The sequence below is a fragment of the Sphingobacterium sp. xlx-130 genome, from assembly GCF_011007405.1.
Classification (GTDB): Bacteria; Bacteroidota; Bacteroidia; order Sphingobacteriales; family Sphingobacteriaceae; genus Sphingobacterium; species Sphingobacterium luzhongxinii.
In genome coordinates, this window is record NZ_WFKN01000004.1 from 1 (window position 1) to 57,671 (window position 57,671).

Below are 57,671 nucleotides of genomic sequence, written 5' to 3' on the forward strand. Positions count from 1 at the left end.
TTGTTAACACCGCTACTGCTACACATAACAGTGTGAGCCATGAAGCGAGTGCTACAGTTACGGCTGTACAGTCACCTGACTTTACGATTACTAAAACAGCTGATGTGTCTACCTACGATGCCGTTGGCGATGTGATCACGTATACGATCACGGTTACGAATACGGGTAACGTTACGTTGAACAATGTTTCGGTTGTCGATGCGAAGGTAGGCCTTAACGAGACCATTACAAGTCTAGCTCCAGGTGCTGCGAATGCGGTAACGTACAATCCGACATACAGTATCTTACAGGCAGACCTTAACGCCGGATCATTTGTTAACACCGCTACTGCTACACATAACAGTGTGAGCCATGAAGCGAGTGCTACAGTTACGGCTGTACAGTCACCTGACTTTACGATTACTAAAACAGCTGATGTTGCAACTTACGATGCCGTTGGTGATGTGATCACGTATACGATCACGGTTACGAATACGGGTAACGTTACGTTGAACAATGTTTCGGTTGTCGATGCGAAGGTAGGCCTTAACGAGACCATTACAAGTCTAGCTCCAGGTGCTGCGAATGCGGTAACGTACAATCCGACATACAGTATCTTACAGGCAGACCTTAACGCGGGCTCGTTCGTGAACACGGCCAGCGCTACGCACGGTACGGCCAGCAAGGATGCCAGCGCTACGGTTACTGCGGTACAGAATCGATCCGTTGTTGTTGAAAAGGTAGTGGATCAAAACAGTATCACTGCCCCTGGAACACTTAATTATACAATTACAGTTGAAAACAAAGGTAATGTGAATCTTAGTGGCACAAGTGTGGTAGATGAGGTTGTTCAAGGTGATAATTCGACAATTCTTTCAGGTTCACTTGTTCGGACGGGTGATTCAGAATCAGACGGTGTTCTTTCCGTAGGAGAAAAATGGATCTATACGGTTAGTTACATTGTGACACAGTCTACTATTGATAATGGTAAAAATATTGTTAACACATTTGTGTTTAATGCATCAGAATTGGAGTCTCCTGTATCTGATGATGCAACGACTACGATTCAGCAAAATACAGGTATAAGCATTGTGAAAAGTCATAACTTGCCAACAAGTAGCGACTGTTACGGGCTGAAAATAGGCGACAAAATAACTTATACATTCGTTGTTAAGAATACGGGCAATGTGTCTTTGAGCAACGTAACAGTGACAGATGCCTTACCGAGAATAGGTGCAATTACATCTACAGAAAGCGGTAATCTGGCTCCAGGAGCAACACGTATATTTACAGCAGAATACGTAGTCGATCAAAACGATATCAATGTCGGTTCGATCCGTAATACCGCATCCGTAAAAGGTACAGCACCTAGTGGAGCAGTGACAGGAACCACGGAAGGAGTTGTGGGTATTTCATCCAACGAGGTGGTAATAAGCATCTGTCAGTTAGGGAAAGTGGCTATTGATAAAAAAGTAAATAAAGAGACTATCTCTAAAGTTGGAGAGGAACTGATCTATACTATCAAAGTGACAAATACGGGGAATACGGATCTAGAGGAAGTCACAGTAGAGGATTTAATGTTAGGCTTCCATGAAGTAGTTAATCTGAAAGTGGGTGAGGTTAAAACGTATTCATTGACTTACGTTGTCAAATATGCTGATCTACTGAAAGCTTTGTCAGATAATACAGCTTCTTTAGATAATATTGCCTCAGCAACCTTGAAAACAAGAGAAAGGGTTACGGATGATGTTTCGACGAAAATTACTTTTATTCCTGAAATTGATATTGTGAAGAGTGCGGACAAGAGTGTGGTTACATTCTTAGGAGAAGAGGTAGAGTATATCATTGAAGTGAAAAATACGGGATCTGTAGATCTGGTGAATGTAGTCGTTACCGACCCTATGTTCCCGAACTTTACAGGTAATGCAGGAAATCTAGCTGTTGGAGAAACCAAGAAATTCGAACTTACCTATGTTTCCGTATTGGCCGATATTATTCGGGGAGAGATTAAAAATACAGCGCAAGTGAAAGGAACGGTAGCTGGTGCAGTCGCGTTCAGATCGTTTAATCCAACAACCGGTGTGATAGAGAAACTTTCAAATGAAGTGGTGATTCCGGTGCTCTTCAATAGTGTTCTTGAGGTAGCTAAGGTAGCTGATAAGACAGAAGTGCAGAAGGTCGGTGAAGTCATTAACTACAGCATCACTGTGGCGAACAAAGGGCAGTATGAGCTTAAGAATGTTCAGGTACGTGATCCATTGACAGGGCTGAATGAGACTATCGCAACACTAGGAATTGGTGAAACAGTATCTTTCAATCAGGAGAAAAAAAGCAGAACCAGTTATACCGTTGTACGCAGCGACTTTGATAACGGTAAGATTGTCAATGTAGTTACGGCTACAGCTACAGATCTCAAAGGTGGAACAGTGAGCGGAAGTGCCGAAAGAACAGTGACTGTTGTACCAATGCCGCTTTTCATTCCTAATGTATACACACCTAATGGGGATGAGGTAAACGACACCTTCGAAATCGTAGGTATCGAAGCCTTTGACCGTACCGAGGTTACTATTTTGAACCGCTGGGGTAATGAAGTGTATCGAAATGATAACTATCGAAATGAATGGAGTGGACACGGCCTAAATGAAGGAACGTACTTCTATATCATTAAGACGATTAAAGGCACGAAAGAAGATATATATAAAGGTCATGTACTGATCAAAACACGCTAAAGTATAAGGTCATGAACAAGAATAATATAAAGAACAGATTGGTGTTGTTACTGACGGGCGTAACCTGTTTTTTAACATCACAAGCGCAGCAGAACATACAGTTTACACAGTATATTTTCAACTCGCTGAGTGTCAATCCTGCTTATGCGGGGTACAAAGAGGAATGGTTTGCACAAGTTGGTCTAAGGAGCCAATGGACAGGTTGGTCCGGAGCACCAAAGACAGGTACTATTTCTATTGATGGGGTCTTGGATCCTATCAATAAAAGGCATGGGGTGGGATTACAGGTCACAGCAGATGCATTAGGAGCACAATCGGCGACTTCTATTTATGCCAACTACGCATTGCGGCTACAGCTTGATCCAGAAGATACCAAGCGTCTTAGCTTAGGGATAGCTGCTGGGGTAACGCAGTATGGCCTGGATGGAGCGAAGTTGGATCCCGTAACCGGAGGGGATCGTGTAATTCCTGATGGCAAGATCTCAACTTGGGTACCTGATGTTAGATTGGGGGTATACTATGCGACACCTAAGCTGTATGCTGGAGTAGCCGTACATGATCTGTTTTCCAATTCAGTAGATAATGAGGACTTTGTGTTCAATTCGAATTCGTTGGAAAGTCTTTATAAAAACATTAGCCTTTATATGATAGCCGGGGGATTGATCTCTTTGGAAGAGGGATTACACGTGCGGCCAAGCATCTTGTTAAAGGATGATTTCAAAGGTCCCACTTCGCTTGACGCCAACGTGATGCTGATCTTTAATAATAAATTCTGGATCGGAGGGGGGTATCGTACGCGGTCTAGAATATTTAAGCGCGACTATTATGACAATTCTCCCATGAAGCTAAGTTCGCTGAATTCCGTACAAGGTATCGTACAGTTCTATGCAACGCCCCGTTTTCGGATCGGATACTCATACGATGCTATGCTCAATAGGATGAGCGGTTTACAGAGTGGGACGCACGAAGTGACATTAGGTATAACATTCGATCGTGCGCTGAAACAGATATTAAGTCCAAGGTTCTTTTAAAACGTACTGAAATGAAATTTAAACATATATTTTTAGGTCATTATTTCGTTTGGGGCTTGTTAGTCCTCACGACTACCGTTTGCGCACAAGAACAGCTCAGTTTGCAGGCCAAGGCAGATTTGCTTTTTGAAAAATACGAATATTATAATGCCGCTCAATTGTATGCGAAATTGAGCGAGTCTAAAAAAGTAAAAACGAAAAATTTAGAGCGTTTGGCGGAGAGCTATTCGGAGATTAATAATTATGATCTTGCCGAAAATTGGTACGCGCGTGTCGTACAAAGATCTGATTACAACAAGCAGTCTTTGATAGGCTACGCCAACGTACTAAAGCAAAATGGAAAATATGTAGAAGCTAAAGCCATGTATAAAAGATATTTGGAGGAGCAAGGCGACGATGATTTTGTGAAGTTAGCTGTACAAGGAGCCGATTCTGCTGCTCGTTGGATCGCTAAACCAAATAAGGTGGATATCTTAGGGTTTAACGATGTAAACACATCGCTTTCCGAATTCTCGATGATCGCTACACCGACCTCTTTGCTGTATGCGGGAGAGTCATCCGATGCGTCTGTGGCAAAGTCTGGAATGACGGGAGAATCTTTTCTGCGACTTTTTTCAAGAGATATCAATGCGTCTGGAAAAGGGACTATGTTGGGGGATGCAAGTATCAACGAAGCGAAATATCATGTAGGACCTGTTGCCGCTAATAAATTGGGCGATAAGTTGTATGTAACACGCACATATCCAGGGAAAGACGTTCAGAAATACCGCAATGATGGAAAAAAATGGGCACGTTCTGTATTAGAGTTAATGCTGTACGAGAAACAAGGAGATACTTGGAAAGAAACAGCCTTTCCTTTTAATAACGTCAAGGAATATTCTGTAGGGCATGCAGCTTGGAGTGATGATGAAAGGAGACTTTATTTCGCTTCCGATATGCCGGGTGGAGTAGGAGGTGTGGATATTTGGTATTGTAACCAACAAACTGACGGCACTTGGAGTACACCTGTGAATGCAGGAACAGAGGTGAATTCGAAGTATGATGAAATGTTTCCAATGGTATTTGGCAATAAACTCTATTATTCCAGTAATGGTAAACCGGGAATGGGAGGGCTAGATATATTCGAGGCTGCTATATTGGGTAATAAAATAACCCAAGTGAAAAATATGGGATTCCCGGTCAATAGCGCCTCTGATGATTTTGCATATTTTGTGAAAGAAGATAATGGAGAGGCACGGAAAGGATTTCTTTCTTCCAATAGGAGAGGGTCTGTAGGTGGCGATGATATTTATCACTATGCTGCGAAAAAGCCCGTATTTAAAATCCTGATTCAAGGAAAAACGTTTAACAAAAAATCCCGTGAACTCTTAGCAGAGACCAATGTCACGTTATATTCCGATAAGAGACAAATGATCGCTAAAACGAACAGTGGTCAGAAAGCGGAATTTACATTTGATGCTGATAAAAACACGAGGTATAAAATTTTGGGTGAGCGATCTGGTTATCATGCAGATTCAGTTAGTTTGATGACTAATATACCGACTAGAGATACTGTTTATCAGGTTTCCTTATTTTTAGAACCTATAATGGACGTCGGTCATAAGTTTGTATTGGAGGATATATATTATGATTTTGATAAACATAATATACGTAAAGATGCAGCGATAGTACTGGATCAATTGGTGCGGACTTTGAGAGACAATCCAACATTAAGGATTGAGTTATCCAGTCATACGGACAGTAGAGGTAGTCATCGTTATAACGATTTGCTTTCTCAAAGACGAGCCGAGAGTGCCGTTAACTATATTATATCTAGGGGTATAGAACGAGATCGTCTTGTTGCAAAAGGGTATGGCGAACGCCGTTTAGTAAATCGCTGTGCAGATGGAGTGAAATGTTCTGCAGCAGAGCATCAAGCAAACAGAAGAACAGAAGTAGAAGTGCTGTCTTACTAACCCATTTAGGATATATAGCATACCCATTTTTGGGTATATTTCACAAAAGTAGCTTCTTTTGTAGCGATTGTTCTACAAATAAGAAGCTACTTTTGCTCATGTCATTTTCCTTTGATTTCTTTGTCTTGTAAATCAATTGCCAGACTAAAGTGAAAAGGTTATATTCTTTTTGGATTACAGCATTCTTGCTTACTATCTTTTGTAAAGACGCAAAAGGAGGAAATAATCCTTATGAAGAATTACGTGGAGTAAAGAGTGAATTTGCTGCTTGCAAAGCCTTTACAATCCTAATTCTAGATTTTGATATCCATGAAGCAGATTCTGCATTAAAAAATATTGAATATATATACAAGCTGGCAAAGGAGAAGGACGATAAAAATCTCACTAGTATATACTACGAGACATTAGCTAACTATTTTTCTCTACGCTATGATAGAGTGAATAGTCTAGCGACAATGAATCACGAGAAGGCTATTCAATATGCGAAGGAGAACTCCTTAGACCAACAACTGTTCCGACAAAATTTTAGCTTCGGAAATTATTATTACACCTATGCGAAGTATGCAGATGCGTATCGTTATTTTAGACAAGCACTCTTTACATTGGATAAAGTAGGTGAGAGTAATGTAGCTCAGGTTTGGCAATATTATCTCACACTAGCCCGCTATTTCTATGATATTAAAGACTATGAAATGGCATCACAGTTGCTTCGTAAAGTGCTTACATACAACACTAAACTGACGCCTCGTGAGCTGTTCGATGCCATCAATACCTTAGGTCTGATTGCGCTTTACACGGAAAAAACCGAGGAGGCTATAGCTTATTTTAGGAAAGTCTTAGAAAAATCAAATGCGGTATTAGATTCCGCTTGGATGGGGATAGCCTATGGAAATATTGGAAACACCTATGTTAAGAAAAAAGATATCGGAAAAGCAATCCAGTATTTTGATCTTGATTATAAGTATAATTCACAGCCTTCAGGGGATCTTATATCAGCTTTAGGATCATTGAAGAAAATGGCCGAACTGCAGTTCCAGCAACGCGACTTTGAGAGCGCGTTGAAAAATATCGATATATTTATCGCCAAGATGGAGAAAAAGCCAATTCGTTACCAGGCTTTGGTGGAGGCATATGACCTTAAAGCAAGGCTACTCGATACGCTTGCCATCGATGAGGGACAGTTAAATACATTAAAAGAAGCAACAAAATATAATCGACTACTCTCCACATTGAATAGTAACGCGTCTATTGAGATGGCAAAGCTCGAAGAAGAGAAATCAAATTATGATCAATTCTATTATGAATCCAGACAGTATAAAAAGTTAAATTTATTATTGATCGTAACTTTAATCGGGGCGTTATCTTTTCTTTTTGTTTTAACGTATAAAAAAGCAAAACGTAACGGTAAGAATGGAGAGATGGTTATCGAAAGAGGAAAAGAGGAAGAAGAAGAATATTGTCCGATGGTCATATTGAGTGATAAGCGATTTCACGTTGAAGAATCACACAAGACTGTTCAGATCAGCTTAGAACTACGGCAGCTGATGGACGGGAACTTAATGAATAATCGTAATTGGGAAAAATTCAAATTTGCCTATAACAATAACTTTCCTTGCTTCTTTAGTGATTTGATACACAAGTATCCGGAACTTACGGATTCCGATTTACGTTTGTTAGCTCTTACTAACCTAGGACTCTCCAATAAGGAGTTGGCGGATAGACTATCCGTTTCCTTGGATGGAATTAAAAAAGCTAAGCAGCGGTTAAAAAAGAAACTTAACGATCATATTGTTTACAACTAACTTTGTCTCTCCATGATATTTGCCTAATTTCGTCTGTTAGCTATTACGTTTATTAGATATGACAGAAATTAGTTTGCAGGGCACTTTAACGGGACACCAAAATCCGATCTATACTTTAGAAGTAGATACAGCACGACACTTATTATATTCCGCTGGAAATGACAAAGGAATTGTAGAATGGGACCTGGTATCCCAACAATTCAAGCGGCTGTTATGTGCTGTCCCATCATCAGTGTATTGTTTGAAACTTATCCCTGGTACAGATTGGATGGCAGCTGGTATGCGTAATGGAGAGGTCTTTATTATTCAACGTACCGAACCCCAGTTAATAGCGAAACTAAAAGTAGATAAAGGAGCTGTTTTTAGTATTCAGGTATTGTCTTCTAAGAATGAGATAATTGCTGTCGGTGAAGAAGGGAAGGCCTACGTTTGGAGTTTGGAAGGCTTTCAACTACTTTATACTTTTCAGGTATCAAAAGACCGCGTTCGTACAATAGCTGTGTCGGAAGATCAAAAAAATATCGCTTTTGGCGATAAGCAAGGTGTTGTATATATTCATGCCGCAGACGATTTTCATTTAATCACGCAATCCGCTAAACACGAAATGGGTATATCGAGTATGTTGTTTCATAAGGAGTATTTATATACGGCGGGGCGTGATGCCCGTATGTATAAATTTAGTCTCCCATCGTTAGAGAAACAAGCAGAAGTAACACCTCATTTTTTTACAGTTTATGGAATATGTGACGTCTCCGATCAGTTGGTGACAGTGAGTAGGGATAAGACCATCAAACTATGGGACCACAGTTTTCGTTTGCTAAAGAATGTCTCTAGAGATAAAGGAATTGATTCGCACCAGTTGTCTATCAATAGTGTGGCTTATGATAAGGATCTGCATCTGCTCTGTACAGCAGGAGACGATAAGCAGATCAAAGTTTGGTCAGTGGAGTTATCAAGTTAGAACTAACTGGTTATCATGTTAACAGTATAACTTGATAACTCGATCACAGGATAACAAGATCAACGATCTCTTTTAAATACTTTTCGTCTATTTCATCAAATGCGTCCAATTGATCGCTGTCTACATCCAGTACAGCTACAACTTCATTGTTCGCTATAAGAGGTAGCACTATTTCCGATTGAGATAGTGAACTACAGGCAATGTGTCCTGGAAATTCTTCTACATTAGGGACTATTAAGGTCTCCTTTTGTGCCCAAGCCGTTCCACAGACACCTTTGTTGTAGGCTATTCTCGTACAGGCAACAGGACCTTGGAAGGGGCCTAAAACCAACTCTCCGTCTTTTACAATATAAAAACCAACCCAAAAAAAATTAAATTGCTCTTTTAGGGCGGCAGTAACATTTGCCAGATTGGCAATATAATCTGGTTCTCCTGTAAGCAGCGCTTTAATCTGAGGTATTAAACTTTTGTACTGTTCCTCTTTATTTCCGTCGTTTATTTTAAGATCTTCAGCCATTTATTATTTTAAGTTATGAGGTTATAAAGTTACGTTACGAAGTTATATAGGTTATAAAGTTACATAGTTCCGTTATAAACTATATAACTTCGTAACCTGCCTTATTGAAATTGAATACGAACATTTATCCCGAAATACGTATACGATGTAGCGTAGTTTTGAGATGTATATGGACGTACTGCATTTGAATTATAGAATAGACGGATATTATAGAATTGATTGACGGTGTAATCTAGCGAAGGGTTTATCGTCAAACTCTTATTTCCTCCTGAGACTTCCGCTTGATTAATATCCGAACGGTACACGGTAGTTTTCCTATCATTCAAAGCAAAATCAACCCTAAAATTCATGTCATTTACCCATTTGCGATCCTCAAAAATTCCGAAAGGAAGGCGGACATTGTTCTTTCTATAGCCCATACCTACGATAAAAGATTGATCCGTCATCATAGCGAGCTGACTATTTTGTAAACTCATATTCATATCCCGTGATTTACGGTACTCCGAATTTACAGATAGACTATTTGCAAAGCGCATATCTACACCTATTAGCGGGACAAATCTATCAATAATAGATATTTGACCGTATTGGCTCTGAGGTAAAAAATTCTGGTTTGCATCCCTTGAATAAGGCATGCCGTCGGCCTCTTCATATCGTGCAGTTGATGTATAACCACCGATGATATACTGCGATTGATAAGCATGGTTGATGTTTATTGAACTGATAAAGTCTTGTATACCTAAAATACCAACTAATCCGTTGAATGATATCCGCCAATTAGGAAGGGGAAATTTAGGTTTAATACCCTGTTCTGCTGCGTTCGCGTCTTTGCCGAGATAGGTCGCTAAGAAAGCATTTACGACAACATCCTGTTGGGTCTTACCGTAGCCGTCCGCATAGAAATCAGCAGACTGCCCTACGGAATTAATATTCTTTTCTCCCAAACGTTGCGATATCGCGAGTCGATTCTCTTCGAATTTTTTAAACAAATCATCGCTATTTTTGAAAGAAGTACGTATAGAAATCTGCGATACCGTATAGTTTCCGGTGACATAGGGCGACACACTCTCTAATAGACCTGTTGTCGCATTAAACTGCATGGCAGCTGTATAATTATAATTGTCTATGCGTGACATTGTCAGGTCTACCCGTAGGCCTTTTATAGGCTCTAAATTGGCCACAACAGAGATGTTTTCTGCAAAAGTCTTGGTATACATGTTGGTCTGTAGGGTGTCAGCGGAGAGCCAGCCGTTGCGTGCCGCTTTGGTTAGAATATCTCCTTGACCACCAAATAAGAATCCCCAACCCGGTGCATTTGTATCAAAATCAAAACCTAAAACATTTGTCGTAGGCGTATATCCAGGTAGATAAGTACCTTCTGTTTTGGTATAAGCTCCATTTACATTTCGGATAGAGGTTAATAACTGTACAAAGAATGGTACAGCTCCTTTGCTATCGCGCCCCGAGTTTTGACGGATAAACCTAAATTTGCTGTAAAGAGCACTTAAGTTCAATGTTGGATTGATCTGAATAGTTCTGTTATTTTGGATGCTGTTGCCTAAATTAATATTTTCATTTTGGAGACTTAAAAGAGGTTCACTCTGCCAATTGAACTGTGTACCATACCGAGCCGTAGCATTCACCCATTCTAGGTAAGGAATCTTATTGATAGGCAGTGAATAGGTCACATTCATCATGTGATTGTAATCGGTCGTACGGCCCATTTTCCAGAAATTAGACCATAACGTATCTCGTTTTGCGCCGTCAATTCTACCGTTTGGTTCGTCGATAATGGAATAATTAGTCGCGTTGAAATCTAAACGCAGCGACTTTGTTAAATCCCAGCTGATTCCATATATTCGGCTCATGTTAAAATTCTTGTTGTAATAGGTCGGCAACACGTTGTTTGAAGAGTTGTCACGAAGGGTATTCTCGTTATAAATACGGTTGACTTCCATCCTGAAATTTAACAGAGAAGGCATCAGGTTGAAATTCAAGTCGCGGATCAACCCTAGATTCTTCGATTTAAGGTGTTTAAAAGGTTCGTAAAAATGAGTCGTTGGATTACTAAATGTGTAATCTAAAGCACCACGATAATTGCGTTGTAAGTTAGATGCCGTATTGAAGTCTCTATGATAATACTCGCTAAATGCATATGAAAGTCCAAAGTTCTCGATATCCCAAGGACGAATAGCGCTTTCGTTGTCCGTTCTGATCTTGCGAACGTTTGTAAAACTGAAACCTTTACGGGTGGTGTAATCTTGGACTAAGCGAAGCAAGGAATCTCTTCTGTTGTTGGATAACGTCGCTAGGGCACTATTTAATTCGATATCCGGACTAAGTGGATTAAACTCCGGTGTTGCCGTTTGATTGGAGTAGTTGAAATAGAACGGGATAATGACACCATGTCTTGGATGGAAGAATTTTCCGAGTTCCGCATTTGTCGTAATATCAAAAAAGAAATTGTCCGAACGATTTCTTTCGCCGACTCTTTGGGAAATTGATCCGAACCCTATGGTTGATTTTGTGCCGGTTACGGATACGTTAGCAAAATCTGCTAGCTTTAAGTTAAGACGTGCCGTGGCAGCCCATCCCCCTTTATCGTCAAAATCGGTCAGACGTAGTTCATTAAACCAGAACTCGCCAGCTAAATCTCTTCCATCATCCATAGGCGTACTGGTGGAAGTACCACGTAGAGGGTTACGTACGCCGACCATATAAAAACGGACTTTCGAGATGTCTGGTGTTCCTATAATTAGAATTCTATTTTTACCATCCGAATGCTCATAAGGTACGTCCAGGGGCCAAGGCTGTCCATTCAGTTTGGCATTATCCCGGGCAATCTTGGCTTCTTGAAACAATTTGATCTGAATATTCATCCTGTTTTCCTCAGGCCAGATTAGATCTGGAGAGCTTGTTCCAGGAGTCGTGATGCTCAGTGGCATATCATATTCGTAGTAATTGTACTTATCGTCGGTTCCTAACCGTATAAATGCCCTAAAATCACCATTATTTAAATTTTCTCCCTCGGCATGTATAAACATTTCGAGGCGTCCATAAGGCCTAAAATCATGCGAAGCTGTTTTGAATGTTGCTCTACCATAGCCATCCCGAAGCTGTTTTACATCCAGGCTCATGGACTGTTCATTCAATTGTATGTCTAGATTGTTGTTCGAGATATCGACCTGTCTGTTGATGCCGGGAGGGACTACGTAAGGGATGGGCTCACGTTTACCATTTTCTTCAATACTAATATTGGCTACGTTGAATGTAGAATTGTCTGAGGCAACCACTCCCATGCTGTAGTCAGCGATAACTTTGGACGCTATATTTTCTGCGTTATATTTTCTCCAATCACCCCGGACAAACTGCATTCTTCCAAATCGAACAACCGATGTATCTGTAAAATTGGTCATGAATAAACGGATAAAACGTATTGATTTGAAGTCTTGAATATTACCTTCTCGGCTTTCAAACTCATTTAAAGGAATACGTAGCTTGTACCATTTAACGTCAAGGTTCTTATCGAGCACACGGACTTTAGATGTTTGTTCGTCAACAATGAAGTTCTTTCCAACCACCATATCCTGAGGGCGTAGCGAAAGCTTATACTGATAGTATTCATCAATTTCATTCATCGTGTTGTCGCGATTGACATCCTCACCATCAGGAAGTAATGTGCTAGCAGAAGTTTCTACACCGTAATCAGCCAAAGATTGATTGTTTGTACGCGTATTTCCCTGTGTGCCATTGTAAAGTTGGTAGCGTTCTAAAATGCCTACATTTTGATCAAAATGATTTCCTCTAAAATAGGTATAGTCATCTGAGGAAGGGTCTCCTTGAAGCTTGGCAAAAGCCTGAGGATCCAGTATGCCCTGCATCTGGTTTAAAAAGTTAGCGTGGAAAGAACGCTCTTCGTCGTTAGTAAGACCATCAAGACCAACATCTTGTAAAAGTCTGCTGGCATCCGAATTTTCAAAAGCTTGCACAACAGGTTGATTGCGTACCACATGGCCCCAAACTGTTTGGTCCACTAAGGTCTTGTCTCCTGTAGGAGAAAGTCCATTTTCTAAAGACTTTCTACCGTCTTTAAGAATATCTTCTGAAACATTTCCCAGGTTAATATAGATATCTCCACCATTTTTATTCGGGTTGGTCAGGGTCGGATCCATCATCCACATTTCCAAAAACTCGATATTCTGCGCCTCGAAATCTGTTTGGTCAATTTTTCGGAACATACCGCCCCAGCGGTTTTGTGGATTTAATAGTTTTCCGTCGGCCGCTATTCCAGTGGTAGTATAGTTAAATTGTCCGCGTACCATCGGATAGTATGCGAGGTCCAATGTTGGTAAAAATGCATCGCCTCCAGTTTTAATCTCCTTGTAGGGGAAAACTTCCTTTTCTGTGACTTTTCGTGTCCGGTGATCCAGTAGGAAGCGGTCATTTACGCGAGGATTGAGACTTGACGACTGATAGAAAATAGGATCAATATTGTAGAATGCCAATTGCGCCCTGTTATAACCGTAGGCAAGATCATTGGTTAAATTGGATTCAGCGAACATTCGAGGAGTTCCAGAAATCTGCCAGCCCAATTGTCCTTTGATATCTATATAAGAAAAGTTGTTTTCAAAATTATCAATATAGGTCGTTCCTGTGTTTCCGTTGGCTGTGTTTAGCCCCTTAGGATGTCCTGGCTTGAGATGTGCAAATTCGCCATAAAAGCTAATGTGAGATTCTTCTTTTGTACTCAGGAAAGGCAATTTGTCTACCATGCGGGTCAACCAGCGTGAAGGCGCATTGTACGTAATATCGGCGCCTAACATGGTGTTTGATATGGGTTCTTCGCCGATGAATACTTTCTCCGATATGGGTTTTTCTGTCAGATTCATAATGGTGGCTCCGACCATCAGATTTTTATTGAAAGTATAGTCCAAGCGACCTCCCATCAGTGTTTTTTGTTGTAAGCCAAATAAAGTCTCATCTTCGACTGATACTGTTATCGGTTGTCCGGAGAGGACAAGTGCCTGATTCAGTATACGTAAGGTTCCGATCTGATAGTCAACCATATAGTCGGTTCCTTCGGTAAGAATAGCTCCGCCCGACATGACACGGAGTTGGCCTGGCCTTAGGTTCATCACATTCAATTGGTATTCTGTTCCTGAGCCGGATTGATATTTGCCTTTTAATTTATACCTGTTTTTATTTGGGAACTTTTGTTCTGCATCTACCTTAGTATGTGTATACAGCTCGGGATAAGTATACTTTTCAATGAGATCATTTTCTCCCGCAGCAAATTGATTGGCTAGATCTTTACCAAAAGGTTCGACAACTGGAAAGATCAGCTTTCCTCGTACAGGTTCTATGGTGACATCGGGTAAAAAATCAAACAATCCATCTGAACCGGCGGCCTGATTCTGTGTAATACGATCTAAAGCCGTGAGTTGTAACCAGGTTTTATCTGCTGTTTTGCTCCCCTCGTACATAGAAGGTCGCTCGGCACCAGTTTCTGTTTCCGTGCGGTAAATCTGTAAGAATAGATTTTGTTCGGATATATTTGTTGCATTGAGCGAATAGATATTCTTCATCATCAAGCCCCAAATAGGAAGGTTTGTTTTTAGGGTTTCATTCTTCAATAGTTTGGTATACAGCATTTTTGGCGCCGATGGCGATACCGGTATATCCGTACTGAACTCACCGACCTGATACTCTTTTCCATTGGCCATATACCGATAAGCTACAGCAAGCACCTGATCTTGTCCTAAGGGGTAGACCAAAGAAACATAACCTAAGCGCCTGTTGACGGTAAAGTCTCTTCCTTCGACGAGTTTGCGTGCGTAGGTTAGTTTCGCATAATTATCATTAGCACCACTTCCTGCAAAAAAACTCTGTACGACATTGCCAGTGGACTCACGCCCAGGCTCTCCAAGTTGTGTTAATAAGTCGTTGGATATATCGGGGGACAAAGCGCCAGGTATACCTGTGGAAGGTAATTTTGAAGGAGATACGCTATTGATGATATTGTTGTACGGTGTATGCTCCCCTAAGTCCATGAGCGCCATAATATCTCGGGACTCTTCGTAGGAGTTTGAGCGGTTATTGACCCATACCTCAACCTGTGTAATGTTTACCGGCGTATTGATGATTGGTGCCAATGCTAATGATTGGTTGTAAGTCTCTCTAAAGTATTGACCTAAGAAATAGTGCTGATTGGCCTCATAGTTGCTCATTTCCAGTACCATTTCACTTTCTCGACTACCATTAGAAAGCGTAATCTCTTTTTTGTTGGAACGTTGCTGCGAGAGTAGACCTGTAACGGCCAATTTGCCGAATTGTAGTTGTGTTTTGATACCGAATAATGACTCTGCTCCTTGAATTAAGGTAGAGTTAAGAGCCATATTAACATTACCTATCTCCAGTCGACGGATAATATCATCATCCCCTGCAACGTAGTCAAATCTGATCTGGTTTTCAAAGCCAAATTGAGCTCTAGAGTTGAAGTTTGCATTGACTTTGACACGTTCTCCAATATTACCAACAAGGTTTAAATTCATGTTTTGGTCAAAATCCATTCCCCATTGTTTGCGTTGACGCTCATTAAACATAGGGTTTTCGTTGGTATTGTACTGCGCCATGATACCAACTTCAACGCTTCCTCGAGGATTGATGTCTATGGTATTACCACCAAAAATCTTTTCGAATGTAGGACTGTTGATTTCGATTACAGGGAAGAGTCGGCGACGACGTTCCTCGGCCATTTCCTTTCCTGCCAGTTCTTCCCAATAATTCTTTTTCAGACGCTTGAATTCATAATCTTTAAACTCATCAATCGTCAGGTAAAGTGGTGGTCGATACATCTTTGAACCTAACTTTTCACGGATGATGTACTGTTTGGTCTCTGGGTCAAAGATAATTTCGCGTTGGATATTTTCCGGAATATCTAACGCAATAGGTCGATAAGATTTGGGAAGTTTGATAAAGGGGTTGTCCTTTAACTGGTATTTTAGTCTCGTAGAGTCATTTATGGATAAGCTAGTGACCGGAGTTACAACTTGTGCATAGCCAAGGTTTATCAGTACACAAACAAGTATTAGTGATGTAAATAATGACCTGAGCTTTTTCAAGAGTATTTGGCTAAATAAAAAATTAATAATTGCTATAATTCAAGCAAATATCAATGTTTTAATTAATAATAACAAAAAGTCTCAAAGATATTCTTATGGATAAAATGTTAAAATCTATTAATGTAGACGCAACTGCTGATTCTATAATTTTTTTAGCGCAGCTTTAATGAGCTCTTCAACCGTATAGCTACCTTCAATTTTAACGATAGCAGCCAGTGTTTTTTCGACCTGAGCTTTCGGAAAACCAAGCATAACAAGAGCAGAAAGGGCCTCTTCTGGAATAGACTGAACAGCGAAGGGAAGAGGAAGCAAGGCATGGTCACCTTGTTTCTTGAGTTTATCTTGTAATTCAAGGATAACACGTTGTGCAGTCTTAGGACCTATGCCCTTTATTTTTTGGATTACCGCTACTTGTCCATTGATGATCGCAGCTTGTATCTCTTCGGGGGTAATAGAAGATAACATCATTCTTGCTGTGTTAGGGCCTATGCCCGAAACGGAGATCAGATGGTTAAAAAGGTGACGTTCGCCTTCTGTAGCGAAGCCGAAGAGCGTATGGGCATCTTCCCGAACCTGAAAAGAAATAAACAGTTTACAACTTTCCTGGTCTTTAATCAAAGAATAGGTGGTCAAGGAAATGTGAACATGGTACCCAATGCCCCCTACCTCAAGTATGACATGGGTAGGGGCTTTGAATATGAGTTTACCATTGAAATAATCGTACATGGTTTTATTTTATAGTTATAGAAGTTATAAAGTTATGAAGGCCTCTTTTATAACCTTGTAACCTTGTAACCATTATCACCTTTGTAACTTTATTTTAAACTTTCATGGGCCTGTGCGTCAACGACTGCAATGGTCACCATGTTTACTATCTCACGAACGGAACTGTCTAACTGTAATACATGTATAGGCTTGTTCATTCCTAGCAATATAGGGCCTACTGCTTCTGCATCACCTACTTCTTGCAAAAGCTTGTAAGCAATGTTTCCAGATGCCAGTGTTGGGAAAATCAAGGTATTGGCATTTTCACCTTTCAATGTGCTAAAAGGGAAATTGCTTTCCAACATTTCCTTGTTCAATGCAAAATTAGCTTGTAATTCGCCATCCACAACAATGTCGGGGTGATTCTTATGTAGTATATTTACGGCTTCACGTACTTTGGTTGGAGTAGGGCCATCCGACGAACCGAAGTTGGAGTAAGAAAGCATTGCTATTCTTGGCTTAACATTAAATCGCCGAACCGCTTTCTCCATCAGTACAGTGATGTCTGCGAGTTCTTCGGCAGTTGGATCTGTGTTGACTGTGGTATCTCCCAAAAATAAAGGTCCCTTGGATGTCAACATCATATACATTCCCACAATACGGCTACCTTCTTTTGCTCCAATGACATGTAGTGCAGGTTTGATCGTAGCCGCATAATTTCTCGTTAATCCAGAAATTAAGGTGTCTGCATCTCCAAACTCGACCATACTAGCGGCAAAGTAATTGCGGTTGGACATTAATTTGATAGCGTCCATCTTGGAGAGACCTCTACGTTGTCTCTTTTTGTAAAGGTGTTCTGCATATTTTTCAAAACGTGTCGTATTTTCTTCTTCTTTAGGGTCAATAATGGCGACATTATTTAAATCAAAAGAATAATCGTCAATCATCTTAGCGATACGGTCTTTGTTTCCTAATAAGATAGGGATAGCTATGCCTTCTTCTTTTACAATCTGTGCGGCACGAAGTGTTTTTGCGTTATCTGCTTCAGCAAATACGACTCTTTTGGGATTATTTTTGGCAATTGAAGTTACTTTTCGCATTATACCGTCATCTTTACCCAAACGTTTGCGAAGTTCCTCTTTATAAGTTTCCCAGTTATCTATGGTCTTACGGGCTATTCCAGAAGCGATCGCTGCTTTAGCAACAGCTACCGATACCTCAGTAATCAAGCGAGGATCTGTTGGTTTAGGAATGACATAGTCTGTGCCAAATCGTAGGTTGCTTGTATTATAGGCTTGGTTCACTTCTTCCGGAACCGTTTCCTTAGCAAGTTCAGCGATAGCGCGGACGGCAGCGATCTTCATATCCTCATTAATAGCCGTCGCTCTCACATCCAAGGCTCCTCTAAAAATGTAAGGGAATCCCAATACATTGTTGACCTGATTCGGATAATCAGATCGGCCTGTTCCCATTATAATATCAGCTCTCGTTGCTACCGCTAGGTCATAGGCGATTTCTGGATTCGGATTGGCCATAGCCAATACAATTGGTTTTGCAGCCATAGATTGCAACATTTCAGGTGTCAATACGTCTGCAGCTGATAGGCCAATAAATACGTCAGAATCTTTTACCGCATCGGCAAGAGTGTGTATGTCACGTTCGGTAGCCCATTCCGCTTTGGAGGGATCTAACTGCTCCCGGTCACTACGGATGACACCTTTACTGTCCAGCATCACAATGTTTGCCTTGCTTGCGCCTACAGCGATATACATTGCCGTACAGGAGATTGCCGCAGCACCGGCACCGTTTACTACTATTTTAACGGAAGCAATATCTTTACCTTGAAGCTCACAGGCATTGATTAGTGCAGCGCCAGAAATAATTGCGGTACCATGCTGGTCATCGTGCATGACTGGAATATTCATTTCTGCCTTTAAGCGCCTTTCGATTTCAAAACACTCAGGGGCTTTAATATCTTCCAGATTAATACCCCCGAAAGTTGGTTCTAGTGCTTTAACAATACGGACAAATTCGTCAACATTTTTGGTGTCCAATTCAATATCGAATACGTCGATGTCCGCAAATATCTTAAAAAGAAGACCCTTGCCTTCCATTACAGGTTTACCGGCTTGCGCACCGATATCACCCAAGCCGAGAACAGCGGTACCATTACTGATTACGGCAACTAGATTTCCTTTAGCAGTATATTTGTAAGCATCTTCTGGGTTTTCAGCAATTGCTAAACAAGGTTCTGCTACCCCTGGCGAATAGGCTAATGATAAGTCACGCTGTGAATTGTATGGTTTTGTCGGAACAACGGCAATTTTACCCGGACGACCCATAGCATGATAATCTAGGGCTTCCTTCTTTTTGTTGATATTACTCATTTTAGATCTGTGTGTCAAATTTAAGGCTACAAACCTACATAAAATCACCTTTATGCACAATACAATTGCGTCTTAATGTAGAATGAATTTGGAGTTTGTCGGCCATCTTATGTTTTTAATAATGGAGGAAATGTATTATTCTGTTTCTCAATATATGCAATATTAATGCTATTATTTCAGGATATCTAAAAGATTAAACATACTTTGACGCATTTTTGACGCGCTACCATCGTAGTTGTACACCAATAGCGTAAACGTATATTCTTTCCCATCTTTAGCTTTATGGTAGCCGGTATAGCCGAGTGTTCCGCTGATGGTTCCGCTTTTCATCATCATTCCATTATACATAGGGAGACTTTTTACAAAAGAATCTGACCAAGGCCTACTTGTTGCATATTGCATGATTTTGTTCATGGCAGCTGCCGTAACATTGTTTTGCGGCGAAAGCCCAGATCCATCTATGATGTCTAGCTCACTGCTGTTAAGTTGTAGCTTCTGTTTCCAGAATTTTTGTAGATAATTTGCTCCATCCGATGTGGTCACTTTACCTCCGCTGATGTAGGCGATGCTTCTCAGTATAGCTTCTCCGTATAAGTTAATACTCTTTTGGTTAAACCAGTACACCATATCAATTAGTTTTGGTGAGATATGTGTGGATAGTTCAGCCGTCTTCTGCGGAAAGATAGAGTCTTGTTCAACTAGTCTTTGACCGGTGGTGGGTTCCATACCTACGGGGATGCCCGCCATATTTGCCGTCTTGGTGAGTTGAAATGCTAAATCGAAGGCAGGATCCGGGACAGAAATTTCAATGGTCTTTTTAAGATCTTGACCGTAGGTGCCTTTTAAGTATATTTTTTCAGAATAGGGTGCCGAGTAGGCGTATACATTATCACCAGAGCCTGGTCTGCCCACTTTTACCGTGTTTACCAATTGCAAGTAAGAAAGATCTGCTGTTGTTTGGACAATTGGAGCAGGTTTATTGGGGGTGCCACTTTGAAAGTTAATTCCAACTTTATTCTCCCGCCAATTAAGCGCAGATATACCGGCTCCATAATAATTACCTATATCAGTCCATATCCAGCCCCCTGGAACATCATTCCCGTTATACATCCTGTCGTCGCCGATGATACGCCCATCAATAGCTGTGATACCTGCATTTTTAATAGCAGTTATCCATTTATCCAATAGCAATTGTTCTTTCGTCTGCTCAAAACGATCGCTACCCAGTGTGGGGTCTCCTGATCCTTGAACTACGATGTCACCATGAAGCACACCGATGCTGTCTATTGTGCCTGTATAATATAATTTAGTTTTGTACGTATATTCCGGACCCAATAGGTCTAGTCCTGTTATTGAAGTAATGACTTTCAAAGTCGAAGCTGTAGGAAGCCCCATTTGACTGTTCTTCTCGAACAGTATAGTTCCGGTGCTTTTATCCATGACATGTAAACTGGCTATACCATTCGTTAAACTAGGTTGGGCTAAGAACGAGTTGAATCCTTTCTGGAGGTGTTGCTGTGTCGATTGAGCTAGCGTAATAGTAACAAATAGGAAAGAGGAACAGAGTAAAGTGATATAGTGTTTAGTGCTCATAATCATTATTTGAGTTTTGACAAATATAGAAATTATATTCGTAGCCCTATTTAGCTATATGGACTGGTAGGGAGCATGTAATTAAAATTTTCTTTTATGTGCTCAAGCCGCACGGGCTCATACTTTTTTACCGCAAAAAAGTGTGCAAAAATCTCCTCGCTTCAAATTTTTGCAACAACGGATTTCTATTCTTTCAATTTTGCAAAACTTTGGAGGCGAGAATTGAGGGATTTGATTGTATAGTGCATCTTTTAAATTGAACTCGATTCATCACCAAGCTGTAAATTTTAGTCTAATGCCGCCAATGTTGCATCAGTCGACACAAGCGCGCACTCGACCTTGATGCCTGCTTACGCAGTAGCGGATTGGCTATAGCAGGAGGATGCAATAGCGTAGTGCCAATACGGCACAGCGGCGAGTTTTTGATTACTTTTTTCGGAAAAAGTAATTGCCTACCCTGCATAAGGGTGTAAATGTTTAAGTAGTATTGATAGTCAGTAAAATAAGAATCGAGTTCATGTGTTAATAAAAACATAAAAAGAAATGCCAGTCCAAAGTTCTGTAAAGAGGTAGAAATCGCTAACTTGCGAAAGATATTTAGTTGAAAAAATATGTCACATTTAGAAAGATTAACCAAAATTCGTGGATTGATGAAGGAACAAGGTATTGATGCCTATATTATCCCTTCTTCGGATCCTCATATTAGTGAATACTTGCCAGAACGTTACAAATGTATTGAATGGACCTCGGGCTTTAGCGGCTCTGCAGGTACCTTAATGATCACCCAGGATTTCGCTGGACTGTGGACGGACGCCCGTTATTTTGTTCAGGCGACGGAGCAGTTGGCAGGAACTGGTTTTGAATTGGTTCGATTGAAAGTACAGCATGCAGCTGAATACGTAGAGTGGCTGGATCAAAGGTTTGGAGCAGGTACTAAAATTGCGTTTGACGGCAATTTAGCCTCCTTGTTGGTGGCCCAAACGGTGAAAAATGTATTAGAACCTCGAGGAATGGTCGTCGATGGTCACGTGGATCTGTTAAGCCCTATTTGGGAAGGGAGACCATCGTTGCCTCAGGTAAAAGCATACCTGTTAGATCCATCAACTACGGGACAGGACACAGGATCAAAATTGACCGCTGTTCGGAAAGCGTTAGACAAGTGCCGTGTAGAAGGACATTTTGTGTCGTCGCTGGATGATTTAGCCTGGTTGCTCAATGTGCGAGGACAGGATGTGCCGTGTAATCCTGTGGTTTTAGGGTTTGCATATATTTCGAAAGAGGACGCAATTTTGTTTGTTGAAACGTCAAAATTAGACGCAGAAGCAGTCACAGAGCTAGCTGGATATGGTGTGCAGGTACAGGATTATATAAAAGCTTTCGATTTTGTCAAAGGTCTCTCGGTAGAAAGTATACTCATCGACCCTAAGCGTACTTGTTTTACTATTTACGATAGCATTCCTAACGGGGTGAAAATTATAGAACGTCTTAACCCTTCTACAAGTTTGAAGGCCTTGAAAAATAAGGTAGAGATAGCGCATATGCGCGATACAATGGTGAATGATGGTGTAGCGATGACGAGGTTTTTCAAATGGTTGGAAGAAAGCCTAGGTAAGGAAGAACTTTCCGAAATCTCGATTGCAGAAAAATTGCAAGGTTTTAGGGCAGAGCAGCCAGGTTTTGTAGATATCAGTTTTAATACGATTGCTGGTTATCTGGATCATGGAGCCTTACCGCATTATCATGCTGTACCATCGAGTAACTATGTTTTGAAATCTTCTGGATTATTGCTCGTAGACTCTGGTGGTCAATACCGTACAGGGACGACAGATATAACCCGGGTTATTTCACTGGGCAATATCACGCAAGAGGAAAAGGAGGACTATACAATTGTATTAAAAGGAACAATAGAAGGTAGTCAGGCTATTTACCCTCAAGGTACACGTGGCTACCAGATCGATGCCATAACAAGACGTCCCATCTGGGAGACTTTGCGCAATTATGGACATGGTACAGGACATGGCATCGGATTCTTTTTGAATGTGCATGAGGGGCCTCAGGTGCTTAATCCGACCAATGTAGACGTTGCCTTGGAGGAGGGGATGATCACTTCTATCGAGCCGGGCCTATACCGCGAAGGTAAACACGGAATACGTATTGAAAACCTGGTGTTGACGTCAAATTACGAAAGCTCACAGTTTGGTGATTTTATGCATTTTGAGACATTGACCATCTGCTATATAGCCACTGATCTGGTTGAGAAAAGTTTACTCCATCAAACCCATATTGATTGGCTTAATAATTACAACCAATGGGTCTATGAAAAATTGTCTCCATTGTTAAATGAAGACGAATCGACTTGGTTAAGACAAAAAACAACCGCGATATAGTTGGGGAGGCGATCTTCGGTCGTTTACTTCGCTTAAAGTAATACAAAAAGAGCTGTCATACTATAATGATAGCTCTTTTTGTATCAATATGCTATAACGTTTTACTGCTATTTTAAACTCCGATTTAGAAATAGTAGTTTTGTTAAAACGAATTGCCATGATACATTATAAATTCTTGCTGATAGTAATCCTGTTTTCTTTTATATTTCCAACCAAAGGACAAGAACATCTTATTCCTCGACCGCAATATTTACAGGTAACTGAAAATGGTAGATTGTCTTTCGATAAAGAGTGGCGTGTCAATAATTCTGTTTTTCCTCATGAAGCTCTTTACCTTGTGGAGCAGCTACGGATTAGTAGACCGGATATAAAGGTGTTAACTGCGAAGAAGGGAAATATACGCTTTGTAAAAATAGCGCAACCGTCAGCAGATAAATACGATTATTATGAACTTAGAATTGATAAAGAAGGCGTCGCTATAAGCGCAGCTACGGGCAGAGGAGCGTTTTATGGCGTTCAGACTCTTTTGCAACTTGTCGTAGAGAATAAAACCAAGGGAAGCCTCCCTTATTTGGAAATAAAGGATTACGCTAAGTTTTCTTATCGGGGTATGCATTTGGATGTTTGTCGACACTTTTTTACAGCAAAAGAGGTTAAGAATTATTTGGACTATCTTTCCCGGTACAAAATTAATACGTTTCATTGGCATCTTACAGATGATCAAGGTTGGCGCATAACGATTAAAAGTCATCCGAAGCTGACGGAAATCGGTGCTTACCGTAAAATGACGCCCGGGACTGATTATGAGATAGAAAAAATTAAAGATGGTCGCTACGGGGGCTTTTATACCCAAGATCAAATTAAAGATGTGGTTGCCTATGCGACAAAACTGCATATTGATGTCATCCCGGAGATAGAAATGCCTGGTCATGCGCAGGCTGCTTTGGCGGCTTATCCTGAATTATCCTGCACAGGGGGGCCATTTGAGGTAGGGACGACTTGGGGTGTGATGGACGATATCTTTTGTCCTAAAGAAGAAACCTTTGCTCTTTTAGAAGATGTAATAGATGAGGTCATTACTTTATTTCCAAATAAATACATCCATATTGGAGGAGATGAAGCACCAAAGACAAGGTGGAAAGCCTGTCCACACTGCCAGGCTTTGATAAAGAAGGAAGGGCTGAAAGATGAAGCCGAATTACAGTCCTACTTTATTAAACGCATGGAAAAGTATATCAATAAAAAAGGTAAGCGTATTATTGGTTGGGATGAAATTCTAGAGGGAGGATTGGCTCCCGATGCTACCGTGATGAGTTGGACAGGTATGGAGGGGGCTATCCACGCTGCGAAAGCGGGGCATGATGCGATAATGACTCCGGTAAGTCATATGTATTTTGACTATTATCAAGGAAACCCACAGTCTGAACCTTTAGCATTCAGTGCCGAGATACGATTAGATCAGGCATATAGTTTCAATCCTATTCCTGCAGAACTTAATCAAAAGGAAGCGAAACATATCTTAGGTCCACAGGCAAATATGTGGACAGAATATATAACAAACTTCAACCACGTGCAGTATATGCTGTTTCCACGTTTATTCGCCCTATCTGAGGTCGGTTGGGGGACATCGCAACCCAAAGCCTATCCCTCCTTTGAAAAACGTGTGATCGCGCATATGGCTATCTTAGAAGAAAAGGGTATAAACTATAGTAAAGCTATTTTTGAAGTATCTGGCAAGAATGTTCCTCGGGATGGAAAGATGTACTTTGAATTAGGGACTGTTCGTAAAGAGGACATGATTCGATATACAGTAGATGGTTCTATTCCGACGAATCAGAGCTTACTGTACCAAAACCCTATACCTGTAGACAAAACAATGCGGATCAATGCGGCCAGTTTTTCGAAAGGAAAGATGAAAAGCCCACTGTTGAGCCAGGAGTTTCTAGTCAGTAAATCAACCGGTAAATTGATCGACCTGCGCCACGCAGCGAGTCCTAGTTATCCGGCAAATGGAATCGGTAGTCTCGTGGATGGTGTCTACGGTAATAAAAATTATTTTAAAAGAGACTGGTTAGGTTTTAATGGTCAAGATCTCGTAGCGACGATCGATTTGGGAGCTCCTCTTGCATTTACGACCGTGGCTTTGAACGCAGTGGATCAAAAAGGGAGTTGGATCCATTATCCCAAAGCAGTAAAGGTGTACGTTTCTAATGATGGAAAGGTCTTTGATTTAATCTCCAATATCGGACAAGAAGGTATCGATGCGTCAAACGGTACTATAAAGCTCAATTTCACGGCGCAACAAGCCCGATTTGTACGTGTGGAGGTACAACATGTCGGTAAAATCCCCGCAGGTTATCCTGGTGCGGGGAATGACAGTTGGTTGTTTGTAGATGAGCTTTCTGTTTACTAAATTTAAACATAACGAATTTGAAAAGTCATGAACTCTAGAAGAAAATTTTTACATAAGATTGGTTTAGGATCTCTTGCGCTGGGGCTTGCTCCACAGTTGTCTCAGGGCATGTCCTCTAAAAACCTTAATAAGCCGGTGGTTTTATCGACTTGGGATTTTGGTTTGAAAGCCAATGAAGAGGCCTGGAAAGTATTGGCCGTTGGCGGTCGGGCGTTGGATGCTGTTGAGCAAGGCGTGCGATTTACAGAGGCCGATCCGACAGAGCGTAGCGTTGGTTATGGTGGACGGCCTGATAGAGATGGCAAGGTAACTTTAGATGCTTGTATTATGGACGAGTTTGCGGGGATCGGGTCTGTAGCAGCACTAGAGGGTATTAAGCATCCTATCACTGTTGCACGGGCTGTTATGGAGAAGACTCCTCATGTGATGTTGGTGGGTGCTGGAGCATTGCAGTTTGCCAAAGAGCAGGGTTTTCCGGAAGAAAATCTATTGACTCCTGAGTCTGAAAGGGAGTGGAGAGAATGGTTGAAAACGGCTAAATATGAGCCTGTAGTAAATATTGAAAATCACGATACCATCGGAATGATCGCATTAGATACGCAGGGTAATCTTTCTGGAGCATGTACGACAAGTGGAATGGCTTTTAAGATGCATGGACGTGTAGGAGATTCTCCTATTATTGGAGCTGGACTGTATGTTGATAATGAAATTGGAGCAGCTACGGCGACCGGACATGGTGAAGAGGTAATCCGTACGGTGGGAAGTCATTTGGTGGTTGAACTGATGCGGCAGGGCTACGCCCCTCAAAAGGCGTGTGAGGAAGCTGTGAAACGTATTGTAAAATTTACACATAACCGCAAAAAGACATTGGATAATATACAAGTAGGGTTTATTGCCCTTAATAAACGAGGCGAATACGGCGCCTTTTGCATACATGGTGGGTTCAATTATGCAAAGTATGATAGAAAAGGTAACGAACTGATTAAATCAAATTCATATTTAAAAGCGAATGGCTAAAATAGAGATTGCAAGTTTTAATACTAAATCTGCATTGATTGCACAGGGAAATGGCGCTGATCGGGTTGAATTGTGTGCAGGTATGGAGGTGGGAGGAACAACTCCATGCATTGCAGATATCACTGAGGTGCGCGATGCTGTCCGTATTGCAATGAATGTGATGATACGCCCGCGGGGAGGAGATTTTGTCTACAATGAAGCCGAGTTTGCCCAGATGAAAAGTGATTTGCTTCGGATAAAGGAGTTGGGGGTAGATGGTTTTGTATTTGGAATATTAAATGCGGATAATACAGTAAATCGTACTCAGAATAGAGAACTGGTTGCTTTAGCGGCCCCATTGCCTTGTACTTTCCATCGGGCATTCGATGAGGTAGCCGACATGGATATTGCCTTGGAGGAAGTTATCAATTGTGGATTTAGCACTATACTGACGTCTGGATGTGAGCCTAACGTGATGGCAGGTTTAGCGAACCTGAAGCATTTAGTACAGGCTGCGCAGGGACGTATTGTAATTATGCCAGGAGGAGGTCTGCGTTCGACGAATGTGGAGGAGGTGTTACGTGAAACAGCTGCAGTCTATTTTCATTCTTCTGCCATTACCGATGGCAGTGACACTGCTGTAGCGTTGGAAGTGAGAGCGCTCAAAGAAAGAGTGACGTAAAAAATTATAAGGAATCAACTGCAATGTGCTTCTTGATTATATCAAAGAGCACTTGTTTGTTGACAGGTTTTAAGACATAGCCCTTTATAAAAGAATAGTTCTTTACTTGTTCAAGATCACTTTTGCTAGAGGAAGAACTAATAATATATATGGCTGACGATTGTGTAAAATCGGTCACATCTGTCTCTAATTTATCCATTAATTCCCAACCTGTCATAAAAGGCATATTGATATCTACAAAAAGAATGTCCGTTGCTATGGCGTCTCCCTGAGGGCAGGGGAATTGATCCAAGAACTCCAGCGCATTATCAAACGTTCGGATTTCCAACGGGCAGAGAGAAAAGCTGGATAGCATATTGCTGAAGATAAGTCTGAATATGGCATTGTCATCAACTAAAGTGATTCGGACTGTACATTTATTTTTAGCCTCCATATGCGATCTAAAATTGAATAACAAACGAAGAACCCTCTCCAAGATTACTTTCAACATCGATTTTTCCACCTAGATTTTCTACCAGATAGCGTGTGGTAAATAGTCCTATACCCTTGCTGTCGAATCCACGGTGAAATATTTTTTTGAACATAAAGAGTTGAGATTTGAATTTTGGAAGGTCAATGCCTATACCGTTGTCACTTATTCTTAAGAAAACGTTGTCGTTTTCCGAGTAAGTACTGATATTGATTTTGGGCTGTCGGTCGACCGCTGTGTATTTGAGAGCGTTACTTAGGAGATTGTCGAGAATACGATCCAGATATATCGCCGGATAGTGAACGTGTTCTATTTTAAAATCAGTTGTCAATAATGCGTCCTTTCTTTTTATCTCGACAAGGTGGTGAAGGTATATCTTGTTGAGCTGATCCTGGAAACTGCATTTTTGGAATGATAGACTAACGTCTTGTTTTAGTTCTAAAATATCCGTGAGCTCTTCCAATGTTTGGTTTAGATTGTCTCCACTACATTTTAATAAAGAAAAGTATGCTTTCTTTCTGGATTCATCCGTTTCGGAGTTGATCTCCGTCAATAACATTTGTATGTTGCAGACAGGTCCTCTGAGGTTATGTGCTACTATTTGGTTGAATTCTTCCAGTTGTCTCACTTTCGTCTCTAGTTCCACCTTTATGGATTCGAGCTCGGCTTTTTGACTTTCCAGAGTTTCTATATTGAGCTTTACTTGTGAGATGTTTTGTATCTGTGCGATATAAAATTGAGGATAGTGTTTGTGGTTTCGAACTATAGAGACTGTTGTATCACACCAGACATAATGTCCCGATTTGTGCTGATATCGTTTTTCGATAGTAAAGCTTTCAATTTCACTATCGAGTAGTTTTTTTCGTAGTTCCAGATCCCCTTGGACATCATCTGGATGTGTCAGCTCAATAAAGGTCACCTTTTGTAACTCTTTTTTCGTATAGCCCAGCATATTGCAAAGCACTTTATTTGCATCCAAACAATACCCATCTAAAGCAGTTAGAGACATGCCAACTCCTGAAAAATGGAATGCCTGATTAAATTTGTTCTCGTTTAATTTTATCTTTTCGGTGTTCTCTACTTCTTTTGTAATATCTGATATCACCACTGCAACCCTATCATTTCTTTTTGTAATAGACTTTACCTGAAGGTGGTACCAGTAATTTTTATGCGATTCAAAGGGTGAAAGAAAGTCCATTTCCTGCTCGATTCCTGTGGTTATTGTTTCCTCAATAAGACGTTGGAAAGGTATCGCGACAAATTCAGGAAATATGCTGTTTAAGCTTTTTCCCAAAAAGTAGGTTGGTTGAAAAAAAAGATGACCGCTATCATTTGTCCAATAGTTGATTATACAACCGTCTTGTGTAACCTCGAATACCATATCATTCAAGGAGGAGACCAAGAGATTCAGCTGTTCTTCTTTGGCTATCAATAGAATGTTTTGCTCGACGATCCTGGATACATCAAAAAAAGAAATGATGACATAAGAATGTGTTGGCGTATCAATTTGTTTGGATGAGAATGATAGCCATATGTTGTTTCCTTCTTTTTGTTTTATTCCTAAAACGATGTCTTGTTGTGCTGTCCCGTTACGCAGGGTTTTAGACCACGGCATCTCTGTAGGTCGAAATTTGAGGTTATCTTCGATAGGGTAAAACAAGGAATCGTTCAACAGAAAGTTATTTCCTACAATTAGAGGCAAACTGTCTAATAATATCGTTGCTTGCTCATTATAAGCAAGTATCACTCCTGTTTTGTCTAGCGCTAGGAAACCTTCTCTACTAGGAAAGAAAATATTACCTGATGCCGCCTCTGCCAATTGCATAGTTATTGTGATGAGCTATAGTTGTTCTTTTGTATGTTGTACCGCTGAACAAATACAAAAGTGGTGTTTTTTTAATTTTTTTAAAATATTATTTACAGATAATTATTGATTGATCCATAACCTGTTAAATGAAAAAGAATTAGGACCTTTATTGCCGAGTATAATTGTATAGGTGCCTTTTCGTGTAAAAGTAATACGGCCCACTCGCTTATCTGTAAATTCTGGCGTATAATTTTTCTCATTCGGTTCAGCTACAAGAAGGCCATTTGGGGTTAATAGGGCTGTAACGATGTCTTTATCTACCTTTATCTGAATTTTGATATTTGTTTCGTTGGGGTTATGTGCTGATACATCAAAATGATATTCGCCCGTTTCAGGGATATAGACTTTCCAGGTCAAATCTTGTCCCGGATGTAGCGTTATACGGTTAGGGCGTTTGCCATCGTATTTTTCTATTTTTAGGTCTTTGTTATTGCTATTTGAAGGCGTTAAAGCAAAGCCTCCAAATGTCGACTCTGCCACAATTTCTTTGTTGAGTTGTAGTGTGTTGTCGTATCGAAGTACGATGTTGGATACATAGTGATCGGGCTGTTCAGGACCTAGATCAATATGAAGTAATGGTCCGTTTTGCGTGAAGTTTAATTGTTTTTGTTTATTTCCCTGCTGCAAATAGACTTCTTTAGGCGTGTTTTTAATCCCCGAAACTCTAAGGAGCCTATCCAAGGGCCAGTTGAAAACCTGCGCATATACAAAAGTCGAATTATCTTTTGCTTTGGAGGTCAGGTACCCCCAATCGTGTTGCCCTGTCCGGAAAGATAACCCCGTGGCTCCGTAGATACTGGCCCCATAAGATTTAAGCCAGTTTCCGACATCATGTAGGCGTTGGATACTTTCGTAGGGCACCATACCATTTGCTCGAGGACCTATGTTTAATGTTAATCCACCGTTTAAACTTACATTGGAAATGAGCGATTGGAAGATTTGTGAAGTAGATTTCCATTCGTTTTCCTGACCATTATATCCCCAAGAATGGGCAATAGTTCCTGGAGTTTCCCATGGATGATTGACATAAGATGTGCCAAACTGATTGTCCCCCAGTGTTTCAAAATCTACCGTGTTTTCATCCGTCGGTAGTCCCAATCGGGAGTTGATCAGACAATTGGGTTGTAGTTTTCGTATCAGCTGGGCTACTTGTAATAGCTGTTCTTTTTTTATGATGGACTTTTGATAGGGAATCCACATATCAAACCACATGAGGGCGATATCACCATAATCGGTCAATAATTCTGTCAGTTGAGGAATTACTTTCTCTTGCCAGTATCGGTCAAACTGTGCATCTGTGACCCGGCCTTTTAGTTCTTGATTGTGATCCCATGCGTAGGGATGTTCCCAATCTATCCAATGTGAATAGTAAAAACCAAGTTTCATGTCATGCTTACGACAGGCTTCGGCGAGCTCTTTTAGGATGTCCCGTTCCGAACCGGCTAGTTTCGGTAAAGAATAACTGCCCACTTTTGTATCCCAAATAGCCACGCCATCATGGTGCTTGCTGGTCATGATGATATATTTCATGCCAGCCTCTTTGGCAAGTATTACCCACTGTTCTGGATCTATTGTTTCCCAATCAAAGCGTTTGGCCAGGGTTCCGTATTCTTCTTTAGAAATTCGGTTGCGGTATCTGATCCATTCCGCATAATTATTGAGATAACGAAGTTTTTCACCTTTCCATAATCCTTCTGCCGCACTATATAATCCCCAATGTATAAACATACCGTACCTAGCCTCCTGAAACCACTGACTTTTGGGGGAAGATTGCGCAAAGGAATAGGCAAGGGGTACGAATAGTAAACTGAATATTAAAGCGGTTTTCGTCCAGATGGAGTTTATCATAACAGTTTTTGATTATCTTTCCAAGATAATCAAAAACTACTTGATTTGGAATTAAATAGTTGAAACAATATCGCTTTAAGTACGGATATTAAAATAGGACGTGGTGATGATGTGATCTCAGAAAGCAAGGTGATAAGTATAAATGTTTGGTCTTTAGTGTTGACTGTGATGAAACGGAGATTTAGAGCCGCGTTGCGAAAATTTCCCTAAATAAAGAAGCGGATTGGTAGTAGATCTCTTGTTACCAAATTCAGTATTAAGCTACTATTTAATTAGGGTTAACATAGCCTTTACATAGCCTTACCATAGCAATTTGATAAGTAAAGGCTATACTAAAGGTATTTAAAAGACATTTTAATACCTAGTTTGTTACGAAGATGATATTATCTTGATTCCACTCAAAATCCTAAAATTTGAAGTTATGACAATTCTAAATGATGGACTAAATGGCTCGATTCGATGTGAATTTGGAAATGTATCGCCTCATTAAGAGTTGCTTAACCGACGAGGTAAAGGCTTATATGTGTCTATCGGCTTCGAAAATAGCTATACGGAGTAACTATCCGATTCGGTTTTACTAACAAAAATCCCCGTTACTGGTTGTAACGGGGATCATTTTTTACTCCGAAAGAATATTTAGTTTTTCTTAGCCCACCAAAGCGGAGTGAAAACATCATCTGCGCCGCCTAATAAAGAAATCGCTTTGTCATAATTCTCCTGATCTGCATTTCTGAAGTTGGAAGGGTACTTCAGTCGTTGAGGAAAGAAGTTAACCTGATTTTGTTTATAGTTTGAAGCTGTCAATTGAGGAATTGTAGCAATGGGTTGTTCCACGGCAGGGTTCTCAAAAAATGGTAAGCCCAAACGTCTATGGTCGTTCCAGGCTTCTAGAGGGAGATAAGGAACTGTCGCTATGTATTTTTGCGTGATTATCTTTGTCAGCTTATCATTCTTCTCCAATCCATTTTTATATATCGTATTTGATGGATATTGGATTGTTTCAGTCTTTGCTTGATTTGTATAAGCGTCTATATACTTAACTGTAAATGATTGAGGAGGTTCTGTATCATGGTCATATTTTACAGACGTTCCAACACGATTATAATTCGTTGAATTTAGGTAATCTGCAATAAAGCCAAGGACTTCCCAATAGGCGAAGTTTTCTGTGATGCCTTTTTCGTAGGCAGCTTTGTCAGACATAGGCGTTTTCCAGCCTCTTAATGCAGCCTCTGCAATTAAAAAGTAAGTTTCAGAAGAAGCAAAGAACACGCGTTTTTGTTTACTTGTTCTGTATTTGTTCGTCATTCCAGGTAATCGTCCATTTTGACCTCTTAAGACAATACTTGAGGCTTTTCCTGCCCAGGTGCCCCCAGTGAAGGCGTTCCAAGTATATTTTGTATTTAGCTCGTCAGTCCTAGAGTCGGAAACTTTGATTGTAGCTTTTTGTTCAGAAGCCGCAGCCCAGTAGTCGCCATCAGTTTTATTACCAGGGATAAAGAAGGCTTTATATGCTCTAGGATCCATTTTGTTAGGTAACCCATCGGCGTAAAAACCTTGACTCGGATCATTGGACATTGTAGAGAAGTTTTGAGCATACTTTGTCCCAAAATCATCTTCGGCTTTTATTTTGCTTAAAATTTCAGGATTTGTAAATTGCTTTGAAGTCTCTATTCCACCCAAACCTATAAAGATGTTGTTTAAGGTTGTAGATATAATTTGCGTATTCCAACCTAAAGACATGACACCGGCTAGTGGATTCCAACCTTCTTTTTCCTGAACGGCAAAGTTGTGGGCAGAACTCTCAATGAATTTGTTGGTCGCAACTGCAGATTCAAACTCGGTTTTAGCCTTATTGGCATCCACTTCTGACATGCGCATAGCTAGTCGCATACGCATAGAATTGGCATAACGGACCCAGTTTTCCCATTTAAATCCATAAGCTGCATCGTAATCTTTGATGGCTGAACCATCAACATTTACATCTATCTTTGAAGAAGCATCCTTTAGCTCTTCAAGCATAAAATAATAGACATCTTTTACTGAATTAAACTCTGGGTTACTGCCCTGAAAGGATTTGATTGGCGCCGGTCCGAAGTTGTCCGTAAGTTCACTCATTAGATAAACACGCCATAGTCTCGCAACTTGTTTTAAATTTTCATTATAAGTTTGCGCTGATCCATCTTGGGCTTTTTTGTCTGCAATTTCTATAGCCGAGTTTGCATTGTTCAACCATTCGGAAATATAGCGCCAGTAGTCATTATTGTATCCATCCTGACTTGCTCCAATATTAATGAAATTTTGATAGTGATGATGTGCCGCTGTTTTCCAGTTGTACACAAAAATACGTTCGCCTATATGGGGATCTTGTTGTGCACCTATTATAGCATTATTTAAGAAGTATTCTGGCTTTACTTGCTGCTCATTTGCAGCGGTGGGATCGGTATTCAACTCATCAAACTTGCTACAAGATGTGAAAAGTGCACCAATCACTAAAGCTATAGATATTTTAGAAAATGTATTTTTCATGTCGTTTGTACTTAAAAACCTACAGATATATTAAAGAAATAAGAACGTGACGTCGGGAAAGAGAGGTATTCAAACCCAACAGCATTTGAATTTAATGCAAAGGTGGATTCTGGATCAACTCCTTTTGCATTGCTTTTTAGCATGGCTAAATTGTTTACAGAAAATCCGAATCTAGCATTTTTAACCATAGAATTCTTCAACACTCTGCTAGGGATTGAATAACCCAATTGTAGATTTCTAATTCTAATATTGGTTGCATCATATAGATTCTCTTCGATGATGCCCATATTTCCTCCGGCAACGGTCTTCCAATAATCTTCAGGAGATACGGCAGTGGTATTTTCTACGTAGTTACCGTCTTTTAAGGTAACACCATCAACGACGAATTTCTCTCTGCTTCCGTTTGGAGCTGTTTCTTCAGATGCCCCTGCATATTGTAATCCTTTATGCGTTCCTGCGAAAAATTTACCTCCGAATCTACCATCTATCTGGAAGCTCAGTGAAAAGTTTTTATAGTTGAAAGAGTTTGTAAGTCCCACTAAAGCTTTGGCAGTCTGATCGCCTAAGAAATGAAAGCCTTCGGCTTTCTGCGGTAATCCAGTAGCAGAAGTTAGTATTAGTTTTCCATATTGTGAGCTCTCTTTGTCTTCTACACGTAGATATTTGGTGCCATATATTGCGCCATATAATTTACCTTGTTCTGCATAAATACTGACATCGTCGTATCCGCCCAGTTTTAGACGTTTTGCATCTGGGTGTAATTCAATAATCTTGTTCTTGTTTTTGGAGACGTTTGCCGTGATATTCCATCTTAGAGATTCCGGATTTCTCAGAATGTCAGCGTTTAAAACGACCTCAAAACCTTCGTTTAATATATTCCCCGCATTTGCTTTGAACGCTTTATAACCCGATAAATCGTTCATAGGGATGTCGATCAATTGATTGGTCGAATTATTCTTGTAGTAAGTAAAGTCCAACCCTAATCTATTATTGACAAATCGGGTTTCAAAACCGAATTCAATACTTTTTTGAAGTTCGTTTACCACTCCAGCGTCGTATTTAGTATTACGTTTACTTGCTGTTGTTATATTGTTTGGGTCGTTTCCGACGGTAAATGTATTATAAAGCTGATATGGATCCATGTCTCTCCCCGTTTCAGCATAGGATGCTCTTACTTTTGCATAGTTAAACCATGATGGCATGTGTCCACTACCTTTATTTATGAGATCAGAAAGTACTAGCGAGGTACTTAAAGATGGGTAGAAAAAGCTTCTATTATCCGGGTGCAACGTTGATGTCCAGTCGTTACGGCCTGTAACATTTACATACCAGAAATTATCATAATTAATTTCCGCGCTCGCATAAACGGAGTTTATTTGTTTACGACTTATAGACTCAGAAAGAGCCGCATTGCCAATATTATTGCCGATAGTAAAAAGATTAGGAACCCGCAAATCACCAGCTATTGCCTCGATGGATGTACGATTACGTTCCATAATTTGTCCATATAAGGATGCGCTTCCGCCCCATTTACCCCACAAATTATCTTTCCTTGCATGGAGACTCGCGATATAGTTGTTTTCAAAAAACTTGTCGATTCTGTTTGAATACGAGTTTTTTAGATGACTTCCAGTATATGTTTTTGATTCATATTTCGTAGAATAGTTGTCTGATCCCAAACGTACGTCTGCACTTAACCAATCATTGAAGTCGTACTTGACGGTTGCATTCATAAGGTAACGATCTCTCGTATCGTTATTTAACTTATTGTATACCGCCCAGTAAGGATTTGTTCCGCTATCCTCTAAATACCATGATTGTTTTTCTCCTAAAACGTCCATTCCTGTCTCAAATTGAGAGATATCTAGCGATCTTGGAAACAGCAATAGCTGTGCATAATAATTGCCGTCGTTTTGCCCACCTACTGCGCGGTTATGCGCCATGTTTTTCATGTATTGAACTTTTACGTCAGTGCTCCATTGGTTCCGGGATCCAAAGTTTGCATTTACGCGATTGATCAAGTTTAACCTATTTAACTTCATGCCAGGAGTTTTACTATTGTCATATAAGTAGCTGGCCGAAGAGTATAGGTTTACCTTGTCAGATATGGCTTGTTGAAAATTGATGTTTTGTGTCGTGTTAAATCCTGTTTGAAAGAAACTACCTAAATTATCATAAATTTTTAATTGAGTTTTTGAACCGTTCCAAGTATCAACTTCTTGTCCAGCTATTTTTTCACCCCAAGATAATCCAGATAATCTTCCATATATGCCGCCATCTCCTTGTGAAAAAGTGTTCTGTAGTTTTGGAGTCATGAAGATGTTTTCAATACCAGTGATAGTTGAATAAGAAATACCTACACCTTCTTTGGCTTTCCCTGATTTGGTTGTAATCAAAATTACACCATTAGAAGCTCTTGATCCATACAAAGCCGAAGCTGCACCACCTTTCAGTACAGACATGCTTTCGATATCTTCTGGATTGAGGTCGCCTAAGCCACTTCCAAAATCCGTAGAAGGATTCCAAAAATCGTTATTAGATGCCCCCACAAAATTGTCCATAGGAACACCATCGACCACTATTAAAGGTTGATTATCCCCAGTTAGTGAATTAAAACCTCTTAAAATGATTTTGGAAGAAGAAGAGGGACCATTTGAACCTTTTACAACTTGTAGATTGGAAACTTTTCCTGCAAGTGCATTTGCAATATTGTTTTCTCTAGCGTCAGTTAATGTGTTCCCTTGTATTTCTTGAAAGGAATATCCAAGTGCTCTTTTTTCACGCTTAACTCCCATTGCCGTCACGACTACTTCTTCTAGTGCACCATCTTGATTAACCAAAGTGACATTAATCGTTTTAGCATTGGAGACGATAATTTCTTGTGCGTTGTATCCAATCATCGAGAAGCGTAACGTTTGGCCGGTTTGTGCTTGAATGGAATATGCTCCATTAGCGTCGGACTGTGTCGCTTTATTGCTTCCTTTGACCGATATACTCACACCCTTTAATGGGCCGGATGCGTCTGATACTATCCCAGTAACAGATTGTTGTGCAAATACTACCGATATGCATAAGAGCATAAGGATGGATAGACTGCAGCATTTAAGATAAAACTTGGTCATAAAATTTAGTTTTAGTTTGTTTGCTTTTGTTTTTTGTTTAGTACTTCCCAGTTTGATGAAGAAACAGCTATGGCCACTGTTCCAGTTATTTGTGCGTTGTGCAATCCTGATATTTCTATAATGGTGTCTTTTGAAAGACGCTGAATACTGAACTCTAGCATTGAAGCCTGTATCTGTGGTAAAAGGATCTGTCCGATTTCTGCTCCTTTGCCGCTGATGATTACTTTTTCAGGATTAATAATATGTATTAACGTCGCAATACCTTTGCCCAGCATATAGCCTATCCTTGCAAAGGACTCAATAGCCACTTGATCCCCGTTAAGGGCGGCTGCTATTAATTGATCTATCGTAATTGTACCCAGTTGACCATAATTGGCTGTGAGTTGAGAGATTTGTCCGTTTTCAATCTTTTCACTAGCATAACCAAGAGCAGAAATAAGAGATGCCTCTACCTCTAAACAACCTCTTTTGCCACAGGAACACAACTTGTTTTGGTCAGATAGCGGGATATGGCTAAATTCCCCTGCGTAACCACTATGGCCTTTGAATAATTTACCTTCCAGTATCATACCCAATCCGACGCCCCAATTCAGATTTATGACCAAAACGTTGTTTAATCCCTTTGCTTTACCAAATTTATGCTCAGCGATCGCTATTGCTGTTGAATCATTTTCAATGAAAGTGGGTACATTTAAATGATTTTGAATTGTGGTTTTTATATGGTGGAGTGGGTGTTGTTCGGAGTAGGACGTGTTGACCCCTTTTTCGGAGTCGACAAAGCCGGGCATACTTACTGCTACTGCTAGTATTTTATCTAGGGATTGATCGATTAAATACTCATCGATCAGCGTCAGCAAGATATCCTTAGCATTGGTCTCGAAAGCCAATCGAATAGGTTTGTTCTGGGCTTTTTTCAACTCTTTATTGGAAAGATCCACCAATGCAATGGTTGTATTATATTGGTCTATTGCAACGACAAGAATATTTGGTAGTTTTTGAATATTTAGCGAATATTGTATAGCTCTTCTACCTCCGGTGGATTTTCCTAAGCCCTCGGACGTAATTATTTTTGATAAAAGTAATGTTTGTATGCTTTTGGTTACCAAAGGCACACTTTTTTTTATCGTATTACTGATATCCGCAATCGATAGAGTTTTTGAGAAATACAACTCCCTTATAATTTGCTGCTTAAGACGGTCCAAAATTTTTGTTCTGAAATTTAGAATTTAACAAATGTAAATAAAATAGCATGTAAAGTGTGTAATCTTTTTAAAATTTTTAAAAAGATTGCGCACTTTACATGCTATCAGTTAGTTTATGTCTTTGCTATTTGACGGTGACCGTAGTTTTCAGAGGTAGGTTTTTTGAGGAGTTCCCAACCATAATTCGAAAATCTCCTGGTTCAACTTCCCACATCATTTTTTCATTAAGAAATGCAAGTTCACTTACCGGTAAGTCAAAAACAATAATTTTTTCTTCTCCTGCTTTTAAATATACTTTCTGAAATTTTTTTAGTTCAATAACTGGACGAGCTTGGTTTGATAATAAATCCCGGGTATAAAGTTGAACGACTTCGCTTCCATCTCTAGTTCCAGTATTAGCAACTTTTACACGAAGTGATATGGTGTCATTTCTTTGATAGGTATTTTTCGGAACATTGATATCCGTGAGCTCAAAATTGGTGTAACTCAAGCCAAACCCAAAAGGGTACAGCGGCTCTCCACTTAAGTGGTGGTAGTCATCTCCTCTTCCTGTCGGGTAATGATTGTAAGTAAGCGGAAGCTGTCCCTCTTCAATAGGGTAAGTAATGGGAAGCTTTCCAGAGGGGTTCACCTCTCCAAATAGGGTTCTAGCTACTGCATGGCCTCCTTCTTCTCCTGGATACCAGATGTTTAAAATGGCACCGACTTTATCTTTCCAGTCTGTTGTTTTGATTGCAGATCCGCCGACGAGTAAAGTCGTTACGGGTTTGTTTAACTCTTCGAGAGCGTGTATAAAAGCTTCTTGATTTCCTTCTAAATTTAAGAATGCTCTGTCTTGAAACTCTCCTTCATGTATGCCGGCTGTAACAATAATATAGTCTGTTTGTTTTGCCAATTCAAGTGCATCTTGAAAGTCTTTTTCGTAGTTTGGTATACCATAGTTCCATACGAGTTCGATGTGCGCATTACCGCGTTGTTCGTTAAATTCTACAACAATAGGATACAATTTATCTTTTTCAAATATAATCTCTGTAAGTATTGTTGAGAAACTTGTTTTTTCCCAGTTGTCAATAACTAACCTGTTGTTGAGGAAAAGTCTAAAGCCATCGTTTCCTTTCAAACCAATCTGATATTTGCCTGATGCGGGACCTTTGATCTGTCCGGACCAACGCACGCTATATTGATCGGACTCCAACTTGTTGTTGTTTGGGGATCCTAGGGTCCAGCTAAAATCAATCTGTGGATCCTGTCTTGTGAAAGCGCTTTGCCCCTTTAGGTTGCTGTTGGTAAAATATGTAGCGTGTAATCCACGTTTACCATCAAAGGTTAAAAATTCTGACGGTACAATATCCAAGGGTTTGGTGTTCCTGCTTATTCCTTTGGAATAGATAATTTCAATATTTTTGTCTTTGACATAGTGATTTAACCCTTCAAGAATACTTGTCTTTTTGTTCCCTGGACCGGAGTAACCGCCCAATCGGGCTTCCGTGGCTTCGGTGCCGACCACCAGTATTTTTTTATATTGATGGGATATTGGAAGCGTATGGTTTTTGTTCTGTAACAACACGAAAGATTCTTCCGCTGCTTTCTGAGCAATGGGTTTATGCTGGATTTTGTGTATTAGTTGATGAGTTTGCGCTTGACTGACATAGGGGTTTTCAAATAGACCCAACTCAAACTTTATACGTAATACCCGACTTACAGCATCGTCGATTCTTTGTTGACTAATCCGTCCATCATAGAAGGGGGGGCTGAATAGTTTATAATGGTCATATTCTGTTTGAAAAATAACATCTAATCCGGCGTTGATTGCTTGGGCAGAGGCATCGGCATAGTCCGAGGCGGTACGATGTAATACCGTAGGTCCTCCGACGGAACTTGCATCAGAGATAATAAAGCCTTTGAATTGCCATTCTTTTTTAAGCTTTTCGGTAAGTAGCCATTGGTTTGCCGTAGCGGGACGCCCATCAATCAGGTTGTATGATGTCATGACCGAGCGGCTTCCGCCTTGTGAAAAAGCTGTTTTGAACGGACGCAGATGTGTTTCTTCTAAATAACGTTTACTCCAATGGATGGGGTAGGAATCCCGTCCTCCTTCGCCCACATTGGCTAAGAAATGTTTTGGTGTAGTCACAATACCGAGCTTTTCGAATGCTGAAACGAAAGCTAGTCCCATTAGGGAGGAAAGATAAGGATCTTCTCCATAAGTCTCTTCAGTCCTTCCCCAACGTACGTCATTTGCTAAATTGACTACAGGTGTTAGTATTTGCCGGATACCACGAAGACGGGACTCCTGCGCAATTGCCGATGCTACCTGATGCATAACAACAGTATCAAATGTCGCTGCTAAGCCTATAGCTTGGGGAAACACAGTAGCCCCTTCTCTAACCAAGCCATGCAGGGCTTCGTCGAACGGAATAATGGGAATCCCTAATCTGGATTCTTCGACAAAGTATTTTTGGATGGCATTTATTTTACGTGTTAGTTTTTCGGCATCTTCACTGGCATTATATTTTAAGAGTTGCCCAGAGGCTCCTCCGCCTAGTGATCCGGCACTGACCTGAAGTCCAAAAATGCCATGCTTGTATTGATCCTTTGTCACATGGTCCAAGTCACCGGGAATCATAAAACATTGCCAAAATTTTTCTTCAGGAGTCATACGTTCAAGCAAGTCCTGTACACGTTTTTCTATAGGCTGTTTGGCATCCTTGTATAACGGCTGTTGTGCTAGAGTTGTCTGGCAAAAAAGCATTATTGGAAGAAATGTTTTTAGTCTCATAAAAAGCACAGGTTGTTCGATTTAATTTTTGCTATTGGGCTACGATACGTAAAACTGTTGCGTATGAAGGGTTGTATCGGATAGGCTGTGTTTTTATTTTGTTGTTTTTGAGGGTCCATTTTACTTTTTCTTTGCTTCCCAGTACTTCTATCGATTTTACCTTAAATCCGGCAGGAAGGTCAAATCCAAAACCATCGGGTTTGTGGTATTGATTTGATTTTTCATCTATATGGAATACGTGAATCGTCTTGTTGTCTTTACTTCTGGTGTAGTAATAGTCGTCTACATGATAAGGGGCAACGGCTCGACTACCAAACACGGCATTTTGATTAACATCCATCCATGAAGCGATTTCTTTTAACCTGTCGTATGCAACTTGATCGAAATCACCGTTTGGCCCGGGAGCTATATTCAACAGATAGTTGCCTCCACGTGAAATAATCTTGACCAACGTTTCGATAATTTTTTTTGCAGGTTTATAATTATCATTGGGAACATAACTGAAGGAGTTCCCCATAGTGATGCAGCTTTCCCAAGGTATATCCAATGTATGGTCTGGAACTGCTTGTTCTGGGGTGACATAGTTTTCCCATTTACCAGGTACTGTACGGTCTACGACAATGATTCCGGGTTGATTTTTACGCGCCATATTACCGATTCGGTCCATGTCAATGTTTTGATCTAATCGGATGGCCTTTTGCCAGTCTACTGTATTATCTACTGTTTCTAAAGGACGTACTTGACCTCCGTCTAACCAAAGAATATCGACCTTTCCATATTCCGATGTCAGTTCATTAATTTGATTAAAGGTGAAATCCTTAAATTTCTGCCAGCGTTCGGGGTATTTTTTCGGATTGTAATTTACATTTCTGTCTAAAGGAGGAAAGTAAGGCCACCAGTAGTAATCGGAGTGCCAATCTGGTTTAGAGAAATAGGCGCCTATTTTGAAGCCATCTTTACGGAAGGTGGTGAAAATCTCTTTGGTGATATTGGCTCTTGGATTTTTGGAGAAAGGTGTGTTGGGCGATGTGATTTTGTAATCTGTTTCTTTGGTGTCGAACATGGAGAAGCCATCATGGTGTTTGGTCGTGAATACGACATATTTCATCCCGGCTGCTTTGGCTGCATCAGCCCATTTTTGAGGGTCGAATTGAGTTGGGTTAAATGTTTTTTGCAGATTCTCGTAGTTTTGGACATACTCAAAATAACTGGCGCCATGCTCTGGTTTTCGCTGTGTCCAGGGTTCATCTTCAGGACATATACTCCAGCTTTCGACTATGCCCCACTGGCTGTAGGTACCCCAATGCATAAAAAGACCAAATTTGAGGTCTTGCCATTGTTCTAGATTTTGGAGCACTAATGGGTCTGTAGGTTTTTGATAACCCGCAGATACGTTGTGGGCCTGCCCAAAGGTCGATAAAAATACACCTGTTAAAAAAAGGCTTAATACGGTTTTTTTCATGTTATAATTAGTAAAATAGCTAAAAAATAGGAAAGCCACCAAAAAGTGACTTTCCCTAAAGTTAGTGAAAAAAGAATTAATTTACGTCCCAAAAGATTTTGGTGTTTACGTTGTCCTGTGCTTTGACCGCTTCGTAGTTTGCGGTGTTATAGGTCGGTTCAGTAGAAGATATATTGTATCTTACCGGTACAGTTTTCTGTAGGTCTGAAGATTCTACCCTAAAAGCGAACGTAGGATAATTAAGACGACGTACCTCTGACCAGTTTTCAACGGACTGAATAATATTGAAGTGCAACCATTTTTGTGTAGCAATTAATTGGATGTTATTGGTACCCCAGCCGATATTCGAGATATAGTCATTTATGGCGCTTGTTGTTGGTGCGCTTGGTGCTGCCACAAGATTGTTATTGCTTACTGCTCGAATACGTTGTTGAAGATCGATTGATTCTTTTATCCCGGTCTCAAAGCTGGTTTTAGCGTTGGCAGAACTTCCGGTTTTGTTGTAATATTCTGCTAAGAGAAATTGAACTTCTGATGCTGTAATTAATATACCCGGGAAATTTTGATTTCTGGAGTAGGTTGATCGGTTATAAATTGCAATCTTACTCGGATTTGCTGTGGTTCCCGCGATTTGTGTTGACTGCGTAGCCGAAGGTAAAGATTGATCTAAACCGATATAGGCCCCACTAGCTCCAAGACCTGGTTCGAACATATAAGGAAGCCTAGGATCTACATTGTTAAGCATATGATCGATCATTACTTTACTGGCAATATTGTTATTCCAGCTTTCCAAAGCATCTTGAAGACTTTTTGAATTAATATCGGTCGCGTTGTTGAAAATATCAATCTGGATATTGTTTGCGTTTGTCAATACCAGTGGATAAGTAGTTGGGTTAGATACAATTTGGGCAATTTCTTGACTTGATCTCGTTGCGAAAGCTGAGGCTTGGCTGACACGGGTCAACATGCGTAGCCGTAATGAGTTGCAATACTGTTTCCATAAGGGTAAGGATCCTCCATTGATAATATCTTGTGTCTTGAAAGATTCTATCACGGTCGACGGGATGGTTAGTCCGTTCAACTCTGTACTTATAGCTTTCAAATCATCTAACATTGCCGTATAGATATCCTCTGCCTTATCATATTTTGGGTAGGATATCGTATAATCTCCAGCATTTTTGCTGAGATACCCGGCTTCTTTCCAAGGTATGGATCCAAAAAGATCAACCTGTTGCTGTGTCTGGTCGTAGAATAAAATCTTTGCAGCCAAGTAAAAGATTTTCTTGCTTGTTTTTTCGGCTTCGGGGGCTATGTTATATTGATTTTCGACTTCCCTGAATTGAGCCAGTCCGGCGTAATATCTTTCCCATCTGTCATTAATAGCCGCCATCCCCGGTGTAAGTTGATTTTCAGTGTTAGCCCAACCGTAGGTTTGGAGATAACGGTGTATGGTAGGCGACATTGTCACGAAATAATTGCGGTAAGTTGGAATAATAAACTCACGATACGTATAGATCATACCCGTAAAATTCTTTTCCAGTGTAGTTTCCGTGACTTTTGATGGATCACGGTAATAATTGTCAAAAGTTTCCTTTTTGCAAGAAGTTGTTATAGTGGTTAGCGATGCTATGCACAGTGCTGATACCACGAGGTTTTTTTTAATTTTCATAATTTTAGAAGCTTGCTCTTAACATTAAACCATAAGTCCTGGTAGCGGGTGATGTACCCGCATTTGAGACATTATTTGTCCAGTGGGAACCTCCTGTCATTTGTTCCGGATCTAAATCTTTTAATGATCTATACAGGAAAAACAGATTTCTTCCAAAGGCGGATAACTGAACATTTTTCGCTTTCAATCTGGAAGCGATGGACCAAGGAAGTCTATAGCTTATAGAAAGCTCTCTCATTTTCACGTAATTATTCTTTTTAACGTAAAGGCCGTAATTGGAGTTGGAGTATTGTGGTCCCCCCCAATTGTAGGTGTTCGCGTAATAGTAGGTCTGTGAAATAACATTTGTATTGGGCGAACCATCGGCTAGTACACCTTCCATCAACATACCATCGTGAAACATTTTTTCGCCATTTGGACCAGTAGACCCGCTGTGGGCAACTCCTTTGCCTCCTGAAAGGTAGTAGCTGATGCCTCCGTGTTCAGCATCCATGTTATTCAACGATTCTTCTAATAATCCGCGGCTGATCATCCAGTTAATTCCTGTCGGCATAACGTCTCCGCCTAAGTTGAAATCAATTAAAGCATCCAACGTGAAGTTTTTATAGGTAAAGGAATTGACAAATCCCCCTACCGTCTTTGGCATGGCATTACCAGCCTTTACCCATTTGTTAGCGTCTAGTTGGTAAAGCCCGTTTGTGCCTACCACTTTACTGCCGTCTGCATCTGTCACATAGGGGTGTACCATAATATCCCCCATTGATTCTCCTACTTTAGAGACCAACTGTGCGGCCGAACCATCGTAATCGCGATGTAACAGTTCAGTGGCTCCCCCAGGTAAAGCTTCTACTGAATTTCTGTTGAAGGAAAAATTCAGGGTTGAATTCCACTGAAAATTTTCTTTTTTGATTGGCGTTCCATTTATAGCAAATTCCCAACCTTTGTTTCGCAATGTACCTACGTTAGCCAAAACCGAAGATGCACCTGTAGAAATCGGTAAAGAATAACTTAGTATTTGGTCAACAATTTTACCGTTATAATAGGTGACATCTAACCCTAATCTACCCTTTAGCATTCTTGTTTCTAATCCAAATTCAACCTCATGTTTTTGCTCGGATTTTATTTGTTCATTTCCAAAGTTAGAGGTAGGCACTACAATGTATTGAGTAGGAGATCCAGATCCCTGATTGCCCAATGTATTTTGGGTATAACTTAATGGACTGGCATAAACACCAGGGTAATTTCCTACAATTCCCCAAGCTCCTCTTAGTTTGGCATAGTCAAAAAATTGGGGGAGCTCAAAGGCCTCTGATAAAATAAGGCTGGAGTTTACTGAAGGGTAGTAGGTAACATTGTCGTCAGGATGCATTGTTGATATGATCTCGCGACGTAGTGTACCTTCTGTATACCAAAAATCTTTATAATTTAAGTTTAGTGTTCCGAATAGTGCGTCCCGCAAAGTATAGCTTTTTTGGGATGAACCTCTGGATAAATTTACTGAGGAAGCAATGTCATACCAATTTCGGATACTTAGACCACCATCCGTATTCGCAGTGGCAGCTGTGGATCTATCTTTTGTAGCTGTATATCCTAGCATGGCTCCTAATTCCCAATTGGTCGATACCTTTTTCTTATAACGAGCCAATAGATCCAGATAGTAAATGTTTGCTGATTTGTTTGTTAGTGCATAATACCCTGAATTACCAAAAACCAATGGAATAGTGTTTGGTTGTTTGTCGTCTATGATCAATGTTGTCATATCTGCCGAGAAGCGACCCCGTAGCATCAAGTCTTTTGTAAGTTCCAAGGTATTGGTAAAGGAAGAAAGGATACGATTTGAGTATTCATCGTACTGTCTGGCTTTTTGATTCCACATAAATTCAGCAACATCACCTTTAAACCCATTGTAAACGATATTTTCGTCAGGTGTAAGACTCTGGTTGGTTCCTGTTACAAAGCGATAACCTAAAGAGGTTTGATATTTGTCTAAATACCATTCCGGGTTATCAAATGGAGACATCATACCCGTAAAATTATTTATTAAGCGATCCGTCATGAAAGGACGGTTATGCGTGCTTTGGTTAATATAGTTAACGACAAGATCCGTTGTTAAACGTTCTCCAACTTTGAAAGTTGTATTTAGATTGGCGATATTTTTTTTGTTGTAAGAATCTAATGCGGTCATCTCATTGTCTTGACGGGATAACGAGAATCGTATATTGGAATTTTTACCTGTATGCCCTAAAGCGAAGTTCAGAATGGTGTTGTTTGGGTTATTGAACAGTTTGTCATAAGAGTTTTGTGCGACATAGGGGCGTACCTTTCCATCCCATGAAATTGTCGGCTGCCCGTCGAATTTTGGCCCAAAATTAAGACTGGTACCCATAACACCTCTTGTTACACCATCTATAGCCCTAGACTGATCGTAGTAGAAAAATTTATCTTCAGCTTGTCCACCGTTGAAGTATTCAACCGTATAGCCAGGTCCTCTGACATCTTGAAATCTTGGTAGATAGGCAATTTTGTCGTGCGTATAGGTCGCGTTAAAATCAACTGAAAACCCTTCGCCACCTTTGTTTGACTTTGTAGTTACCATGACCACACCATTCATGGCTTCCGAACCGTATAGTGCAGCGGCTGAGGCTCCTTTTAGAATAGTAATAGATTCTATATCCTCTGGGTTTAGATCTTCCAATCCATTTCCTCGAGCGCGTTGATCTCCCCAATAATCCGAGTTGTTGAAGCTGGTTTGACGCATGGGAACCCCATCGATAATTACTAAGGGTTGCGAATTTCCAGTGATGGAGTTGATACCACGGATATTAATGTTAATGCCCGATGTGGCACCCCCCGGAGCAGCTGATATACGTACTCCCGGAGCCTTACCGTAGAGTGCTGCGGCGAAGTTGGGAGAACCTGTCTTTGTTAATTCTTTCGAGTCAACGGTACTCATTGCATAGCCCAGTTCTCTCGGAGCTCGTTTAATTCCCATAGCGGTGACGACGACCTCTTCTAAAGCTCCGTCTTCAGCTATCATGGTTATGTTAATCGTTTTAGCAGTGCTTACTAAAACCTCTTGGGTACTGAACCCAACCATGGAAAAGCGAAGCGTCTGCCCGCTTTCCGCTTGAATAGAATACGCTCCGCTTGAATTTGTTTGGGTTGATTTACTGGTACCCTTTACGGATACACTGACGCCCGCAATGGGGCCTGTTGCATCTGATACAATCCCTGTAACAGATTGCTGTGCGAAAACTACCGACACACATAAAAACATGATGGTCGATAGATAGCAGCATTTTAGATAGAACTTGTTCATAAAATTTAGTTTAAGGTCATTTTTTTTATTTTTTTGTTTAGTACTTCTCCTTTTATTGATGAAATTGCGATGCAGGTGCTCCCGATAATTTGGACATCTGTTAGATCGGATATTTCGATTGACGTATTTTTAGATAGCCGATGTATACTGAACTCGAGTATAGATGCTTGAATCTGAGGTAAGAGTATAGCTCCTACTTTTGCTCCCTTACCACTGATGATGATCTTTTCTGGATTTATAATATGTATTAATGTTGCTATACCCTTTCCGAGCATATAGCCAATTTTGGCGAATGATTCTATAGCGACCTGGTCGCCGTTTATAGCTGCTTCCATCAATTGATCTATTGTGATGGTAGGGGTTTGTTTGTAATTTTGACCGAGTTGGGATACTTCGCCGGCTTCTAATTTTAATGTAGCATATTCAATCGCTGCTATCAACGAGGCTTCTACTTCCAAACATCCTCTTTTACCGCAGGAGCATAATTTGTTTATGTTGGACAAGGGGATATGGCTGAATTCACCGGCAAATCCTGTACTGCCTCGAAATAATCTATTTTCTAGTATCATACCCAATCCAACACCCCAGTTTAAATTGATGACCAAAGCATTCGAAGAACCTTTTGCCTTTCCAAAATTATGTTCGGCTATGGCAATAGCTGTAGAATCGTTCTCGATATAAGTGGGGATGTGCAAATGGTTTTGTAATACATCTCTGATATCTCGCAGTCGTGTAAATGATGTGTTAATTCCATGTGCGGAGTCGATAAAGCCCGGCATAGTAATTCCTATTGCTACAATATTATGAACCGGTTGATCTTTTAAATAGTTGTCAACAAGCTCAAGGAGTAATTCGGAGGGAGCTTGATGTGTCAATACATTCAAGGATACTCGTACTGTATCTTTGAGCGCTGTATTGGAGAAGTCGACAAGGGTCACGGTCGTATTGAATTGATCCAGAGCAATAGCTAGAATGCAAGGAAGATTTTCGGTATTTAATGAGTATTGAATGGCCCTTCTACCTCCTGTTGATGGGGCAAGCCCTTCGGAGGTTATAATTTTTTGCTCTAAGAGCCGTTGAATGGTTTTTGTAATGTTGGGTATACTTTTTCCAATAGAGTTACTTAGATCCGCTATCGATTGCGTACCTGAAAAGTATAATTCTCTTACTATTGTATAATTGACTGTATCCACAACTAGTTCTTATAATGGGTTATTTAGTGTAACAAAGATACTGTCAATTTATTTTAACAAACAAAATCTTTTTAATATTTTTAATAAGATTGTTTTTTTAAATTTTTTTTGAATTAAGTTTTGGCCTTTTTTGCTTCAACAGTGCCTTTTTTAGCGTTTTAAATGATTTTTAACAGAGGAGTCAGTGAACTTCATTTGTAACAAAAATATATCATGAAGAGAGGGGGGAAGAAGGACTTATCCGTATAATTGTCTGGCTGCCACTTGAGAATAGTAATAAATAACTATTTTTATGCAAAACTTAAATATTACTGTGAACCCAATGTTTTATGACCTAATTATAGTCGGGGGAGGACCTACTGGAGCTTCTTTAGCCGCTAGAATCGCCCCTTCCGGAATGAAGATATTATTGTTAGAAAAGGATTCCTTGCCCAACCGTACAGTTATTTCATGTTCGCTTCTTTTGTCACATGGGATGCAATTATTAGATGAAATCGGCATCGCGGAAGAGTTGTATGCCAGTGGTAATAGCAGACTAAGGGGGGCAGTTTTGGAAGTGGATGGCTATTTCAGAACTGTTATCGCAATGCCCGAAGATAGAGGTAGGAATTATTTGTACGGAATAGATCGGCAGAAACTAGATGATTCGATTTGGAATAATACAATGCGTTTTCCAAATATTAAGGCAGTTGATGGCTTTGTTGTCTCGGATATACAGCAAAACGATGAAGGAGTAATTGTACAGGGGGTTAAAAAAGGTGAGGGAGAAATGCGGTATCAGGCAAAGGCGATTGTGGGGGCAGATGGTAGGCATAGTGTGGTTGCCCGTAAATGTGGCGCTGTTACAACAGAAGAGGTTTCAAGGTATAATACAGCGGTATTTTATGCGTATTGGGAACATGTTGTGCCTTACCGAATCAAGGGAGACGAGTGGGTGCAGATACACACCAATGGAAAGGGCAGGAGTGTGGTATTAATGCCTTCAACGGATGGTAAGACGGGTGTTTTGCTGCAATGTCGTCAAGCTGATTTTGATGGAGAAGGTAAATTGGAGGAATGGTATATGAACTTTTTGCACGAACTTCCATTGGTGTCTAAAAGGTTTAATACAGCAAAGCGGGTAACTCCCATCAAAGGAATTAAGAACGTTAATAATTTATTTCGACAGGCTTTCGGTAATAGTTGGGTATTGGCGGGGGATGCCTATCATCAAAAAGATTCGTATGACGCGCAAGGAATATATGATGGATTGTTAGGAGCGAAAGTTTTATCCAAACATTTGATTGCTTGGTTTGTGGAAGGGCACAGTTGGGAGAAGGTGATGCAAGATTATGAATGTGAAATCGCAGCTCATATGAAGCCTATGTTTGCAAATACTATGGAAAGATTGAAAAGAGAAATGTTTACCGATGTCTCTCCGATAATTGCAAATACGGTGATGCGTTGGTTGTTGACTAATAAAGGATATTTGGAGAAGTTTAGTAAGACAATGATCAGAAAGATGAGGTCATCGAAAGGTGATACAGCAGGGGGGGTGTTTAAAGCGCTATTTGTTGGGTTTTTTAGGGATATGAGAGCAATCGCACTACGGGTTCCTAAGGATGGTAAAGAATAACATCAAGTTATAACCCTAACGATTTTCTTTAAAAAAAGTCTGTTGTTGCATATTTGTACCAAAAAGTGGTAACTTCGTGCAATAAGCTATATTATGAAATATCCATGTTTGTACTAGATGCACCAACACCAATCAATGTAGTTGTTTCATGAGTGCTTTACACTCGGCTTGGGTATTCCATTTGGGCATAAAAAAGACAAATTATTTGCATATGAAACAACGTTATTATTCGTTAGACGTGTTCAGAGGGGCTACTGTTGCACTCATGATCATGGTAAATAATCCAGGGACATGGTCGTCGATGTTTGCACCATTGAAGCATGCACCTTGGCATGGGTGCACACCGACAGATTTGGTTTTTCCTTTTTTCTTATTTGCAGTAGGTAATGCCATGTCATTTGTTATTCCTCGGATGCAAGAGGCGGGAGATGGTGTCTTTTGGAAAAAAGTAATCAAAAGAACTATCCTGATTTTTTTAATAGGGTTGGGCTTGAACTGGTTTCCTTTTGTGCAATGGAGCGAGGGGGCTTTGCAATTTAGAGAATGGGTAAGTAGTGTAGACCCTAATAAGGGTGTTCGTATATTGGGTGTTTTGCAACGGATAGCAATTGCTTATTTCTTTGCCTCGGTATTGGCTTATTATTTTAAGCCTCGTACCTTACTATATATAAGCGCGTTTATATTATTCAGCTATTGGGGACTTTGTGCCTTCTTGGGGACAGCTGATCCGTATTCTTTGGAGGGTTGGTTTGGGACTGCTTATGATAAGCAAATTCTGGGGGTTGCACATATGTATAAGGGAGAAGGACTGCCGTTTGATCCAGAAGGTCTATTGAGTACAGGGCCTGCAATAGTTCAGGTTGTGTTTGGATACCTGGCTGGTACTTTCATTAAAAAGCAGGGGCAAGTGGATTGGTTGTGGACTAGAGTGCCACAAAGCAACGAGCCGCATTTTAAATTATTATCAGGTCTCCTAGTGACAGGATTTATTTTGGTTGTCTTGGGTTGGACATGGTCTCTTGGATTTCCGATTAATAAAAAGATCTGGACGAGTTCTTATGTCTTGTATACAACAGGTCTAGGTATAATGACTATAGGAGGCATGATCTGGTATATCGAAGTACAGGGAGTAAAGAATAAACTCACTCAGTTCTTTGATGTATTTGGTAAGAATCCTTTGTTTATTTTTGTTTTGAGTGGCTTATTGCCCAAGGCTACGGCGTTAATCCGTATTCCAAATGGAGTAGGCGCCGATGGCCAAGCATTGTTTACAACACCATTTGCATGGTTTTACAAAAATGTATGTGCACAGATTCCCGGACCAACAGAGTTAGGATCATTTGTTTATTCCTTATGCTTTCTTGTAATAATGTGGGCGATCTGTTACTGGTTGGATAAAAAGAAAATATATGTGAAGGTGTAGTAGTTAGTGATTAGATACTAGTGGCTAGAAGAGAGTCGTTTGGCAGCTAAAATAACAACTGGGTGGTTTTTAAATTTTTATTTTTTACTTTTTAATTATACCTTTGCAGGCAATTAATAGATTTTTTAACGCTTTAATATTATTCAAGAGATGTATTTAAGTAAAGAGTACAAAGCTGAGATCTTCGCAGAATTTGCTGGAGCAGCAGCAAACACAGGTTCGGCAGAAGGACAAGTAGCTTTATTCACAAAGAGAATTGCTCACCTAACAGAGCACTTGAAAAAAAACAGAAAAGATTTTAACACACAACGTTCACTACAAATGTTAGTAGGTAAGCGTCGTTCTTTATTAGCTTATTTGTTCAAAAAAGACATCAACCGTTACCGTGCGATCATTAAAGGTCTAGGTTTACGTGATATCATCAAGTAAGCTTATACGTGAAAAGCTAAGCGGCCACCCAAATTTTGGGTGGCCGTTTTTTTTTGGAGGGGGCTGCGAACGGTTAGTTTTTTTAACAAACACAGAGGAGGTTTGATGGCAGTAAAAGCGAAAGTCACCCTGAGTGTAGCGGAGCGGAATCGAACGAGTCTATCAACTGTATAGGGTTAATTATATATCTTCTAGATTCTCCGATACTCGGAGCAGGTCCTCCGCTTCAGTCGATTACTTGTCCCGATTTCGGGATGACGACATAGTTTACAAACCGAGCTTGTGAGCTCACCGTAGGTCATCTGTCATTGGTAGTGTTCGTAGAAGTGGTATGAAAGTTTTGTTTCGTCCGTTTTTTTACCCTAAATTTTATTTACCTTTGTGATGATTTTTTAAGGTCAAAAAACAAGGTGCATCATGTTAGTAAAGAGGAAAATGCACCAAATAAAGAAAACAAAATGAGTTATAACGAAAAGAAAGTAACGATTGAAATGGGCGGTGGCCTACCTCCAATCGAATTATCTACAGGAAAGTTAGCGAAGCAAGCTGACGGATCTATTGTTTTAAAGCAAGGTAATACCATGCTGTTGGCTACTGTTGTTTCCAATAGAGAAGCTAAAGCAGGGGTAGACTTTTTACCTTTATCTGTAGATTACCAAGAGAAATATGCGGCTACAGGCCGTATTCCAGGAGGTTTCCTGCGCCGTGAAGCGAGATTGTCGGATTACGAGGTTTTAATCTCTCGTTTGGTAGATAGAGCTTTACGTCCATTGTTTCCAGAAACCTATCATGCAGATACCCAGGTGATGATTTCATTAATCTCTGCAGATAAAGATATTATGCCAGATGCATTAGCAGGATTGGCGGCTTCAGCGGCTATTGCCGTTTCTGATATTCCATTTAATGGTCCGATCTCTGAAGTTCGCGTAGCGAAAATTGATGGACAATTGGTGATTAACCCTCGTCTTTCGGAATTAGAGAAAGCTACATTAGAATTTATCGTAGCTGGTTCTGCACAGGATATCGGCATGGTAGAAGGTGAAGCTAGTGAGATTTCAGAAGCTGAGATGGTAGAGGCTATTGCTTTTGCACACGAAGCTATCAAAAAGCAAGTAGCGGCTCAATTAGAGTTAGCCAACTTGGTAGGATCTACTGTAAAACGTGAATTCAATCACGAGCCTTCGAATCTTGAGTTGCGCGATGCAATTTTTGCAGCAACGTATGACAAGGTATACGAAGTTGCCAAATCAGGATCTACAAAACACGAACGTTCGGAAAAGTTCGCCACTATTGGTGAAGAGTTTTTTGTGACTTTAGGTGAAGATCTTGACGAAGACACTAAATTCTTAGCCAAGAAATATTACCACGATGTACAGTATGATGCGGTACGCAACCTGGTATTGGATGAAGGTATCCGTTTAGATGGTCGCGATGTGCGTACCGTACGTCCGATCTGGTCTGAGGTAGATTATTTACCTGCAGCACACGGTTCAGCGGTATTTACGCGTGGCGAGACACAAGCGTTGACTTCTGTTACATTAGGCGCTAAAGACGATGAGCAGATGATCGATGGAGCTTTCATCAATGGATACAATAAATTTATCTTGCACTACAATTTCCCTGGATTTTCTACGGGAGAAGTAAGACCGAATAGAGGTGCTGGTCGTCGTGAGATTGGTCACGGTAACTTGGCTATGCGTTCATTAAAGCAAGTTCTTCCGAGTGATTCCGAAAATCCATATACTATTCGTGTAGTTTCTGATATCTTAGAATCAAACGGTTCTTCGTCAATGGCTACAGTATGTGCTGGAACGTTAGCATTATTAGATGCGGGGGTTAAATTAAAAGCACCTGTTTCCGGTATCGCTATGGGCTTGATTACGGATGAAAAGTCTGGTAAGTATGCAATTTTATCCGATATTTTAGGAGACGAAGATCACTTAGGTGATATGGACTTTAAAGTGACAGGTACTGAAAAGGGTATTGTTGCTTGTCAGATGGATTTAAAAATAAATGGTCTGAAATGGGAAGTGTTAACACAAGCATTGGATCAGGCAAAAGAAGCCCGTCTTCATATCTTAGGTGAGATGAAGAAAACAATCGATGCACCTCGTGAGGATTACAAACCACATGCACCACGTATCATCTCCTTGACGATCGATAAAGAATTCATTGGAGCTGTAATCGGACCAGGCGGTAAAATCATTCAAGAAATGCAACGCGAGACAGGATCTACTATTTCAATCGAAGAAGTGGATAACAAAGGTATCGTTCAGATTTTTGCAGATAATAAAGAGTCAATCGATGCTGCCGTTGCACGTATTAAAGCTATTGCTGCAAAACCAGAGATCGGCGAGATCTATGAAGGTAAGGTAAAATCAATTATGCCTTTTGGAGCGTTCGTAGAGATTATGCCAGGTAAAGATGGACTGTTGCATATCTCAGAGATCGATTGGACACGTTTAGAGACAATGGACGGTGTCCTAAAAGAAGGAGATATCGTTACTGTTAAGCTTTTAGATGTTGATAAGCAAGGTAAAATGAAACTTTCGCGTAAAGTATTATTGCCTCGCCCACCAAGAGAGGAAAAACCAAAACAAGATCCGAAACCAGTAGGAGATGCCCCTAAAGCATAATCTAGCTGATGAAAATAAAAAGCCCGACCGCATAGGTCGGGCTTTTTTGTGATACTGAAGAATCGGATAAGAGTATGGTATGCTTATAAATAATTTAGCCTCGAAGTTTTTGGCTCGAGGCTAAATAATATAAAGTACTCTTGTTGTTATAAAGTACTCTTGTTGTTATCTTCCAGGTCCGAATACGTTTCCTACCATGGTCATCGCACAACGGAAGCCCGTCATTGCATTAGATTCATTTTGCTGCATATAGCGACGGGTGGCTGGGTTTAACCAGTATGCCCTGTCATTCCAAGAGCCACCTTTGAATACACGGGATTTATCATTGACAAGTGTTGTTTTACCGTATAGCGCTTTTTGTTCCTCGTCTTTAAAGCCTCGTACATCATAGTCATATGAGGTTGAGTTTGGATCACCGGCTTTAGAAGCCTGAAGTTCTTCCCAAGTTTGTTTTCTTGCCGCTTTAGCAGGGACTTTAATCGGTCTGCCATATTTATCTTTGGCTAACGTCCTTGTCTCCGCATTTTCGTATTGGTTATCCATAAAGACGTGACCCCGGAAAGGGTTGAAATCTTCAAAGTCCTCGTAGGAAAGCTGGCGATATACGTCGCTGACCCATTCGTTGACATTTCCTGCCATATTATACAGTCCAAAATCGTTAGGCTTATAGCTCTTTACTGGAACTGTGATGTCGCCTCCATCATTCAAATCACCTGCGACTCCCATATTGTTTCCACTTGTTATTTTGAAGTTAGCCATCATTTTACCTTGATTTTTTCTGCTGGCATCACGAACGCCTAACCCGTTCCATGGGTAAGCCTTGCTGGTCTCAATATTACCATTGTAGGTGTTACCTATCAGACCAAGAGCGGCATATTCCCATTCTGCTTCTGTAGGGAGTCTGTAGGGCTGTTTTAAGATGCCATCCTCCATTCGTACAGTTCGTTTAGCGTCTTTTTGTGCACCTATTTTGTTATCTGCAGGCATGTTTTTACCGTCAATACCTGCGCCTTGGTATTGACCATTTAGGTACATATCTGTATTATAGGTCTGTCCGACCTGCTGTTGTTGTTCGCTTAAAGTTTTATAATCGACTAAAATCCCTCGCTCGCGTAATATGTTTTCATTAACGCGGTCGGTGCGCCATTGGCAATACGCATTGGCTTGTTCCCAAGTTACCCCTACCACTGGATAGTCTTGGAAAGAAGGATGACGTAAATAGAAATTGACATAAGGCTCATTATAGGATAGGGGATTGCGCCATACCAAAGAATCTGGAAGTGCATCGTAATAGAGTTTGCCATCTTGCGGGTAACTTTGAGCGATCCACTGTAGGTATTCTAACCAATCCGCATTGGATACTTCGGTCTCATCGATGTAGAAAGAAGCAACAGTAACTTTTCTTCTTAGGTTGTCATGTGAAAAGCCTAGATCCTCATTCAGACTTCCTCCCATCACAAAACTACCGCCTTCGATTCCAATGAGTCCAGGTCCCGGGCTCTCTTTGATCTTTCGGTTAATTTGCAGTCCTCCATTATAAGGGTCGTTATATCTTACCCCTGTCTTATCGGATACATCTCCACGGCGGCTTTTACTTTTGCAGGAAGTCATCAGCACGGATGATGCTACGACTAGAACAGCAGATGTAATGACAAATCTCAAATAGTTCATATGTAAATAATTATCTTCGATGAGCTCGTAAGCTCGGTTTGAATTCTAATGGCCATATAGAATATCCAAGGTATATTATGCACGTTTATGTCTAGTGCGCATGCTGCGTTTCGGTTATTCGTGTTTGTACAGTCAATGCTACATGAATATTTTATATGAATAATCAGTTGTCCATTAAATTAACTCCCAAAAATATAAATAATTTAAGAGATATGGTATGCTTTAGTTTATAAAATCACCTAGTAACCTGTTGGTATTTGTATTAAAAAATGTTAAAAGGCATATTTCTTACTTTTTATGCATAGTCGTTGTATTAGGCAATGTGCAAAATATGCCTTAATTTAGGTGTTTTTAAACGATAATTGTGTTAAACATGAAGATAAAGGTAGGTTTTGGATTTGATGTGCATCAAATAAAAGAGGGGCATCCATTTGTAATTGGAGGTGTGTTGTTGGATCATCATGCGGGTGCATTTGGGCATTCCGATGCCGATGTGTTGGTGCATGCTATTTGTGATGCAATTCTGGGAGCGTCAAATCTAGAAGATATCGGCTATCATTTTCCAAATACAGATGAGCGATGGAAAGGAATAAGCAGTTTGCTATTACTCAAGGAGTGCGTACGTTTAATTCAGGAAAAGGGTTGGTCTTTAGGTAATATCGATGGTATGCTTTGTCTGGAGGCACCTAAGATCAAACCTTACATTGGGGCGATGAAAGAGAAGATAGCAGAAGCGGCTGGACTAGAAATCGATGATATATCAATCAAGGCAACCACCAACGAGACTATGGGATTTATAGGACGTGGAGAGGGAGTTGTAGCTTATGCGGTGTGTTTGATACAGAAAGGATAGCTTCGGTTTTTTTGTTTTTTTTTCTAAAAACCTAGAATTACTTGAAATTAGTGTTTTTTAACAGCAGATAATGCTGTAATAATTAATACTTTTGTATTGTTTGGGGGGAAGTGTGTAAATCCAATTACCTTAATACATAGGTTTATAGAATGTTAGTTTTAATTTCGAGATCTGCCTTACGTTGTATATTGCCAGGATTTGGTTTGGTTCTTTTTTGTTTTGTATTGTTGTTTTCCTGCAAGAGTGCAAAAAATAAAAATAGGGCCTTTGATAAAGTCAATGGCACAGCAGAAGAAAAAGAATATAATTTTAGACAGAATTTTACAACGA

The 57,671-nt window shown here is 40.3% G+C and carries 33 protein-coding genes (1 of these 33 running past the window's edge); 15 read left to right on the top strand and 18 right to left on the bottom strand.

Annotated elements, in window-relative coordinates; genetic code table 11:
* From G7B18_RS06155 to G7B18_RS06175, 5 genes are all read left to right on the top strand, one after another.
* Positions 1–2,708 (top strand): gliding motility-associated C-terminal domain-containing protein (locus G7B18_RS06155; RefSeq protein WP_164122211.1); only part of this gene is annotated, 2,708 nt, incomplete at its 5' end.
* 11 nt (positions 2,709–2,719) lie between these two features.
* Entirely contained in the window at positions 2,720–3,739 is a 1,020-nt protein-coding gene (locus G7B18_RS06160; RefSeq protein WP_164122212.1) for a type IX secretion system membrane protein PorP/SprF, read from the top strand.
* An 11-nt stretch (positions 3,740–3,750) separates the two neighbouring features.
* The gene (locus G7B18_RS06165) at positions 3,751–5,694 is read left to right on the top strand and encodes an OmpA family protein (protein WP_164122213.1); all 1,944 of its coding nucleotides are present in this window, start codon (positions 3,751–3,753) and stop codon (positions 5,692–5,694) included.
* A 149-nt stretch (positions 5,695–5,843) separates the two neighbouring features.
* Complete coding sequence (locus G7B18_RS06170) at positions 5,844–7,496, top strand: tetratricopeptide repeat protein (protein ID WP_164109053.1); 1,653 nt, start codon at positions 5,844–5,846, stop codon at positions 7,494–7,496.
* Between the two features lie 58 nt (positions 7,497–7,554).
* Positions 7,555–8,457, top strand: a complete 903-nt coding sequence (locus G7B18_RS06175; protein ID WP_164109117.1) for a WD40 repeat domain-containing protein — start codon at positions 7,555–7,557, stop codon at positions 8,455–8,457.
* Positions 8,458–8,500: 43 nt separating this feature from the next.
* Here G7B18_RS06175 and G7B18_RS06180 read toward each other — a convergent pair whose 3' ends face one another.
* The 6 genes from G7B18_RS06180 to G7B18_RS06205 form a co-directional block, all read right to left on the bottom strand.
* Entirely contained in the window at positions 8,501–8,974 is a 474-nt protein-coding gene (locus tag G7B18_RS06180) for a GAF domain-containing protein (protein WP_164109051.1), read from the bottom strand.
* Between the two features lie 101 nt (positions 8,975–9,075).
* Complete coding sequence (sprA, locus tag G7B18_RS06185) at positions 9,076–16,095, bottom strand: cell surface protein SprA (RefSeq protein ID WP_240452783.1); 7,020 nt, start codon at positions 16,093–16,095, stop codon at positions 9,076–9,078.
* 141 nt (positions 16,096–16,236) lie between these two features.
* On the bottom strand, positions 16,237–16,821 hold the full coding sequence (gene ruvA, locus G7B18_RS06190) for a Holliday junction branch migration protein RuvA (RefSeq protein ID WP_164109049.1): 585 nt from the start codon (positions 16,819–16,821) through the stop codon (positions 16,237–16,239).
* Between the two features lie 89 nt (positions 16,822–16,910).
* Positions 16,911–19,187, bottom strand: a complete 2,277-nt coding sequence (locus G7B18_RS06195; RefSeq protein ID WP_164109047.1) for an NADP-dependent malic enzyme — start codon at positions 19,185–19,187, stop codon at positions 16,911–16,913.
* Between the two features lie 171 nt (positions 19,188–19,358).
* On the bottom strand, positions 19,359–20,780 hold the full coding sequence (gene dacB, locus G7B18_RS06200) for a D-alanyl-D-alanine carboxypeptidase/D-alanyl-D-alanine-endopeptidase (protein ID WP_164109045.1): 1,422 nt from the start codon (positions 20,778–20,780) through the stop codon (positions 19,359–19,361).
* Positions 20,781–21,072: 292 nt separating this feature from the next.
* Entirely contained in the window at positions 21,073–21,315 is a 243-nt protein-coding gene (locus G7B18_RS06205; RefSeq protein ID WP_164109043.1) for a hypothetical protein, read from the bottom strand.
* A 76-nt stretch (positions 21,316–21,391) separates the two neighbouring features.
* Between G7B18_RS06205 and G7B18_RS06210 the strand changes: the two genes are divergently transcribed.
* The 4 genes from G7B18_RS06210 (at position 21,392) to G7B18_RS06225 (ending at position 27,258) form a co-directional block, all read left to right on the top strand.
* Complete coding sequence (locus G7B18_RS06210; RefSeq protein WP_164122214.1) at positions 21,392–23,167, top strand: aminopeptidase P family protein; 1,776 nt, start codon at positions 21,392–21,394, stop codon at positions 23,165–23,167.
* A 157-nt stretch (positions 23,168–23,324) separates the two neighbouring features.
* The gene (locus tag G7B18_RS06215) at positions 23,325–25,580 is read left to right on the top strand and encodes a family 20 glycosylhydrolase (RefSeq protein ID WP_164122215.1); all 2,256 of its coding nucleotides are present in this window, start codon (positions 23,325–23,327) and stop codon (positions 25,578–25,580) included.
* A 27-nt stretch (positions 25,581–25,607) separates the two neighbouring features.
* Positions 25,608–26,597 (top strand): isoaspartyl peptidase/L-asparaginase family protein, encoded by a 990-nt coding sequence (locus tag G7B18_RS06220; RefSeq protein WP_164109037.1) that lies wholly within the window; start codon positions 25,608–25,610, stop codon positions 26,595–26,597.
* The gene (locus G7B18_RS06225) at positions 26,590–27,258 is read left to right on the top strand and encodes a copper homeostasis protein CutC (RefSeq protein ID WP_164109035.1); all 669 of its coding nucleotides are present in this window, start codon (positions 26,590–26,592) and stop codon (positions 27,256–27,258) included. The genes G7B18_RS06220 and G7B18_RS06225 overlap by 8 nt, the downstream gene beginning before the upstream one ends.
* Positions 27,259–27,262: 4 nt before the next feature.
* Here G7B18_RS06225 and G7B18_RS06230 read toward each other — a convergent pair whose 3' ends face one another.
* The 11 genes from G7B18_RS06230 to G7B18_RS06280 form a co-directional block, all read right to left on the bottom strand.
* Positions 27,263–27,691, bottom strand: coding sequence for a response regulator (locus tag G7B18_RS06230; RefSeq protein WP_164109033.1), 429 nt, complete (start codon positions 27,689–27,691; stop codon positions 27,263–27,265).
* A 7-nt stretch (positions 27,692–27,698) separates the two neighbouring features.
* Positions 27,699–29,552 carry a sensor histidine kinase gene (locus G7B18_RS06235; protein WP_164109031.1) on the bottom strand — a complete coding sequence of 618 codons (1,854 nt, stop codon included), beginning with the start codon at positions 29,550–29,552 and terminating at the stop codon, positions 27,699–27,701.
* Between the two features lie 102 nt (positions 29,553–29,654).
* The gene (locus G7B18_RS06240) at positions 29,655–31,442 is read right to left on the bottom strand and encodes an alpha-L-fucosidase (protein ID WP_164109029.1); all 1,788 of its coding nucleotides are present in this window, start codon (positions 31,440–31,442) and stop codon (positions 29,655–29,657) included.
* Between the two features lie 636 nt (positions 31,443–32,078).
* Positions 32,079–33,968, bottom strand: coding sequence for a SusD/RagB family nutrient-binding outer membrane lipoprotein (locus G7B18_RS06245; RefSeq protein WP_164109027.1), 1,890 nt, complete (start codon positions 33,966–33,968; stop codon positions 32,079–32,081).
* A gap of 11 nt (positions 33,969–33,979) precedes the next feature.
* Positions 33,980–37,090, bottom strand: a complete 3,111-nt coding sequence (locus G7B18_RS06250; protein WP_164109025.1) for a SusC/RagA family TonB-linked outer membrane protein — start codon at positions 37,088–37,090, stop codon at positions 33,980–33,982.
* A gap of 11 nt (positions 37,091–37,101) precedes the next feature.
* On the bottom strand, positions 37,102–38,292 hold the full coding sequence (locus tag G7B18_RS06255) for an ROK family protein (RefSeq protein WP_240452784.1): 1,191 nt from the start codon (positions 38,290–38,292) through the stop codon (positions 37,102–37,104).
* Positions 38,293–38,416: 124 nt separating this feature from the next.
* Positions 38,417–41,071 (bottom strand): beta-glucosidase, encoded by a 2,655-nt coding sequence (locus G7B18_RS06260; protein ID WP_164109023.1) that lies wholly within the window; start codon positions 41,069–41,071, stop codon positions 38,417–38,419.
* 31 nt (positions 41,072–41,102) lie between these two features.
* Positions 41,103–42,533 carry an alpha-L-fucosidase gene (locus G7B18_RS06265; RefSeq protein ID WP_164109021.1) on the bottom strand — a complete coding sequence of 477 codons (1,431 nt, stop codon included), beginning with the start codon at positions 42,531–42,533 and terminating at the stop codon, positions 41,103–41,105.
* Positions 42,534–42,609: 76 nt separating this feature from the next.
* On the bottom strand, positions 42,610–44,202 hold the full coding sequence (locus tag G7B18_RS06270; RefSeq protein WP_164109019.1) for a SusD/RagB family nutrient-binding outer membrane lipoprotein: 1,593 nt from the start codon (positions 44,200–44,202) through the stop codon (positions 42,610–42,612).
* Between the two features lie 4 nt (positions 44,203–44,206).
* Positions 44,207–47,521, bottom strand: a complete 3,315-nt coding sequence (locus tag G7B18_RS06275) for a SusC/RagA family TonB-linked outer membrane protein (protein WP_164109017.1) — start codon at positions 47,519–47,521, stop codon at positions 44,207–44,209.
* A 5-nt stretch (positions 47,522–47,526) separates the two neighbouring features.
* On the bottom strand, positions 47,527–48,714 hold the full coding sequence (locus G7B18_RS06280) for an ROK family transcriptional regulator (RefSeq protein WP_164109015.1): 1,188 nt from the start codon (positions 48,712–48,714) through the stop codon (positions 47,527–47,529).
* 292 nt (positions 48,715–49,006) lie between these two features.
* On the opposite strand from G7B18_RS06280, the gene G7B18_RS06285 reads away from it, so the two are divergent.
* The 4 genes from G7B18_RS06285 (at position 49,007) to pnp (ending at position 54,817) form a co-directional block, all read left to right on the top strand.
* On the top strand, positions 49,007–50,329 hold the full coding sequence (locus G7B18_RS06285; protein WP_164109013.1) for an NAD(P)/FAD-dependent oxidoreductase: 1,323 nt from the start codon (positions 49,007–49,009) through the stop codon (positions 50,327–50,329).
* Positions 50,330–50,540: 211 nt separating this feature from the next.
* On the top strand, positions 50,541–51,752 hold the full coding sequence (locus G7B18_RS06290; RefSeq protein ID WP_164122216.1) for an acyltransferase family protein: 1,212 nt from the start codon (positions 50,541–50,543) through the stop codon (positions 51,750–51,752).
* Between the two features lie 150 nt (positions 51,753–51,902).
* The gene (gene rpsO / locus G7B18_RS06295; protein WP_164109009.1) at positions 51,903–52,181 is read left to right on the top strand and encodes a 30S ribosomal protein S15; all 279 of its coding nucleotides are present in this window, start codon (positions 51,903–51,905) and stop codon (positions 52,179–52,181) included.
* A 458-nt stretch (positions 52,182–52,639) separates the two neighbouring features.
* The gene (gene pnp, locus G7B18_RS06300; RefSeq protein WP_164109007.1) at positions 52,640–54,817 is read left to right on the top strand and encodes a polyribonucleotide nucleotidyltransferase; all 2,178 of its coding nucleotides are present in this window, start codon (positions 52,640–52,642) and stop codon (positions 54,815–54,817) included.
* A 165-nt stretch (positions 54,818–54,982) separates the two neighbouring features.
* On the opposite strand, the gene G7B18_RS06305 is transcribed toward pnp, so the two are convergent.
* Positions 54,983–56,488: an SUMF1/EgtB/PvdO family nonheme iron enzyme gene (locus G7B18_RS06305; protein WP_164109005.1), complete on the bottom strand. Its 1,506-nt coding sequence runs from the start codon at positions 56,486–56,488 to the stop codon at positions 54,983–54,985.
* A 373-nt stretch (positions 56,489–56,861) separates the two neighbouring features.
* On the opposite strand from G7B18_RS06305, the gene ispF reads away from it, so the two are divergent.
* Both ispF and G7B18_RS06315 read left to right on the top strand, forming a co-directional pair.
* Positions 56,862–57,341 (top strand): 2-C-methyl-D-erythritol 2,4-cyclodiphosphate synthase, encoded by a 480-nt coding sequence (ispF, locus tag G7B18_RS06310; RefSeq protein ID WP_164122217.1) that lies wholly within the window; start codon positions 56,862–56,864, stop codon positions 57,339–57,341.
* Between the two features lie 149 nt (positions 57,342–57,490).
* Positions 57,491–57,671, top strand: the 5' portion of a protein-coding gene (locus tag G7B18_RS06315; RefSeq protein ID WP_164122218.1) for a tetratricopeptide repeat protein. 2,975 nt of this gene lie beyond the right edge of the window; the window shows 181 of its 3,156 coding nt (coding positions 1–181); the start codon lies at positions 57,491–57,493; its stop codon lies off the right edge, out of view.

Coding starts and splice junctions, on each gene's coding strand:
- G7B18_RS06160 (WP_164122212.1), top strand. CDS start 2,720: ATGAACAAGAATAATATAAAGAACAGATTGGTGTTGTTACTGACGGGC.
- G7B18_RS06165 (WP_164122213.1), top strand. CDS start 3,751: ATGAAATTTAAACATATATTTTTAGGTCATTATTTCGTTTGGGGCTTG.
- G7B18_RS06175 (WP_164109117.1), top strand. CDS start 7,555: ATGACAGAAATTAGTTTGCAGGGCACTTTAACGGGACACCAAAATCCG.
- G7B18_RS06180 (WP_164109051.1), bottom strand. CDS start 8,974: ATGGCTGAAGATCTTAAAATAAACGACGGAAATAAAGAGGAACAGTAC.
- ruvA (WP_164109049.1), bottom strand. CDS start 16,821: ATGTACGATTATTTCAATGGTAAACTCATATTCAAAGCCCCTACCCAT.
- G7B18_RS06195 (WP_164109047.1), bottom strand. CDS start 19,187: ATGAGTAATATCAACAAAAAGAAGGAAGCCCTAGATTATCATGCTATG.
- dacB (WP_164109045.1), bottom strand. CDS start 20,780: ATGAGCACTAAACACTATATCACTTTACTCTGTTCCTCTTTCCTATTT.
- G7B18_RS06205 (WP_164109043.1), bottom strand. CDS start 21,315: ATGTTTTTATTAACACATGAACTCGATTCTTATTTTACTGACTATCAA.
- G7B18_RS06210 (WP_164122214.1), top strand. CDS start 21,392: ATGTCACATTTAGAAAGATTAACCAAAATTCGTGGATTGATGAAGGAA.
- G7B18_RS06215 (WP_164122215.1), top strand. CDS start 23,325: ATGATACATTATAAATTCTTGCTGATAGTAATCCTGTTTTCTTTTATA.
- G7B18_RS06220 (WP_164109037.1), top strand. CDS start 25,608: ATGAACTCTAGAAGAAAATTTTTACATAAGATTGGTTTAGGATCTCTT.
- G7B18_RS06225 (WP_164109035.1), top strand. CDS start 26,590: ATGGCTAAAATAGAGATTGCAAGTTTTAATACTAAATCTGCATTGATT.
- G7B18_RS06230 (WP_164109033.1), bottom strand. CDS start 27,691: ATGGAGGCTAAAAATAAATGTACAGTCCGAATCACTTTAGTTGATGAC.
- G7B18_RS06235 (WP_164109031.1), bottom strand. CDS start 29,552: ATGCAATTGGCAGAGGCGGCATCAGGTAATATTTTCTTTCCTAGTAGA.
- G7B18_RS06240 (WP_164109029.1), bottom strand. CDS start 31,442: ATGATAAACTCCATCTGGACGAAAACCGCTTTAATATTCAGTTTACTA.
- G7B18_RS06245 (WP_164109027.1), bottom strand. CDS start 33,968: ATGAAAAATACATTTTCTAAAATATCTATAGCTTTAGTGATTGGTGCA.
- G7B18_RS06250 (WP_164109025.1), bottom strand. CDS start 37,090: ATGACCAAGTTTTATCTTAAATGCTGCAGTCTATCCATCCTTATGCTC.
- G7B18_RS06260 (WP_164109023.1), bottom strand. CDS start 41,071: ATGAGACTAAAAACATTTCTTCCAATAATGCTTTTTTGCCAGACAACT.
- G7B18_RS06265 (WP_164109021.1), bottom strand. CDS start 42,533: ATGAAAAAAACCGTATTAAGCCTTTTTTTAACAGGTGTATTTTTATCG.
- G7B18_RS06270 (WP_164109019.1), bottom strand. CDS start 44,202: ATGAAAATTAAAAAAAACCTCGTGGTATCAGCACTGTGCATAGCATCG.
- G7B18_RS06275 (WP_164109017.1), bottom strand. CDS start 47,521: ATGAACAAGTTCTATCTAAAATGCTGCTATCTATCGACCATCATGTTT.
- G7B18_RS06285 (WP_164109013.1), top strand. CDS start 49,007: ATGCAAAACTTAAATATTACTGTGAACCCAATGTTTTATGACCTAATT.
- G7B18_RS06290 (WP_164122216.1), top strand. CDS start 50,541: ATGAAACAACGTTATTATTCGTTAGACGTGTTCAGAGGGGCTACTGTT.
- rpsO (WP_164109009.1), top strand. CDS start 51,903: ATGTATTTAAGTAAAGAGTACAAAGCTGAGATCTTCGCAGAATTTGCT.
- pnp (WP_164109007.1), top strand. CDS start 52,640: ATGAGTTATAACGAAAAGAAAGTAACGATTGAAATGGGCGGTGGCCTA.
- G7B18_RS06305 (WP_164109005.1), bottom strand. CDS start 56,488: ATGAACTATTTGAGATTTGTCATTACATCTGCTGTTCTAGTCGTAGCA.
- ispF (WP_164122217.1), top strand. CDS start 56,862: ATGAAGATAAAGGTAGGTTTTGGATTTGATGTGCATCAAATAAAAGAG.